This window comes from Paraburkholderia sp. BCC1885, from assembly GCF_900996235.1.
In the GTDB taxonomy this organism is placed as follows: Bacteria; Pseudomonadota; Gammaproteobacteria; order Burkholderiales; family Burkholderiaceae; genus Paraburkholderia.
Genome location: NZ_CAAJGM010000216.1, coordinates 1 through 46,704 on the forward strand (window position 1 = coordinate 1; position 46,704 = coordinate 46,704).

32 protein-coding genes and 1 pseudogene are annotated in these 46,704 nt (G+C 57.8%); 13 read left to right on the forward strand and 20 right to left on the reverse strand.

Going from position 1 to position 46,704, the window contains the following annotated elements:
• Positions 1-263 precede the first annotated feature (263 nt).
• Together FQ755_RS24025 and FQ755_RS24030 are read right to left on the reverse strand one after the other, a co-directional pair.
• Positions 264-458 carry a DUF2905 domain-containing protein gene (locus tag FQ755_RS24025; RefSeq protein ID WP_144157518.1) on the reverse strand — a complete coding sequence of 65 codons (195 nt, stop codon included), beginning with the start codon at positions 456-458 and terminating at the stop codon, positions 264-266.
• A gap of 58 nt (positions 459-516) precedes the next feature.
• Positions 517-1,707 (reverse strand): class I SAM-dependent methyltransferase, encoded by a 1,191-nt coding sequence (locus FQ755_RS24030; RefSeq protein ID WP_144157519.1) that lies wholly within the window; start codon positions 1,705-1,707, stop codon positions 517-519.
• A gap of 13 nt (positions 1,708-1,720) precedes the next feature.
• Between FQ755_RS24030 and FQ755_RS24035 the strand changes: the two genes are divergently transcribed.
• The 5 genes from FQ755_RS24035 (at position 1,721) to glmS (ending at position 7,525) form a co-directional block, all read left to right on the forward strand.
• Positions 1,721-2,551, forward strand: a complete 831-nt coding sequence (locus tag FQ755_RS24035; RefSeq protein ID WP_144157520.1) for an SDR family oxidoreductase — start codon at positions 1,721-1,723, stop codon at positions 2,549-2,551.
• A gap of 98 nt (positions 2,552-2,649) precedes the next feature.
• Positions 2,650-3,045, forward strand: a complete 396-nt coding sequence (locus FQ755_RS24040; protein WP_144157521.1) for a dihydroneopterin aldolase — start codon at positions 2,650-2,652, stop codon at positions 3,043-3,045.
• A gap of 48 nt (positions 3,046-3,093) precedes the next feature.
• Complete coding sequence (gene ttcA / locus FQ755_RS24045; protein ID WP_409937580.1) at positions 3,094-4,128, forward strand: tRNA 2-thiocytidine(32) synthetase TtcA; 1,035 nt, start codon at positions 3,094-3,096, stop codon at positions 4,126-4,128.
• Between the two features lie 154 nt (positions 4,129-4,282).
• Positions 4,283-5,644, forward strand: a complete 1,362-nt coding sequence (gene glmU, locus FQ755_RS24050) for a bifunctional UDP-N-acetylglucosamine diphosphorylase/glucosamine-1-phosphate N-acetyltransferase GlmU (RefSeq protein WP_144157522.1) — start codon at positions 4,283-4,285, stop codon at positions 5,642-5,644.
• Between the two features lie 63 nt (positions 5,645-5,707).
• Positions 5,708-7,525 carry a glutamine--fructose-6-phosphate transaminase (isomerizing) gene (glmS, locus tag FQ755_RS24055; RefSeq protein WP_144157523.1) on the forward strand — a complete coding sequence of 606 codons (1,818 nt, stop codon included), beginning with the start codon at positions 5,708-5,710 and terminating at the stop codon, positions 7,523-7,525.
• 320 nt (positions 7,526-7,845) lie between these two features.
• Here glmS and FQ755_RS24060 read toward each other — a convergent pair whose 3' ends face one another.
• Positions 7,846-8,142, reverse strand: coding sequence for a hypothetical protein (locus FQ755_RS24060; RefSeq protein ID WP_186308648.1), 297 nt, complete (start codon positions 8,140-8,142; stop codon positions 7,846-7,848).
• A 165-nt stretch (positions 8,143-8,307) separates the two neighbouring features.
• Positions 8,308-10,515: a hypothetical protein gene (locus FQ755_RS24065; RefSeq protein ID WP_144157524.1), complete on the reverse strand. Its 2,208-nt coding sequence runs from the start codon at positions 10,513-10,515 to the stop codon at positions 8,308-8,310.
• An 814-nt stretch (positions 10,516-11,329) separates the two neighbouring features.
• Between FQ755_RS24065 and FQ755_RS24075 the strand changes: the two genes are divergently transcribed.
• Genes FQ755_RS24075 through FQ755_RS24085 form a run of 3 tightly spaced genes read left to right on the forward strand, consistent with a single transcriptional unit; the run spans position 11,330 to position 13,780 of the window.
• Entirely contained in the window at positions 11,330-12,520 is a 1,191-nt protein-coding gene (locus FQ755_RS24075) for a PfkB family carbohydrate kinase (protein ID WP_144157526.1), read from the forward strand.
• Positions 12,517-13,113, forward strand: a complete 597-nt coding sequence (locus FQ755_RS24080) for a 7-cyano-7-deazaguanine synthase (protein ID WP_144157527.1) — start codon at positions 12,517-12,519, stop codon at positions 13,111-13,113. Before FQ755_RS24075 ends, FQ755_RS24080 begins: the two co-directional genes overlap by 4 nt.
• Positions 13,100-13,780: a nitroreductase family protein gene (locus FQ755_RS24085; RefSeq protein ID WP_186308649.1), complete on the forward strand. Its 681-nt coding sequence runs from the start codon at positions 13,100-13,102 to the stop codon at positions 13,778-13,780. Before FQ755_RS24080 ends, FQ755_RS24085 begins: the two co-directional genes overlap by 14 nt.
• On the opposite strand, the gene FQ755_RS24090 is transcribed toward FQ755_RS24085, so the two are convergent.
• Positions 13,777-14,568 carry a hypothetical protein gene (locus FQ755_RS24090; RefSeq protein WP_186308650.1) on the reverse strand — a complete coding sequence of 264 codons (792 nt, stop codon included), beginning with the start codon at positions 14,566-14,568 and terminating at the stop codon, positions 13,777-13,779. The two genes, FQ755_RS24085 and FQ755_RS24090, sit on opposite strands and share 4 nt — an antisense overlap.
• A 2,017-nt stretch (positions 14,569-16,585) precedes the next feature.
• Here FQ755_RS24090 and FQ755_RS24095 point away from each other — a divergent pair.
• On the forward strand, positions 16,586-17,446 hold the full coding sequence (locus tag FQ755_RS24095; RefSeq protein ID WP_074293990.1) for a DUF1837 domain-containing protein: 861 nt from the start codon (positions 16,586-16,588) through the stop codon (positions 17,444-17,446).
• Positions 17,447-17,448: 2 nt separating this feature from the next.
• Positions 17,449-19,548, forward strand: coding sequence for a DEAD/DEAH box helicase (locus FQ755_RS24100; RefSeq protein ID WP_144157529.1), 2,100 nt, complete (start codon positions 17,449-17,451; stop codon positions 19,546-19,548).
• Between the two features lie 180 nt (positions 19,549-19,728).
• Here the strand turns inward: FQ755_RS24100 and FQ755_RS24105 are convergent, their stop codons facing one another.
• The 6 genes and pseudogenes from FQ755_RS24105 to FQ755_RS38565 form a co-directional block, all read right to left on the reverse strand.
• On the reverse strand, positions 19,729-21,969 hold the full coding sequence (locus FQ755_RS24105) for a hypothetical protein (RefSeq protein WP_144157530.1): 2,241 nt from the start codon (positions 21,967-21,969) through the stop codon (positions 19,729-19,731).
• Positions 21,966-23,150, reverse strand: a complete 1,185-nt coding sequence (locus FQ755_RS24110) for a hypothetical protein (RefSeq protein ID WP_144157531.1) — start codon at positions 23,148-23,150, stop codon at positions 21,966-21,968. The genes FQ755_RS24105 and FQ755_RS24110 overlap by 4 nt, the downstream gene beginning before the upstream one ends.
• Positions 23,151-23,331: 181 nt before the next feature.
• Positions 23,332-24,561 carry a lysozyme inhibitor LprI family protein gene (locus tag FQ755_RS24115; protein ID WP_260858828.1) on the reverse strand — a complete coding sequence of 410 codons (1,230 nt, stop codon included), beginning with the start codon at positions 24,559-24,561 and terminating at the stop codon, positions 23,332-23,334.
• Positions 24,562-24,599: 38 nt separating this feature from the next.
• The gene (locus FQ755_RS38280; RefSeq protein ID WP_260858829.1) at positions 24,600-25,055 is read right to left on the reverse strand and encodes a DUF4236 domain-containing protein; all 456 of its coding nucleotides are present in this window, start codon (positions 25,053-25,055) and stop codon (positions 24,600-24,602) included.
• Positions 25,056-25,231: 176 nt separating this feature from the next.
• Entirely contained in the window at positions 25,232-30,178 is a 4,947-nt protein-coding gene (locus FQ755_RS24120) for a DUF3320 domain-containing protein (RefSeq protein WP_260858830.1), read from the reverse strand.
• A 12-nt stretch (positions 30,179-30,190) separates the two neighbouring features.
• Positions 30,191-31,839: pseudogene (locus FQ755_RS38565) on the reverse strand (DUF4011 domain-containing protein); the annotation flags it as partial.
• A 269-nt stretch (positions 31,840-32,108) separates the two neighbouring features.
• On the opposite strand from FQ755_RS38565, the gene FQ755_RS24125 reads away from it, so the two are divergent.
• The 3 genes from FQ755_RS24125 to FQ755_RS24135 all read left to right on the forward strand — a co-directional run bounded on the left by FQ755_RS24125 (position 32,109) and on the right by FQ755_RS24135 (position 35,746).
• Positions 32,109-32,825 carry a hypothetical protein gene (locus tag FQ755_RS24125; protein ID WP_144157532.1) on the forward strand — a complete coding sequence of 239 codons (717 nt, stop codon included), beginning with the start codon at positions 32,109-32,111 and terminating at the stop codon, positions 32,823-32,825.
• Positions 32,826-33,048: 223 nt separating this feature from the next.
• A complete protein-coding gene (locus FQ755_RS24130) occupies positions 33,049-33,723 on the forward strand; it encodes a hypothetical protein (protein WP_144157533.1) in 675 nt (224 codons plus the stop codon).
• Between the two features lie 241 nt (positions 33,724-33,964).
• Entirely contained in the window at positions 33,965-35,746 is a 1,782-nt protein-coding gene (locus FQ755_RS24135; RefSeq protein WP_144157534.1) for a hypothetical protein, read from the forward strand.
• A 1,210-nt stretch (positions 35,747-36,956) separates the two neighbouring features.
• Here the strand turns inward: FQ755_RS24135 and FQ755_RS24140 are convergent.
• The 9 genes from FQ755_RS24140 to FQ755_RS24180 form a co-directional block, all read right to left on the reverse strand.
• Complete coding sequence (locus FQ755_RS24140) at positions 36,957-37,739, reverse strand: H-NS family nucleoid-associated regulatory protein (protein ID WP_144157535.1); 783 nt, start codon at positions 37,737-37,739, stop codon at positions 36,957-36,959.
• 291 nt (positions 37,740-38,030) lie between these two features.
• Positions 38,031-39,182, reverse strand: a complete 1,152-nt coding sequence (locus FQ755_RS24145) for an IS630 family transposase (RefSeq protein WP_222105780.1) — start codon at positions 39,180-39,182, stop codon at positions 38,031-38,033.
• Positions 39,183-39,661: 479 nt separating this feature from the next.
• Positions 39,662-41,464 carry an SWIM zinc finger domain-containing protein gene (locus tag FQ755_RS24150; protein WP_260858833.1) on the reverse strand — a complete coding sequence of 601 codons (1,803 nt, stop codon included), beginning with the start codon at positions 41,462-41,464 and terminating at the stop codon, positions 39,662-39,664.
• Between the two features lie 838 nt (positions 41,465-42,302).
• Positions 42,303-43,157, reverse strand: coding sequence for a hypothetical protein (locus FQ755_RS24155; protein WP_144157536.1), 855 nt, complete (start codon positions 43,155-43,157; stop codon positions 42,303-42,305).
• A gap of 606 nt (positions 43,158-43,763) precedes the next feature.
• Positions 43,764-44,549: a DUF29 domain-containing protein gene (locus FQ755_RS24160; protein WP_144157537.1), complete on the reverse strand. Its 786-nt coding sequence runs from the start codon at positions 44,547-44,549 to the stop codon at positions 43,764-43,766.
• A 225-nt stretch (positions 44,550-44,774) separates the two neighbouring features.
• Complete coding sequence (locus FQ755_RS24165) at positions 44,775-44,987, reverse strand: hypothetical protein (protein ID WP_144157538.1); 213 nt, start codon at positions 44,985-44,987, stop codon at positions 44,775-44,777.
• Positions 44,988-45,507: 520 nt separating this feature from the next.
• Positions 45,508-45,957 (reverse strand): hypothetical protein, encoded by a 450-nt coding sequence (locus FQ755_RS24170; protein ID WP_144157539.1) that lies wholly within the window; start codon positions 45,955-45,957, stop codon positions 45,508-45,510.
• Positions 45,958-46,029: 72 nt separating this feature from the next.
• Positions 46,030-46,215 (reverse strand): hypothetical protein, encoded by a 186-nt coding sequence (locus FQ755_RS24175; RefSeq protein ID WP_144157540.1) that lies wholly within the window; start codon positions 46,213-46,215, stop codon positions 46,030-46,032.
• Positions 46,216-46,270: 55 nt separating this feature from the next.
• Positions 46,271-46,522, reverse strand: coding sequence for a BPSL0761 family protein (locus FQ755_RS24180; protein WP_260858835.1), 252 nt, complete (start codon positions 46,520-46,522; stop codon positions 46,271-46,273).
• Between the last annotated feature and the right edge of the window lie 182 nt (positions 46,523-46,704).

The window sequence follows — 46,704 nt, forward strand, 5'->3', positions numbered from 1 at the left end:
GCTCATCCGGCTCAACGCCATGATGCGTGACGCCACCCCCTGGAGTCCGCCGAAATCATGATCGAATGAACCCCTGACACTTGACCTTCAATACAGTTGCTTTCTTTGCGGCGGCAAAGAAAGTAAGTGCCGCCCCGCACAGGGGCAACGCAGGCAAACCAATAACAATGCAAGGAAAGGCCAAAACCATAAGAAGCGATAACCAAAAAACCAACCCGCCGCAGGCAAAAAAAAACCGTCAGTCAGACAAACAAAAAAAACCGCTACAGTACTTTCGCCAAAACCGACAAAACCATCGACAACACCAACGTCGACATAAACGGAAACGGATACTCCTTCCCAAACATCCGCAGTGTCACATCGCCGGGCATCCGCCCAATCCCAATCTTGCGAAGCCAGGGCCAGCAGGACGACAAAATGGCCACAGCGATAAACGTCGTCAACAACCACCGGATCATCGCAAGCCTCTATCGGAAATGAACCCTAACGGAAATGAAAATCGACGCACGCACACCTTCAAAGACTGTGCGTCCGATCTCCACTCGCAAATGCATCAAGCGTCTCCTCGATGCCGCGCGAAAACGCAATGACCTTGAACAGCTCGCCCATTTCCGCCTCGGACAATAACTTCTGCACCGAATTGGCCGCCGGCAAAAATCGCTTCGTGTCCGTGGGGTCGATTTCGCCCAATACCTCGGTGATGCCCGCGTTCAACAGAAAGCGCGCCTGCGACGTATATCCCAGCAAATCTGCGCCCGTTTCCACGCCCGCCTCGGCAATGCCCGTGAATTCCACGTGCGCCGTGATGTCCTGCAAGCCCGGATAAACGAACGGATCGCTATGCGCCCGGTGCCGGTAATGGCACATCAACGTGCCCCCCGCGCGTTGCGCGTGGTAGTACTCGTGGCGCGGAAATCCATAGTCGATCAAAAGCGCCGCGCCCCGCGTCAGCATCGTGCAGATGGTGCGCGCGAAGGCCCGCGCGGCGTCGTGCGTCTCCGTGACGTAGTCGCCTTCTGCTTCGATTTCCTGTAGAAACTCCGCGTCTTCTGCGCGCGTCACCGGACGATCTTCGAAATCGAATTCGCCGCCGTCGCGCACGATTACACCGCGCTCGTGCCAGATGGCGCCGGTATGCGCGAAGAGCCGCACCGGCATCGCGTCCAGCACCTCGTTGCCGATCAGCACGCCTTCGAACTGCTCGGGCAGGGCGTCCAGCCAGCGGACGCGGGCGGCCAGCGCCGGTACGTCGGCTTCGAGGGTCGCGCGCTGGCGTTCGCGCAGTTCGCCTGACAGATCCACGATCGAGTAGGTGTCGAACTGCGCGCCCAGCGCGTCGAGCGCCTTCAGCAGGCCCGCGGCGAGTTTGCCCGTGCCGGCGCCGAATTCCATCAGGTTGCGCGTGCCGCTCGCTTCCAGCGCCTGCGCGACCGGGCGCGCCAGCGTCGCGGCGAACAGCGGCGAGAGTTCCGGCGCCGTCACGAAGTCGCTGCCGTCTTCCGGCCGGCGGCCGAATTTCACCGATCCGCCGCCGTAATAGCCCAGTCCGGGCGCGTACAGGGCACGCTCCATATAGCGGTCGAACGGCAGCCAGCCGCCCGCTTCGGCGATCTCCGCACGGATCTGCGCGGCCAGCGTTTCAGACTGCGCAAGCGCGGTCGGGCCGGGAGCAGGTAAACTGTCGGGTTGGTGCGCTTTCGGATTCATCCGCGTATTGTAAATGACCGTCCCCTCCGATACTTCCGCCGTCCACGTCCACGTCCATGCGGGCGCTGTGCCGCGCGTCGTCCTGATTACCGGCGCTGCCCGGCGGATCGGCCGCGCCCTCGCGCTCGGCTTTGCCAGTCGGGGCTGGGACGTCGCCGTCCATTACGGGAAATCGAAGCGGGAAGCGGACGGGGTGGTCGAGGAAATCGTCGCGCTCGGCCGCCGGGCGGTCGCGCTGCGGGCGGATCTGGCCGTCGAGGCCGAGGTGGCCCGGCTCGTGCCGGAGTGCATGGCGGCCTTGGGCCGGCCGGTGTGTATCGTCAACAATGCGTCCCAGTTCGACGAAGATACGGCACAGAACGCCGGCTACGGGCATCTGTTGAGTCATATGGCCACGAACGTCGGCGCGCCGCTGGTGCTGGCGCGTATGCTATATGAGGCCACGCCCGAGGCCGCGCGCAGCGACGAATCGCTGCGTGCCGTGGTCATCAACCTGCTGGACCAGAAGCTGTACAACATGAATCCGGATTACCTGTCCTACACGCTGTCCAAGGCGGCGTTGCAGACAGCCACCGTCGCGCTCGCCCAGGCGCTGGCGCCGAAGCTGCGCGTGGTGGGCCTCGCGCCCGGTCTGACGCTGCAATCGGGCAATCAGACGCCGCAAGGCTTCGCCGAGGCGCATCGCGTCACGCCGCTCGGACGCGCGTCGCGGCCCGAGGACATCGTCGCCGCCGCGCTTTATCTGGCCGAGGCGATGGGCGTGACAGGCACGACGCTAGTGGTCGACGGCGGACAGCACCTGGTGCCGTCGCCGCGCGACGTGATGTTTTTGACGGGCGCCTGAATGTATGTCAATGCGCGCGGCCTGGCGGTTGAGGGCCGTTGCCTGGCGTTGAAGCGCCCCCTTGCGTGCCTCGCACGCCTTTTTTGACTGGAACGACCATGTTTGCCGCTCTTTCGCACCCCCGGCTAGCCGATTGCCGCCGGCTTTTTCTGCGCAACTACGAAGTGCACATCAACATCGGCGTGCACGACTTCGAAAAGCGCGGCGAGCAGCGCGTCGTGATCAACGTCGAACTGTATGTGCCGCTCGCGCTCTCGACGCCCGTCGAAGACAAGCTGCGCGAAGTGGTCGACTACGACTTCATGCGCGCCACCATTGCGCGCCGTGTCGAGCGCGGCCACATCCATCTGCAGGAAACGCTCTGCGACGACCTGTTGACGGCCTTGCTGGCGCATCCGAACGTGCGCGCGGCGCGCGTGTCGACGGAAAAGCCGGACGTGTACCCGGACTGCGATGCGGTCGGCGTCGAAGTCTTCCGCATCAAGGAGGATTGAGCCATGAACGCACCGGAGATTCTGAGCGCCGAGGCCCAGCAGGCTGCCATGGCCGACCAGGCGGGCGCGGCGGACAGCGCGGCAACGGCGGTGAAAGCAGCACCTGCGGCTGCGATCGCAGGAGCACCGGCGGCAGCCGCCGCCGAACGCCCTGCCAAGCCCGCGCTCACGCGCCGCGAGCAGAAAGAGGCATACGAGAACAACAAGCTGTTCAAGCGGCTGGCGCGCCTCGTCGGCCAGGCGATTGGCGATTTCAACATGATCGAGGAAGGCGACAAGGTGATGGTGTGCCTGTCCGGCGGCAAGGACAGCTACGCCATGCTCGACGTGCTGATGCGCCTGCGCGAACGCGCGCCGATTCACTTCGACATCGTCGCGGTAAATCTCGACCAGAAGCAGCCGGGCTTTCCGGAGCACGTGCTGCCGGAATACCTGAAGCAGCTGGATATCCCGTTTCACATCGAGAATCAGGACACCTACAGCATCGTCAAGCGGCTGGTGCCGGAGGGCAAGACCACCTGCTCGCTGTGTTCGCGGCTGCGGCGCGGCATCCTGTACCGGGTGGCGGGCGAACTCGGCGCGACCAAGATCGCGCTTGGCCATCACCGTGACGACATCCTGCAGACACTGCTGCTGAACCTGTTCTACGGCGGCAAGCTGAAGGGCATGCCGCCCAAGCTGCAATCGGATGACGGCAAGAACATCGTGATCCGGCCGCTCGCTTATGTGAAGGAAACCGATCTGGAAAAATACGCGGAGTTACGCGAATTTCCGATCATTCCGTGCAACCTGTGCGGCAGCCAGCCCAATCTGAAGCGCGCGGAAATGAAGGCGCTGATCCGCGACTGGGACAAGCGTTTCCCGGGCCGCGTCGAGAACATGTTCAACGCGCTGTCGAATATCGTGCCGTCGCATCTGATGGATCACAAGCTGTTCCCGTTCGCCGGTTTGCGCGCGACGGGCGAGGCCGATCCGCAAGGCGATATCGCCTTCGACGAAGAACCGTGCTCGACCGATTCCAGCGAGGGCCTGACGCTCAACGGTTCGAAGCCGATTTCGATCGTGCAGTTCGACGATCTGTGAAGCCGGACAAATTTCAATGTTTTTCTTGAGCATCCGCGCGCAAACCCTGTGACTACGGGGTTCTGCGCCGGCGACACGCGCCCGCACGGCCGCTTTTCCGGGATGAGGCGCATGTTAGAATTATCGGCTCCAAACTCGTCTTTTCGCCGACGCCATGAACATCGTTATTTTGGCGGCAGGCACCGGTAAGCGCATGCGTTCCGCGCTGCCCAAGGTGCTGCATCCCGTGGCTGGCCGGCCGCTCCTGTCTCACGTCATCCAGACCGCTCGCACGCTCGATCCAACCCGTCTCGTGGTGGTGGTGGGCCACGGCGGCGAAGCCGTGCGCGCGGCGGTGGCCGCGCCCGATGTGCTGTTCGCCACGCAGGAGCAGCAGCTCGGCACGGGGCATGCGGTGCAGCAGGCTTTGCCGTTGCTCGATCCCACGGTGCCTACGCTGGTGCTGTACGGCGACGTGCCGCTCACGCGCGCCAGCACGCTCAGGCGTCTGGTCGACAGCGCCGCGGAAGGTTGTTACGGCATCCTTACCGTGACGCTCGACGATCCGTCGGGCTATGGGCGCATCGTGCGCGATCAGACCGGCTGCGTGGTACGCATCGTCGAGCAGAAAGACGCCACGCCGGAGCAGTTGCGCATTGCCGAGATCAACACCGGCATCGTCGTGACGCCCACGGCTCAACTCGGCATGTGGCTCGCCTCGCTGAAGAACGACAACGCGCAAGGCGAGTTCTACTTGACCGACGTGGTCGAACGCGCCATCGAAGCCGGTTTCGAAGTGGTTTCGGCGCAACCGGACGAAGAGTGGGAAACACTCGGCGTCAACAGCAAGCAGCAACTGGCCGAACTGGAACGGATTCACCAGCACAATGTCGCCGAGGCGCTGCTGGTGGAAGGCGTGACGCTGGCCGATCCGGCGCGTATCGACGTGCGCGGCACGCTCGAATGCGGGCGCGACGTCTCGATCGACGTGAACTGCGTGTTCGAAGGCCACGTGACGCTTGCCGATAACGTGAGCATCGGACCGAACTGCGTGATCCGCGATGCGAAGATTGGCGCGGGTTCGCGTGTGGAGGCGTTCACCCATATCGAAGGCGCCGAGATCGGCGCGAACGTGGGGCTTGGTCCCTATGCGCGGCTGCGTCCCGGCGCGTCGCTGCAGGACGAGTCGCATGTCGGCAATTTCGTCGAAGTGAAGAATGCCGTGCTCGGCCATGGCTCGAAGGCGGGCCATCTCACCTACATCGGCGACGCGGATATCGGCGCGCGGGTGAACATCGGCGCGGGCACCATCACCTGTAATTACGACGGCGCGAACAAGCACCGCACGGTCATCGAAGACGATGTGTTTGTCGGCTCGGACACGCAGTTCGTCGCGCCGGTGCGCGTCGGGCGCGGCGTGACGATTGCCGCGGGCACGACGGTCTGGAAAGACGTCGCGGATAACGTGCTCGTGCTGAACGACAAGACCCAGACGAGCAAGACGGGCTTCGTTCGGCCGGCCAGGAAAAAAAGCTGAAGGGCAACCGGCGCGCGGCCCATGCGCGCCCTGAAACCAAACCCCTGCTAAGGACCCATCTCTATGTGCGGCATTGTTGGCGCGGTAGCGCAACGTAATATCGTTTCCGTCCTGGTCGAAGGACTGCGTCGCCTCGAATATCGCGGCTACGATTCATGCGGCGTGGCCGTGCTGGCCAACGGCGAACCGCGGCGCGCGCGCAGCGTGGCGCGGGTGGCGGATCTGGACGACCAGGTGCGCGAAACCCGTCTCGAAGGCGTGACGGGGATTGCCCACACGCGCTGGGCGACGCACGGCGCGCCGGTCACGGACAACGCCCACCCCATCTTCTCGAGCAATGCGCTGGCGCTGGTTCACAACGGCATCATCGAAAATTACGAATCGCTGCGCGAAATGCTGCGTGGCAAGGGCTACGAGTTCGTCTCGCAGACCGATACGGAAGTGATCGCGCACCTGGTGCATAGCCTGTATCAAGGCGACCTGTTCGCGGCGGTGCGGGCCGCGGTTCAGCAACTGCACGGTGCGTATGCGATTGCCGTGTTGCATAAGGACCAGCCGCATACGGTGGTGGGCGCGCGGCAAGGTTCGCCGCTGGTGGTCGGCCTCGGCAGCGGTGAAAACTTCCTGGCTTCGGACGCACTGGCGCTGGCGGGCAGCACCGAACGCTTCATCTTCCTCGAAGAAGGGGATGTGTGCGAGCTGACGCTGGAAGGTGTGCGCGTCGCCGACCGCGAAGGCCGCGCGGCCAGGCGCGAAGTGCGTCACGTGGCGGCGTATGGGGGGGCGGTCGAACTGGGACCGTATCGTCACTTCATGCAGAAGGAAATTTTCGAGCAGCCGCGCGCGATCAGCGACACGATTCCGCAAGCCGAAAGATTCGACGCCGCGCTGTTCGGTGAAGGTGCCGACAAGGTGTTTGCCGGCATCGACAGCCTGCTGATTCTCGCTTGCGGCACGAGCTATTACTCCGGACTGACGGCGAAGTATTGGCTCGAATCGATTGCCAAAATTCCGACCCAGGTCGAGATTGCCAGCGAGTATCGCTACCGCGAGTCCGTGCCGAATCCGAAGGCGCTGGTGGTGGTGATCTCTCAGTCGGGCGAGACGGCCGACACGCTGGCGGCGTTGAAGCACGCGCAATCGCTGGGGCATCAGCATACTCTGGCCATCTGCAACGTCGGTACGAGCGCGATGGTGCGGCAGACGGCGTTGTCGTTCCTGACGCACGCGGGCACCGAAATCGGCGTGGCGTCGACCAAGGCGTTTACGACGCAACTGGTCGCGCTGTTCACGCTCGCGGCGACGCTCGGCAAACTGCGCGGCCACGTGAGCGCGACGCAGGAAGCGGATTACATCAGGCAGTTGCGCCACTTGCCGGCGGCGCTCAATAGCGTGCTGGCGCTGGAGCCGCAGATCATTGCGTGGTCCGAAGAGTTTTCACGCAAGGAAAACGCGCTGTTCCTCGGGCGCGGTTTGCATTACCCCATCGCGCTGGAAGGCGCCTTGAAGCTCAAGGAAATTTCGTACATCCACGCTGAGGCTTATCCGGCGGGCGAACTGAAGCATGGGCCGCTGGCGCTCGTGACCGAAGCCATGCCGGTGGTGACGGTGGCGCCGAACGACGCATTGCTCGAGAAGCTGAAGTCGAATATCCAGGAAGTGCGCGCGCGCGGCGGTCAGTTGTACGTGTTCGCGGATGCGGATACGAAGATCGTCAACGACGAAGGCCTGCATGTGATCCGGATGCCGGAGCATTACGGCTTGCTGTCGCCGATCCTGCACGTGGTGCCGCTGCAGTTGCTGGCGTATCACACGGCGTGTGCGCGTGGTACGGATGTGGACAAGCCGCGGAATCTGGCGAAGTCGGTGACGGTGGAGTGATGAAGAGGGCTGGTGGGGGCTTTTGTGTCCTTGAGAAAAAGAAACGTTTCTCGTCTGGGGGTTAAAACCGTTTCGCGAGGGGGGTGGGTCTCCTCGCTAATCACCGTGGCATAAGGCGGAAACGCTTCTAGTTGATGTGCTTGGGACACCAACTTTTCAGGCCAAATTCACCCCCCACCTATCGCCAGATTTTTGGTGCCAGACTCGCCTGTTGTAGGTGGGCATCCGTGCCTAGCTTCGGCGCCGACCTCAGTCGGCGCTGGTTCCCTTGACCCGGTGCCGCGTCACCGTCTGTCACTCCACCTCGTCGAACGCGTTCGTCATGCGGCACTCCGCAACGCACGAACCTTCATGATGATGTCGTTGGGGAGCCAGTACTGCGCAATTGGGTAGGCGCGCTCGGGATAACGAACCAAGGTAGCTTCCACCGGCCAGCCGAGGTACTTCAGTTGCTTGATGTATGCGGCGAGGCGCCACCGGTTCGTGCCGAACGCGGGTTGGGTCAGGCGCTCGCCGGTCAGTAGCCTCGCCAGTGCCTCAGCCGGTAACGTGTTGCTGGCGGGCCAGGTGGGCCTGAAGGCGGGCCGTGCTAGTAGTTCAAACTGGGTGGGTTGCATCGTCTCGTTCCTTTCCGCAAAGTGCGGTTCGTTGATTGACGATGCGAAGAATCGGTGCGCAAGCACCACTTGCGACAAGCGGTTCCAGCAAGCCCATATGGCATAAGGCTCCGCCAGTGATTGCGCAAGGCCTCGCGGTGCGAACGCAAGGGGGGTGCGGTAACTCTATGTCCGCTTTTTACGAGGTAGCGTGGTCCTGTTAAAGGGGTCGTTCGGGTTGGTCGCCGCGCGTCCTGCCTGCGATTTTTCCTTTACCAGTTGACCGACACGCTGGCGCGAAATGCCCAGCTCTTCTCCCGCTTTTGTCTTGTTTCCGTTGTGCTTATCGAGTACCGCAATAGCGCGCTGCCGATATTGTTCTGGTGTCTCTTGAATCGAGGCTGCAGTCGGCGTGGCTTTCCTGGCTGCGGGCGAAGGGAATCGAAACATGATGCGCGGCTCGTTCTTCTCGAGCCATGTGTTCAGGTCGTCCCAATGAGCTTCCTCATAAAACGGGCGAGCGCACCTGCCGTTCGTGTATTCATACCGTGCCCGCTCGCCTGGACCGTGCACAGGAAGCTCTCGACGTTCGGCAGCCCCACACAATTTCGCTTCCAACGCCTCGAATCGTTCGCCAGTTCCGGCAATCGCTTTCGCTGCTTCGCGGAGAGTGTAGCGGCCTGCGGCCTGCTTTTCGGCCTCTTGCATCGCGAAGATTTGTTGCAATTGGCTATCGGTAAGCCAATCAGGAAGCCTGTCGAAGTTGCCGAGTGCCCATCGCACAGCACGGGCAGGTTCGATACGCCAGATGCCACCGTAGACCGCCTCTCCATAACCAGCGCTCGGGTTTCGCTCCGCAGGGAGCTGGCCGGACTGAATCGCAGCGCTGATTCGAGTTCGAGTGTCCTCGCGTTCGGCTTCGGGCGCGATATCGTCGACGTCGGCGTATTTGGGCACACCCAAGCAAAGCGCCAACAACTCTTGCTCATTCCAATATTGAGCATCCAGAAACCGCCGACGGTCATCTGCGGAAAAAGCATTTGTTGTTGGAGTGCCATAGGCTACGTTCGCCTTGACGTTTCTGACGTTTTCCTCGACCGCCCTGAGCCACGAAGTGTCGATATTTTTGGTCTTGCACCACGCAATGAAATCCATGGGCCGCACTCTTATCGGCGGATTCTCGCGACTGCGCCAGAGTTCCAGAACCCATCGTGCCTGATGGAACGGGTCTTGAGTGCCGATAATGAAACAGTTATCCAGGCCCATTGCTCCTTTCGAAGGTATCTCGTCGCAGGGGATATGTGCCTGGATACCGGAAACCAGAAGCGCAGCGGTTTCCGGCGTCCACGTCTCGAACTCCAGATACTTGCTGAGAGTCGTCAGTTGAAGCAACTCTTCGCTGAATCCGTCGCCGGCGAACAGGTTCGCAGGCTGGCGGCGCTCCCAGAGCGTAACCTGCTCCTGTATCAACTCCGACCTCTGGGCTAGTTCCCGCTGCATTTCGTCTTCGTATCGTTCCCAATCCTCGCGTCGAACGGTTATTCGGTCGAGCTCGCGCCAATCGGTGTCGACTCGAGCATTGGCTGCGGTAGGCACAAAACCGGACACAAAGTCGAAATCCGTGCCTGGTGGCCATTCCACCCATAGTCTGCGGCCATACACAGACTGAACGAGTTCAGCGAGCTTATGGCGCGTCTCGTTGGTTGGCCTGTCGTCAGTGGCGTTCTGTCCGGTGTGGAGGCAGGCTAAGTCCCACAACGACAGCTTGAGGAGCTTTGGCGGAAAGACAAACGGGCTTTCCTGTTCCGTCTGTTGCCTCCTGGCCAGTTGCGGCGCGGCAGACGCCATATCTCGGTTAGAGGTCGTTCGTACAGCAATCGTGAATTGCGCCACGTATCGGGTTAGCTCCTCGACTGATACCTGGGAGTTCGGCTGATACTCATCGGTAGGTAAACGCGTGTGAGGTGCGACCACCTTCAGAGCACCATTGCGAACAGCAGACACGATGGCTTTCCGATGCTCTCGTTCGGCATCGAAGCGAAGAATGGTCGAGGTTAATTCTGGGTTGTTCCAGCAAACATCCAGAATCCAGTCAAGTTCCGCGTTGTTCGCCATTTCCAGATAGGGTTGAACCTCATCTGAAGTGGGATGGTCAGGCAGGCGGGGCATATCGGCCCATATGCGGTCCAGCACCTTCCTGTCGTCGTCATCAATCGGCCAGCCGTTCCACCTGGCAGTTTCACCGGTTGAGCCTGGCCCTGCGAACTTGATGAAGTACGACACTGTCAACTGCTGTCCTGCCGTATCGGGATGCAGGGCTTGCGCGATGAGTTCTGGAATGTCGGCAGTCGCAACGTATTCGGTGGCTGCCGACAGGACAATCTCGTTTGCCATGTGCGCCCTTCACGCGCCAACCTTCAGGGATGGGAGCCCCCGCCAGCCGGGGAAGGTACCCGGCGTTCGGCCCGTCGGCCTGGAAGGGAGCAGGATGATTCTACTTTGCCTCGCAATGCACTTCACTTTGACGGTTAAATTTCTCCATCCACGGGCACGCGGCGCAGCAGTTGAGAAACTTGTGGGAGGAGCCATGACTAGTATGTGCGCGTGCAGTATGTCACACGCTGATGCGCGAATCCGGGCTAAATAGAGTTTCTCAGGCTAGACTTGTTTTAAAGAAGGTTTCCTCCATTCTGCCTGGTTTAGATACTTTCGAGCAATATGAAATGAAGTACACTCGATGCACGACTTGAATAAGTAATTCACCGCAATGAACGTACGGGTAAACGTACGTCGATAGTCCAGAAGCTTATCCCATTGAGAGAGGGGGCGGAATGTCAGGAAGCGGCGGGGGCGGTGGGGATTGGCGGCCGGTACAGAAGGCACCGGTTCAGGAGCCGGTGAAAAAGGGAGCAGGCGATGGTGGCGGTGCCGGAGTGCCGGTGGACCCATGCGCTATCAGTGAAAGGACTACCCTCAATTCAGTGAATCGAGCAATACTCACGGCCGTCCGGGGTGGCGATTTACTTGATGTGGTTTATGAAGCGGGCCCACCGCAGCGGCTCGTAGCACAAGCGAATGGAAGTATCGTCGGGTCGATTACGGGGCCCTCCATGCTGCAGTTCATCCAGTGCATGCTCAATGGCCGACAGTACGTCGCTGAGGTAATTGGCATTCAGGGCGGCACCTGTCAGGTATTGGTACGCCCCAAATGAGCGAAATTGCCATCGTTGGCGGGGTCTACCACGAAAGGTGCATCTGGCCCGAGTGGGACCACATTTACGGCTCCGGTGGTCGGGCGGCGGCAGCGCTCAGGAGCCATGTCGAACGGGTAACGCTGCACACGTATGTTCGAGAGGACGTGGGCGTCGCGTTCAAACCCTACGCCAGTAATTATGGTTTTGATGTGGTGACTGCGGAAACGAAGGATGCTCTTTCCTTCGAATACGTGCATTGCATGTCGAGCCCGGTGATTCGTCCACCGCTTGCCCGTATTCATCGTCGGCCCCCGATAGCGGTATCGGCCGAGGCGGTCTTACGCTTCGGGATGCTGGAAGGTTGCGGGAAAGTTGACTCCGAATGGTGCGTCTACGACCCGCAGTCGGCATTCAGTCCCGAACCATTCGAACAGAACGGCAGTAAGGCCGCACATCTCGCGGTCGTTGCCAATCGCAGCGAAATCCTGGCCATGACTGGTGGTGATGAACCGACGGTGGCTGCACAAAAGCTCATTGAGAAGGGAGCCGAAGTCGTTGTCGTCAAGTCCGGGCCAGCCGGTGCCTATGTGATAACCCGGGAGGGTCAGTCTCACATTCCGGCCTATCGAAGCAATGGGGTTTGGACCATTGGTTCCGGCGATGTGTTTGCGGCCATTTTTGCGGCAAGGTGGGCTGTGCATCGTGAGAGCCCGGAGCGAGCAGCCGAGCTTGCGTCGCGGGCAGTGTCCAGTTACGCGGAAACAATGGGGCTGCCGTCCCCGTTGCCGGATAGCCTGTTGCAGGCGCAACTCGTGCCTGCTTCGACGGTCCCTGGCAGAGTCTATCTCGCAAGTCCTTTCTTCAATCTGGGACAGCGCTGGCTGGTCGATGAAGCCCGTCGTTGCCTGACCGAACTCGGTCTCGAAGTCTTCTCTCCGGTTCACGACGTGGGTCCTGGTCGCGCTCATGACATTGGGCCGGCCGACATTGACGCTCTCAAGTCGTGTGACAGGGTGTTTGCAATCCTGGATGGTGTGGATACGGGTACCGTGTTTGAGGTTGGTTATGCGAGCTCCCTCGGGGTGCCTGTCTACGCCCTGGCACAGTCGGTAGCTGAAGAAAATCTCAAGATGATTGTCGGCACCGGCAGCCAGGTGTTCACGGATTTCGTCACCGCACTGCATTACACGGCGTGGAAAGCATGAGAACGGCACTGCTGCTTTCCGGAGGGATGGACTCCATTGCAATTGCGTACTGGAAGCGTCCGGACATAGGAGTCACAATTGCATACGGTCAGCGTGCGGCGGACGCTGAAACACGCGCGGCGGCGGCTGTGTGCGATACGCTCGGTATCGAGCACCATGTGATTACCGCTGACCTGAGCGCACTCGGCAGCGGAGACATGGCCGGAATAGCGCCGGCGACGCTCGCTCCGGTTTCCGAATGGTGGCCTTTTCGCAACCAGATGCTCGTCACGCTCGCGGCGATGAAGATGGTCGCTTTGAACGTCAGCACGCTGATGATTGGCACGTTGCGTACCGATGGCGCGCATGCAGATGGAACACCTCATTTCATCGAGGCGATGGACCGGCTTCTTGTCTGCCAGGAAGGTGCAATCCGACTGGAGGCACCTGCTATCTCGCTCAGTGCTGCCGAACTCATCAAGACTTCAACCGTCCCGCCTGACGTACTAGCGTGGGCACACTCGTGCCATGTGGCGAATGAGGCATGCGGGTTGTGTCGCGGCTGCCGGAAGCATTACGAAACCCTCCAGGAGCTTGGGCTTGACCCGTATTGATGACCCTGTGCCGAGGTCGGATGACGGCGCGTGTGTAGCGTACCGGTGGCCCGTCGAACACAGGGAATCGTTCAAGACACTTCAGTCCCCGCCAGAAAAGTCTTTTCTTGAAGTCTTTGAAGGACGGCGCTCGACGCGTCAGCTAGGTTATGCGTCGCTCGATACAATCCTCAGTGCCCTGCACTTCGCGCTGTCAGCCCGGTTCCGGAAGGAAGGCGACGCGCTCAATCGAAGTCAACGCCCGTCTCTCTCAGCAGGAGCGTTGCACCCGATTTCGGTGATGCTCTTTACTGACTCGCGCGTGCTGAGACTCGACACTGATGCGTTCGCGCTCGAGCAACTCGTCTTTCCCGAGGACGCACGCGACGCCTGGGTGTCCAGGTGCAGGCGCGTGCTGCCAGACGCTAATGGCACTTTCCTCGTTCTGGTCGCTGATATGGCAAGACCCGAGGCCGCCTACGTCAACAGCGAATCGCTGGTCTGGCGAGACGCAGGCGCAATGCTCCAGACCCTCGCGCTAACGGCTGAACTTTTTGGGCTCGGCTTCTGTCCGCTCGGCATCCTTGGCAACGACGTGGTCTCAGTGTTACCGTCAAGCGGGCAGCTGCTGGCCGTCGGGTCGGCGGTCGTGGGGGTGCCTGCACAGAGCGTCGGCAGCAGTTCCTAATGGACGCTGGCGTGCCCGGCGAAGAGTTCAAGCTGCTCATCAGCTCCGGCGCGGTCCTTTCTCAGAATTGGCGAAAGGCGCCGCATGTGGTCCCACATCAGGCCATCTAGCGTTGCCGCGGACACTTGAATGGCGCGCGCAAAGCTGACGAAGCGTGCCTCAAGCTTCCGGTAGTGTGTGTCGGGCTCCCAGTCTTCCGGGAAGAGCCCCAAGTGTCGTCCCACCCGTAGGATATGGATGTCGATAATCGCGACCTCACTAAGCGGACGCATGTTGCGAACAATCCACGACGCAGTCTTCAGTCCGATACCCGGCAGCTCGTTCAGACTGTCCCTGAAGGCGATGTCGTCTTCAGACGGCGTGAACCCGGACAGTCGCGTGAGGCAGCCGCTCAGATAGCGGGCTTTCTGTCTGGCGAACCGGTATTTGCGCGCGCGCCCCTGGAAAATGAAAGGCTCGGCCAACGCTTCCTCCAGCTCAATTGCACTCACGCCGGGGCGCAACAGTTCGCGTTCACGCACACGAGCGTAGGCGGCCAGTGCTAGTTCCGCCGGCATGCCCCAGCCTCCAAGCAGGCACGCGGCGACTTCCTCAATCAGAGACCTGCCAAGACGGAAATCGCGGAACGTTCCGATTTCCGTGTGCTGCCATGCCTGCCCTCGCCAATACGCCGGGGTCATCAGCTCGTCGAACGCGCCCCACTGAATGCCGGGTAGCACTTCATCGGTGACAGGCGGTAGGGTCAGTTCGCGAGTTTCACCCGCGATGTAGGCGTACATTGTCTGCATGGTCGTCTGGTGCTTGTCTTTTGCTGCTGAAGCCCTTTAACCGGAGGCGTCATGCGGGCGACGCGCATGATACATCAGTCGGCTTTGACAGCCCCTCCGCGGGTACGGGGAGCTTCGGCGGGACGAGTTGCTGAAGTGTAGAAACATTCAATAAGTTGCGCCAGGTCCAAACTCGCATATTTGTATGAATCACTGTCGGCTCGTTGTTTTGACTGACGGAACAGAGGGAAGAGCAACCCAGCCAAAAAGCATGGGACATTCGGTGTTCCTGGCGCGGCGTGCTTTTGCCGAGGCGCCAGCACAACCCGATTTGCCCGCACCGTTGTAACCGCATGATGCTCAGCCCGACTGACTCAAAGGTCAAGCCATCTGCGCCCCGATTGCGTATAGACTCCGCGCAGCGCGAACGGCGGTCAGACTAACTGGACAGGTATCGACTAACTACCCGCGGTACTCAACCGAAAATCAGAAGCAGCCAATCTCCGGGGTCGCGGCATCGCAGAACATCACCATCGTGGCTACCCGCCCGTTGCAATGCCTGTTTCCAATCCGGGCGCCGAACATGAGCACCCTGGCTGCCGGCTGGCGGCAAACCGTTGGCCAACCTATGTTACGCACCCCCTTGCTGCCAGCAACGATTCTCCATAGTAAGCGTCTGCACTGTATCCGGCATATCGGGCCTTCCTGCGCCAGGGAGGTCAACGACGACGCCGACGACGGTCACGAGTGCTGTGTAGCGGGAGGCATAAGGTGAGATTTGGGAAGTATCGACTATCGACCGAGATACTTATTGGCGGGTGCATTCTGATAGCTCACATGACGGCACCTGACTGACGTCACAACTGCAGGAACTACGGCCACAGTGTTGAGGTCGCTGTTGGTTCGTCGAGACGAGAAATAACCGCCCACTAAGGACTCAAATTGAACACGCATTGCCCCCGCCGTCGAACCCTGCTTGTAGATAGCCTCATAACCTGAGAAAAGCGGACCCATAAGGTGAGAAGCTTATGGGGCTCTTTGCATTGATAGCTTGGATTTACGGGTGAGTCAGCGACTCCCCCCGGTGCCTTGCAGTTCGATGTCGGCAAAACGTGAAATCTGGCGAAGTCGGTGACGGTGGAGTTGGCGACGCGATGGAGGCGGCTGCGTGTGCTGAGGTGCATTAATTTCGGTTACGAAGTCTCGATTTAGTTTCGGTTACGTGGCTCTTCCCGACCGCTCAGCCTTAACTGGCAAGCGGTAACCAGAATTAACGTCCCAAGGGCGCTGGAACATTTTCCAGCGCCCCTTTTTTGCGCACTGCACCGCGATTTCGCCTTCGCGACGCGCCAGCTCCTAGGAGTCACCGTCCAGTCAAGCAAGAGGGCGCCACAAGACCCGAGCGGCGACTCACCTGCAGCGCGAAAGGCCTAACTCCCGTGTTGGCAATCTGCTACCCGCGCCGGAAATTCCCCATTTTTACCGAACTTCGCCTTCTCACGCTCTCCGACCCAGAGCTTCGCTCTCACGAGGAACTTATCCTCCTTGCTCAGCCCGCGCTTCAGTAGAAGGTCGTTGAGCGTCTTCGCATCGGACCTATCCGCTGACGCAGTACCAACACAATCCCCGTACTGCGTGGATGCTTTGAGCGTTTCCATTTGTCCCCCCCGGTTTGGCCATCGAGAAGCTAGTCTAGCGGTTCCCAGTATCGCCAGGCAGCCCTCTTAATCGACGTGAATGATGCAATTGGCATATGTTTTGTAGACTCAGCGCTCGCGCCCTTCCGACGCCGGCAGCCATCCTGCAAGTATCATCGAAAAGATTCTTGCCACCTGTTGATTTCCGGCGAATCACGACCGACAATCAGCGACACATAGCATTTAGCACCATACACCGCACAAGAACTGCGGAGTCTCATCCGAGCAGCAGAGGCGAAAATGACAAACCTGAGAGACCGAGTCATCGATTATCTCCCCGGCAATAATCATGCAAATTCGTGGGTAAGCAGTCAGGCGTTTATCGCGGCCAAAACGCCCGCATGATGAACGTCTACGACAACACTCCCGCGCGGCTGCTACTTCAGTTGCATTCTGAGGCTACGCCATGGCAGCACGACAGCTTTTGCGCGGGCTTCGAGATAAGTCAGTGGCGATGTTCTGCGCTCGCCGACCACATTATCGAATGGCTACCCGACTATGCCCTGAAAGAGGACGAACTGAACGTCAATCACGGCAACATCTATGTTCGACTGAAAGAAGCAGCGGCGCGGGTCTACTCCACAAAGGAATACAACAAGCGCGGGGAGCTCGGCGAAATTACGCTGCACGCAATATGCCGCGACTACTTCAAGACGATTCCACTCGCTCCACGAGTCTTCTACAAGACGGCGTCGAACGATGTTGTCAAATCCTTCGACATGGCGCACGTCAGATACGTTGACGACAGCACGTTTGAAATCTGGCTCGGCGAATCGAAGTTCTACAAGAGCGGGGCTTCGGCCATTTCCGCGGCAATCAAGTCCGTGAAGGAACATATTGATGCGGGGTTCTTAAAACGAGAGAAGTTCATACTGGGCCCACAAATTTCGCTGTCGCTACCCAATGCTGAGAAGATTCGGAAGTTATTGGCGAGCCAGACTTCAATTGATGCACTATTTCAGAATGCGGTGTTTCCTGTATGTATCGTATGCGACAGCGACGCAGTGAAAACGCACAAAAATCACACTGCCGAATATATTGAGAGCGTGTATTCTGAATTGGCAGAATTACGCGACCGGTTAGACCAATCCGCTCTGCCGAGCAAAATCAAGATGCATCTCATCTATGTTCCGTTGGAGTCGAAGGATAAAGTCGCGAAGGCGTTCGACAAGCGACTCAAATCCTTGAACATCGAGGATTAGTCATGCAAATCTCGGGCGAACAATGGAATCAGATTTCATCGCTCCGCGGCAGCGATTTGAAAGGCGTAGTTTTCGAGATTCTGCGAGGTGCGGCTAGCGCAATTCAACGCGAAGAAAGCGACGACCCGAGCACTCTGGATATCGTTCCGAGGCTCGCGAAGCTCATAGAGGACCGGGAGGAACTGGCATCGTACCGGGAGCCGTTCAGCGCGCTCGCCAGAGCGTCTGGGTTGTGGAACTACATCGACAAATCGGTGGCGTCGGAGCCCGACCTCTTGTTGGCAGAGTCGGTGACCGTACCAGAGCTTGACGGCATCACTCTTCACCGCGAACAGGTGGACGCGTTGAATGAACTGCTTGCAGGACGGAATCTAATTCTGAGTGCACCCACGAGTTTCGGGAAAAGCCTGCTCATTGACGCGCTTCTCGCTTCCGGACGATACACCCGCGTCGCCATCGTACTCCCCACTATCGCGTTGCTCGATGAGTTTCGGCGACGCTTGCGTCGAAGATTCGAAACTCGCTTCTCTGTCGTCATGCATCCCTCCGAAGAGGCGTCTGGCGATATACCGACAATCTTCCTCGGAACTCAGGAGCGTCTGATTCATCGGACTGACCTTGGCAAGTTGGACCTCACCGTTGTAGACGAGTTTTACAAGCTCGACCCGGGCCGGAAAGACGACCGGAGCATCACACTGAATGCGGCCGTTTACAAGCTTTTGAAGCGCTCTCGCCAGTTCTTTTTCCTCGGCCCAAACATTGACGGCGTGCGATTCGCGGAAGGTGCAAAATGGAAGTTTGAGTTTTTGAAGACCAAATTTTCCACAGTTGCGGTCGATACCTACGACCTCCGCAAAATCGCGGACAAAGAGGAGCGACTCCTCGAGGAAATCGGCGACGATAGCAACTGGCCAGCGCTTGTGTTTGTCTCGTCACCCGACCGTGCGAACAAGATTGCGAGCAAGGCTGCGGAGGGGATGGCAGTATCGGACTACGCTGATGCTTTTGCGCAGTGGCTCTCGGACAATGTTGGTGCAAATTGGTCGCTCATCGAAACGGTACGCTTCGGGTTTGGCGTTCATCATGGACGGCTGCCGCGAGCGATTGCGTCCCAGATGGTGCGGCTATTCAACAAAGGTACTTTGCCGGTTCTTTTTTGTACCTCAACCCTCATTGAGGGCGTCAATACCGCAGCGAAAACGGTCCTGATATACGACAAGAACATCAACAAAGCTCCATATGACTTTTTCACGTACTCGAACATAAGAGGTCGCGCAGGGCGTCTGGGCCAACATCATGTTGGGAAAGTCTTCTTGTTTAACGAAGCGCCGGCACGCCAAGAGATGGAGGTGTCTCCAACATTGTTCGCCGACGAAGAAGACGTTCCGCTGGACTATGTAGTGCAACTTGACGAGCCTCCAACTCAAACCACAGCCGATAGCCGAATCGTAGCCGTACGGGACTCACTTGCTCTGGACTGGCCCGACCTGCGCTTGGCAGCCTCCCTGGGACTTGATGCGGCGCAGCGACTGAAGACGAAAGTTCAGAGCGCCCTTGATGGTGGTGCTGCCATCGTATGGACTGGCGTGCCCCGTTACCCGGAAATCAAAGCTGTTGTCGAGGTAATCTGCGCCGTTCGACCAGCCAGTGAATTCGGGGCTTATACAGCGAAATCGCTGACGTACTTTATCGGTGGATTGCGGAAATCCAAGGGGATGAAGACCTTCTTAAATGAATACGATGCGAAATACACGGGGTCAGCAGAGAGCTACGATAGTGTCTTTCGTTTTCTCAGGGCATGCGAATATGGTCTACCGCAATGGTTCTCGCTTGTCGACGCTTTCGTGAAATCAGCGGGATTTCACGCGGACTACAGCCTCTTTGTGCAGGCGTTGAGCCGGTGGTTTCTTGCGGAGGAACTTAAGAACCTCGACGAGGAAGGGATACCCATTCAGATATCGGAGCGATTCCACGTCGGGGAAAGCAAGGCAGCGCTCACAGACCGCCTCGCAGGACTCGCAATGTCTGGCTCTGCGGAACTCACTCCGTTTGAACGCGACTGGATTGTTTCAGCACTGGACCTTAAAGAATCTGACCAATAGCCCGATGCCAACCGGCCGTTACAAAAGATGCCGCAATATCTGAGGATGAGTACGGTTCGCTTGCTCGAGGCAAGTCAGGACGCGTTGAGTCTTGCTCTCCAAGGGTTGGGGACACCAAGCAGAGGGGTTCTTCGCTTTGACTCTATACACCGCATCTATGGGTCCTATCGGTGCGTCAGGCTAGAACTCATCCGGCATATTGGCGTTCTTCGGCATGTCCTCCAGTCCAAGCAGGACGCGCAGCAATCTCAACCTGAATGTATTGCCTGCCAGCTTCGGGCGCACACGCTCCCGAAACTGCTCCAGATGGCGCCCGTCAAGGCGCAACCTGCCCGTATACAGCGCGAGCGCGAACTCGCCAGCCGCTTCGCCTTGTCTTCTCCCGTGTTGCTCGAGGACATTCGTCAGGAAGTCCAGCATGAACTGGCTAGAGTTACGCTCCCGCGAATAATCCAACTCGCCGACGCGAGCACATCGAAGCAGTGCCGCCTGGACGGCACCATCGTTGTACCGAGTGAAGTTCTCCGGATGTAAAATCACCTGCTGAAATGCATCCGTGGAGAGGCGGTGTGCTTCATCATCGAACTTCCCCTCTCTGGCGTTCTGGAGCAGCGCTCCGACCGTCGCGAGGACACCAGCACTCGTCTCATCGACCTCCTTGTAGAATGGTGTCCAGTACGCAAAATCCGCCCGAAGCTTCAGACGTTCAGTGAGGTCGTCGTCGGACGCGATGAACGTGTATCCTGCCAGGCCACCCTCGGAACCGCGAAGGTTACCTATCCTGTTTTGAAATGAAGCTCCAAACTCCAACTGCACATTCCTAAACACGTCCGCCTCAGCCTCGAAAGTCTCAGAAATCCCCGGCCCAATCGCGATGCCCATGAAGCGTTCCACATTGATGGCGGCATTGGTCGCAGAGTGCTTGAGATTGGGAGCAAGCGCATCCACTTGCGTGGCTGTCTCGGCAATCTGAGCGCCGATGAGATATGTCCTCGCGCCGTAGTGGATGTCCCGTAAATCGCGACTGATTGAGAGAAGCTTGGTACCGCGCCCAACCACAGCAGCTACGATGAGCATTGCCCCAAGGCAGTCCGGCGTCTTTGTCTGCGCTTCGATTTCGACATCCGACACCAAATGCAGTGGCTCTGCCCGATTCATGACCTCCTGCAAACGCTTCGCACAAAGCTTTGCGATTTCGTGCGAGGCAGCATCGCTCTGGTAGACAATTGTTTTGACCGACGCCGGTGTCTTCTGGCACAGAACTTTGTCCGCAAACCTTCCAAACTCGTCGTTTTCCAATAGCCCACGACCGTCAAGAAAGATGGGCCGGACCTTCGCCGTAGGTACACTTCCTCGCGCCTGAACCGCAAGCCGGCCGGTCTTCGCAAACGCTTTGCAGAAATGTGCGACCGACTCGACACGGTGTTTAGCCTTCTTCAAGAGCACCGACTTTGGGAGGAGGTCCTCCGGCGCAAATCGCTCGCCAACGATTGATAGGTCCTTCAGCTGTCCGTAGCGCTGTTGCCGGCCATCGTCGATACCGTCGGGCGTTTCCAGCGCGTAAAGGGCATCTTCATGATGCTCTGCACAATCTAACGTTAGAAGCGTGACGACTTCGTCGGGATGACAACGCGTCTTCTTTTTCCACTCCTGCTCAAGATTCATCGACGACGAAGCTGAAATCAATGTGAACGACGTCCCGTACAAGGGGGCATCAATTTCAGCGAGGCCATCGTGCGAATGGAAGCTTACGACGCGCGGGCGTGGAAGCTCGTAGAGCGAGCAATAGATTTCTCGAAGCGCATAGGCAACGGACGCAATGGCCATCGTGTCCACGAATATAACGTCTAGCTGTGCGCCAATCGCCAACGCTCGCTTCTTCAACTTCTCCAGCAATGCGAAGGCGAGGAGCTGCGCACTCTCGACCTCCGTCAGAGCCTCCTCGGCTCGCAGGAAGTGAGTCGACCGCTTTTGCGATGGTTTGACGAATGTGAACCCAGGAGGCGCCACCACGAACACACGCCGAGCATCGAAGAGCTTCTTTAGCCCCGCGTTTCGAATCGCTGTTGACTGGTTTTGCAGGATGCCCTCAAGTTTCCCGACCGGATTCCGCAGTTGACTATGTAGGCGGATAGCTCCATCGCGCTTAAATGAACAAACGCATATGCAGACTTTGGTTGATGCACGGTTCGCCGCTTGCGTCAGAAGCCGCTCCGCAAAAGCCTCGACGATTGGGTCAGCATCAGCCGTTTCGCATATGATTGCGACCACGTCAGGCGGATTTACACCTTGCAGCCCAGCCTCGATTGCATCAGCGAGGTTCGCCTCATTGAGTTTCCCAGGCGGCTTAAAGAGGAGGTGAAAATTTCTTGCTGGGCCGCCATCCGCAAACGTCCAATCGAATGCGAAATACCCCTTCATAGCAGCACCTTTGAGAGCGGCACCACAATCGAGTAACATGCGCCAGCCGTCATTGGTAACTCTGGCTGCTCTTTGAGCCAGTGGGTTGGCGTGAACAATGCCTCTGTCTTTGGAGCGGAGAAGTCTTGTACGAGGCAAACTCGACCGGTCCGCAATCGAAGGTATGCATTAAGCCGTTGCAGCGTCTGGAGCACGTACGACAGTCCTCCGCCGCTGCCTGCTGTTGTCTTGGTCGACGCATGAAGCTCAAAGCACTTCTGGACGAGGGCTACCTCGTCAGCAATCGACAAGCGCTCCATTTTGTCGCCCGAGTGACCGTGACGCGAAAGCCAACGACGCGCGAGCCCGGGACCAGTGTCAAGCACAGTGAGCTCGAGCAGAGCCGATTGTCGGTTTTGCCAGCGTTCGTCAGAACCCGTCGACGCCCGCCGGTTGGCGATGTTGTGCAATAGGTAAAACGAAAGTCTGGGGTCGCCCTCGCCCAGATGAGTAGCAGCAGTTTTCGCGTCGTAAGTGATGAACTTCGCCATAACCGCGCGGAGATTCTTCGGGTACGGTCGTCCATCCTCATCAGTCGTAGCGTGCTCGTCCGTATTTTTAAAGAGTTCATAGACGAGCGTTCCGAGCCAGATACGCCTTGTCTCGGACATCTGTTGCTCCGCCGATGGGGCGCACGCCGCAATAATGCGAGAAGTGAGCGTAACGAACTCGTCTCGTGAGCGTACGGCGCCGACCTCAGCTCGTGAGTACAAGGGAATCAGAAACTCGTTCTTTGCACGTGAGAAGCAACCGAGAAATACCCCTCGCCCGTGCATTGTTTGTCTGAAGCTGCTCGACTGCATGGCTTCAATCCGCGTGACCGCGTTAGCAAGCGCGGCACGCGTCGACATCGGTTCTCCTTCTGCCGTCTGGATAGCATCCGCGAAATACGCTGCCGCTATGCCATGCGGCTCCCTGGACAGGGCCTCTGCGGCTTCGTCGGCATGTCTGCTGTACAAGCGAAGTGTAGGTCGTGCGACGTTTCGCGACCATTCTGCGGTCAGCTGTATTAGAGAGCTGGGAACTCCTGCGCCACCACCGAATTTCAGTGTCGTAGGTAGACGCAGTGCCTGCTCGACCTGAAACTCGGAATAGGCCGCCTCTATCTCTTTGAGGCTGACGGCTTGAGAAAAGGAAATCATGAACTCTCGATTCGCAAATCCGCTTTCTGCTAACAGCGTACGCGTGGGGTGGCGAACTTCGGCCCAGAAAGTCGGGATGATGCTCGTCGCTCCACCCGTCAGGTTAAGTCGGCCGCTTAAGGGACTTCTCAATCAATTCGGTTTGGTCAGAGTGTCGCAGAGTACGCAGGTGAAGTACCGACTAGTTTGCTGCTACGTCACCGGTCTGCGCAATCTGCGTAAGCGCCGTCTTCTGGTCGGCATACCACCGGACAAGGCAGTCGCGGTCATGGCAGTTCTGTTCGCGGAAGTTCCACTCTCTTCGGGTACGCTCTCGTAATGCCGTCTGGTCTGCGACGGCAGCTTTAGCTCTGGCAAGAATAGCTGACAGTTCCACGTCATCTGCCGCAAGTTCAGGGTCGTGACAGATGAGCTTCTCCGAGTCGGAGCGTGCCTTCGCGCAGTCGAAGCTCGTTTGAAGCGTTGTGTCCGTCGTTGGCTCTAATGCCGACGTTGGCGATGCTTCTGTCGTCATGTTATTGGACTTCGCCCAATCCGCTAGGGGCGTCGAACCTATCGGCATATCGCTCCAGGCGAAACCGTTCGCCATGGCGTCGCCAGACGCATTGTCGACCGTATCCTTATAAATCACGTCACCCTTGCCTGTAGCCTCATTGATGACAAATGCCGCGATATCCGAGCCGCAAAGATGAGCCTTGCAACCGGCACCGAAGTAGTAACCGTCCCTCAACTGAATTCCGGCAGCATCGGTAACAGCAAGGCGGTCGGTGATTTTTTTCCATTCGTTGCGCGAAACGTGATTAAACGCCGCTCTGAATCGCCGGTTCTTGACTACGTCAGAGGGGTACTTTCCTACCAACCATCCGAAATCACCCTGTGGCAGGCGCATTTGTGAAGAACTCGCGGGCGCAGCGGGCAACGCAACGTTTTCGGCTTGGTTCACATTTTCCGAACGATTCGCTACCGCTTGCTGAATGTCTCGCGGTCGATACACAATCGCCGCTATTGCGACCACTGCCGTGAGCGCTACAAAAGTCATCGCTCTCAGCCGCACGTTGCCACTCTCATCGGGAACGGCCGGACGTGGCGAGAGTTCTGCTGTTAGCAACGAATCAAACCTTGCAGCAGCGTCTGAAATCTCAGCTGTCAGCAACACCTTCTTCTTTCCGAACGATACTAACGCGTAGCTGCCGTACACGAGTGCGACTGCCAGCAGGACGAGTCCGAATGGAAAATTTTTGATGAACAGGAGAAAGCACGCAAGGAGACCGAGAAGAAATGGAGCAACGAGCGAGGGAGGGTTAGGCCAGGCGAGCACCCAGTTTGAAAGCGTGGATGCGGCCTCGCGCAACTCTCCACGGTCACCTTGATGCTCCGCGCACTTCCTTTCCATCTCATATAGCGCGAGCATCGCCTTTTCTTTCTCGGCGAGCGAAATTGAGCCGATGTCTACCGCAAGCCTGACAGCCTTGGTCGTCGCCTCGAACTCTTTTGAAGGCTTCCAAGAAACTCCTGATGGTCCTCGAGCGTTACAGCATCGGCGAGGTCCTCCGTGAGAACGTACACCCCGTGGGAATTGAAGTATTGCTGCAGAGCAGTCGCAGTGCGGTCTTGAATTTGTCGCACGAAGTCTCGTGTTGCCTGCTCCCGTTTGGAAAGGCGTTCCGTGCTCGCCGAATCAATCCGCCCGGCAGCCGAAACCGCTGCCCCCATCGGCCTTGCCGTTCTGCGGGCGTTCAGGTTGTGCGTGTAGCGGATTCCGGTTCCCGGAATGCTGGTGGTGATACGTCCGCTAGTATTGTAAGTAAAACCTCTTCCGCCGATGGATGTACTTATCCCGCTCTTACTCAGGTTGATTCGGATACCCGGCGCGATTTTTATCCGCCTTCTGAAGCTCCACCCCATTTCCTGGCCCTCCTCTTATTCTTTGCTATGGCAGACGCTCCGCCGTTTGCATCGGGACAATCTTGTTTCCTGCAAATAGAAACGGACAAGTCACTCCAATGACTTTACGGGGAGCACAATGTCAGTTCGCGGATGCAAGGAGGTCGGCACTTTCAACCGTCTTCTACTCATGCCGACTAGCTCGGATTCTCACCACCGAACACGCTTAACCACGCTTGCTCCAAACGCGTCCTGCTGACGGCGCTGACTTTTCGCAGACCTACCTCGCGCGCCATCGCCATAACGCCGGACTCGTTATCATGCCCTGCCTGCAACATCTCGCCAGCGAGCGCTCGGAGTTCAGCCAACGATATCTCATCCACCGAACGCGCACTGCCGTCGACGGGGCGTCGGAACTGAATCGGCATATCAACTCTGTTTTGCGGTGCCCAGAAGAAAACGCCAATGTCCTCTGCATCGCTCCCGTAGTGCTGAGCCGCAAGGCGTACGACGCGGTCCTGAATTCTCGCACCAGTACGAACCCACCCGTGCGCACGGGCGATGCGGCGCGCCAGCACCTCGTCGCGAACCGGACCTTCGACGCGGACCACATATTCAATCATGCGGAGAAGATTTGGGTTGTACGCGACGTCAAAGAACGAGTCGGCACTGCCTTCGTATCCTGCGTGCGTGAGGTCCGCTTCGATGAATCGACTTTCTGCTGATACATGGGGCAGTACGACTGCCGCGTTACGTGCATAGGTAGCCGGCGCGGTTGAATCGACGTTTATATGTCCGTCGCGATTGCTGCTGGTGTCAACCACGTCAGTGCCATGCACATCGTCGGGTGAAGTTGCCATCGCATCCGCGATAACCTGCTTTGCCAGTACCGTCGCCTCTTGTTCCGCTTTTGCACGCTTTTCCCGCTGTTCAACGAGTAATGTCTCCAGCTGTCGATGAATCTTATCGACGGTGCCCGGCATGTCAATCCACCAGTCGGTTGACCAGATTCGCACGATTTCCCAACCCAGCCCCCGCAACACGTTCTCCCGTAGCTTGTCACGGTCGCGCGCCGTCGCCGAACGATGATAAGTGGCTCCATCGCATTCGACGCCAGCCAAGTACCGACCTGGTGCGTCGGGGTCAACCACCCCAAGGTCAATACGGAACGCCGAAACGCCGACCTGAGAATGCAGCCTCCAGCCACGTTCGACCAAAGCTATCGACACCGCCTTCTCGAAGGGACTCTCGAAGTTGCCAAGGCTGCCGGCAACAATTTCTCCCAGCGCACGAGCGCCACGGTCTGCAAACTCGAGGAAGTGCTTGAGGTCACGCACGCCCAAGGCTTGGGTCCGCGACAGGTCCATTTGTTCCGGTCGGAAGCTACCAAAGACGCGCAACTCCTGACGGGCGCGGGTAATAGCGACGTTTAGTCGACGCTCACCGCCTTGCTGGTTCATGGGGCCAAAGTTCATCGGCATCGTGCCGTCAATACCGGGGCCGTACGTGGTAGAGAAGTACATGATGTCCCGCTCGTCACCTTGAACGCTTTCAAGGTTTTTGACGAACACGGGCTCAAGCTGAGTGTCAAGAAAATGCGGCTCGATAGATGGGTCCTTTCGGCGCTCCTCGTCCAAGAGGTCTTCTATCAGCGATTGCTGTTCAGCGTTGAATGTGACAACGCCAATAGTCAGCCCGCTGTCCCGGAAATCAGCCGATTTCAGCCTCGACACAAGGTCAGCGACGAGTACTTTCGCTTCGGGCTTGTTTGTCCGCGCGCCTCCTCGTTCGTACTGTCCGTTCGGCACGTGGTTGAAGCTCACGGCACGGTCGTTGGTCACCGGGCTTGGGAACGTAACGAGGTCGCCGTCGTAATAGCGATAGTTTGAGAAGGCAATCAGGCTCTCATGGCGGCTACGGTAGTGCCACGACAATTTCATCGTCGGCAGGTTAGCGCCGATACACTCTTCCAGAATGCTTTCGAGCTCGGTTTCGACGTCTATATCATCGACATCGGATTCCGCCCGGTCAAAGAAGCTGGTCGGCGGCAACTGCTTCGGGTCACCGACCATGATGACCTGTTTCGCGCGCGCCATCGCTCCGATGGCGTCCCAGACCGGAATCTGCGACGCTTCGTCGAAGATGACCACGTCGAAGTGCGCAGTCTCTGCTGGCAAGTATTGCGCGATGGACAGAGGGCTCATGAGCAGACACGGTGTCAGACGCATCACCGCGCTGGACGCCTGCGACATCAACTCACGAAGCGGCAGATGGCGGGTCTTCTTTTGCATTTCATAGCGTAGGAGTCCCCACTCCGAACCACGCGAAACGCGGTCTGGTGACGGGTGTCCGGCCGAAAGCTGCGCTCGAACCCATGCCTGTGTGAGACTGATAAAGCGCTCGTCGAGCTCGCGGAAATCCCGAATACGCTTTTCGTGCTCAGCGGAAACGAAAGTGCGGAGAACTTCATCGGCGTCGACCACTGCGTTCAACCACCAACGACAATAATCAGTCTCGAAAGTCTCCTTCACGCGACCCAGCGATATCGCGCCGTTCTCGAGACCATTGACTACAGGTGCGAGGCCGAGAGCGAGAGCCTGCCGGCGTGCCTTGCGCCATGCACACCATGCATTCAGGCGGTTTGAGGAACGCAATACGTCGTGCGCTCGCTCCGCCAGCTGCATTGGAAGCAGCTCTTCAAGAGTGCTGTTTTCCGATTCGGGTAGTCCGCTCGCGACTGAGAAGCGTGCGACCGCTTCCCCGTACTCATGAAGCGCATCAGCATATGCACGGCCCGCACCCGCTACAACGCCGGTTGGTTCCAACAAGACGTTGCTGTCACCAAGCAACAGGGCAACCGGTGCCTTTACTGCCGCGAGCGTCTCGGGCGTGCTGGCAAGATTCGCCAGCGCCGCTGATAGTGCCTCAAAGAACTTGAGCGCCGGCTCAATCCCTTCAATCTTTGTCTGTAAACCGCTCCACAAGCCGGATGTCTTGGCGGACAGGTCAGCATAGTCCTGCAGTCGACTCTGCAGCAATACCAGTTCACGCATCTTTGTCAGGTCAGCCGCAGCGGTCGCACCCGCACGGCCGCTTTCGACGGCGACAAACCCTTCGTCTTGCCAGATGCTATTGGCGCGCGCGGCAGCTAACGCCCCTTGATACATGACGAAGGCTTTCGCCGCAGCCAGGTCGGTTTCATATCCCGACCAGGCACCGTCGGTCTCATTCCCGAGCGCCGACAAACGACTTACGACCTGTTCAATCTGCCGCATTTCGCGCATGCGCTGGAGGTCATCGCGTGCGGAATCTCCGCACTTACCGTGGCTCACTGGGTCAAGGCCCACATCCTCCCAAGCTGCGCGGATGCGAGCCTGCTTGAGTGCTCCTTGGAAGCCAAGCGATGCACGCGCGACGTCCAGTTCCGTCCTCAGCCCCGCCCATGCATTGGACGTGGGTAGGGAAAGGTCATCAAGAGCTTTGATTTCGGTTTTCAACGCGTCTATCTTTGCAAGACGCTCGATGTCGGCGCCGATTTCCGGCTCCCCACCGCCGGACGCCAACTCTTTAAGCTTCTTGCTCAATGCGCGGCGCCGTATGATGCTCATTGGCCACGACGATTCTTGCAACTCACGCCAGTCGGACTGGAGTTGTTGGACTGCAGCCTTGGAAATCTCCTCTCGATAGGGCAGCGTCAACTGACTCAGCAGTTCCTGTCGGGTGCGCAAAAGCGCCACGCCTGACGCGAGCCGAGACCACAACGTCTCGTTCCACGGTTGTGAGACCTGCGCCTGCAGCTCAAAATATCTGGTCAGCTGAGCGATACCGAGGCGGAGGTCCTCGAGCACCTGATTGCCCCGAGGCGACGAAAGGGAACTGTGAACTTCACGGTGGCGTTGAACCAATGGCACAGCCTGACGAAGGCTATCAACAATAGACTTCGCATCGGGGCGCAACACAAACTGCCAATCCTGGCCAGAGGCAGCCGGCAACGTCGCCGCGAGTAATCGCAGTCCATTGCGAGTTCTAGGCTCCAGCGACAACGCCGGCAGTCCAATACTCCCGCGCAGCGATTCCGCCGCTGCCTGAAATTTGCTGACAGCGGGCTCAACTGCCCGAGCCACGTCCAGCAGCGCCGCCTGCCAAAGGGGCGACCATTCCGTTTGAGCGATATGCGTCAGTGGATTGTCGGCAAGCTGCCCTGCTCCCATCACCTTCGCGTGGACGTCAAGAAGCTCGGCCGTGTCTCGAAGCGTCCGCATCGCTGCCGAATCATGAATTTGAGCTGATGGCCAGGAAAGCTGAAGAAACGGCAAGTCTTGGCCTGCGACGACCTTACCTATTGCTTCGTAAACGCTCAGCCCATTCGAATGGCGGAGATGCAATCTCTCGACGTAACCATTCAGCTGCGAACGGAGCCCCTCGAGGCGCTCGGCTTCTGCCTGCCAATCCTCGGGCGCCATCGCTGATGCCGCATCCCAGGAGGTGCGGAGTTGCTCTAGCACCTCGGTCTTTCGGGCCTTGCTCGAGTGGAGTTCGAGACAGAAATTGCCCAGACCGACCTCAGCGAGGCGCCGATATACGACATCAAGCGCGGCCATTTTCTCGGACACAAAGAGCACACGCTTGCGCTCCGCTAGGCACTGTGCAATCAGGTTCGAAATAGTCTGGCTCTTACCCGTGCCGGGTGGCCCAATCAGGACGAAGTCTTTGCCCTTGCTTCCAGCGACGACTGCAGAGAGTTGCGACGAGTCGGCCGGCAACGGACAGAATGTCTTACTGACAGGAAGTTCAACATCAAGCCTCCGGACGTCAGGAAATTCAACAGTGCTTTCGTACGAGTCTCGTGGCGTCTCAATAAGGTGGCGTACCACGGGGTTCAGTTTCAACTGTTCTGTGCGTTCAGTTAGGTCCTTCCACATCAGGTATTTGGCAAATGAGAACGTGGCGAGCACAACGTCTTCCACGACCTCCCAACCCTTGATGTCCTTGACGGCATTGGACACAGTCTTCCAGACGCCCGCGACGTCGAGGCCGGAATCATCCTTGGGCAGTTCTGTATCGCTCACCCCAAGTTCGAGCTCAAAATCCTGGCGCAACATCTCAAGCAGCGTCGGGTTGAAGCGCGGCTCGTCGTCGTGCAATTTCAGGCTGAACCCAGAGCGTGCACTGCGCCGTTCCAGCGTTACGGGAACAAGGATGAGAGGAGCACGGTACTTCTTGTCATCTTTTTCATCACGCGACCATGACAGGAATCCAAGTGCCAGGTACAGGGTATTGGAGCCCCCTCCTGCATGGTCGTACGTGAAGTCCTAAACAATTCAACGAGGCGCGACTCCATTTCGTCCTGGGCCAGGCCGACGAAAACTTCCTTGCGCTTGAGTGCATCGAGCGCATGCTGCCGCCTGATGTTTTCGCGCTCGCGCGCTTCATGGATGGCCTGGCTACGAGGGTCGTTGCCGTCCATGAGGTCCGGCCGCGTCAGAAGCTTCAGAACATGGCCTTCAGAGAGAATATCCTCGAGATATGCTGCGTCCGGCGCGTCGAGTTTGAGCGACTTCTTGCCAGCCTTGAAGCTCAGCAGGTTATTTCGCAGTGAGAGGTCGAGAAGCTTGCGCTGCCAACGGGTGAGACGGTCTTCCGGACGCTCAGGTGCCTCATCCGATTTGCCATCATCCAGTTCATCCGGCAGTTCAGGCGCGTCCTCGAACACTGGCTGAACGTTTTCGGCTTCGGTGCCTGCCGTTCCACGCGCCACGACTTGTTCGCTTGCCAACGGCTTTATGCGCTGGAGACGCGCCCGCCGTATGTCGACCGCCAACTGGAACTTCTGTTCCTCTTCCTCAGAAATCTGTTCTTCGCCGCGTGCGATTGCGTAGCTGAACGGTGGGAGCGGACGGTGGGTGAGAAGCGTCGCCTCGAACAACATCATTTCTTTCAGTTTCACGCGTTTGCGAAGTGCGGTCACGTCGTCCACGACGGAGGTTGAAAATTCCTCAGCCTTCAGCCAGACTGCCGGAAACGCGTGCCCCTCAGTGAAAACAAGGAGGGAATTGAGGCCAGCCTGCTCTAGTGCGGCACACACGAACAACGCCAAATCGAGACACGTCCCGAGCCCTGAGTCGGCAATCTGGCTCGGACTGCGCACCTTCTGGCCGGTACGTTCGAAACTCGCCGGCGGCAATGCGTAGTCGAGCCCCATCGTTCCGATGGCGTTCCAGATAGCAGACGCAAGCTCCCACGCACGACGTGCTCCACCTTGGTAACCGTCGACTGAACCGGACTTGCCTGCCTGCCGGAGAATCTCAGCCGCTCGCTTTAAAACTCGCTCGACCGCAGGTTCGTTGGGCTGGACAAACGCCGCGACCATGTCTGGTAGCGAAGCTAGACCGCCCCACTGATTACGCGGCAGCAATTCGACGGTCGACTCGGTCGACGCCAGTTCGTTCTCGGGCTCTTGCCCTGTCGTCAGCCTGAAGGTTACAACTGCCTTGTCGGCCTCAGTGAGTCGGCCTAGCAATGCACCGTCGAGCGACAGGTCGAGGTCGCTGATGCGGACGGTCTTCCCGGCGCCGAGGTGGTCAATGTGCCATGTCTTGGGTTTTAGGAATGCGGGTTCGGACGAAACCGTGAGCCGAAGCCCTTTGACGTCAGTGTCGGTTTCATTCAGCACCGACAGCTCGCGCGCAACCGGCACGGCATTCTGAAAATCGGCCAGATTAACCTTGCCAGCAAGCGTGGCTAGAATCTGCACGCAACGCGGCTCTTCCGGCGTATCCGCCGGTTCGACAATCGTGTCATCCATCTGGCCCCCAAATCGGCTCTGCCGACTTCGCTCTCTCGATTCTGATTTTGCTGCCGACCGTGCAATTCCGAACGACCGAAAAGGCCAGGAAATAGCTGACTCCTCGCTAAATGCGGTCACGAACTACTTTTCGACAGTGGCACCCGACGAGATAATCTCATAGATTTCGTTGCGATAGCCGGCTGCCCGACCGTATAGATTAGTGATGTATATTCAGTCGCTACTCTCGCTTCCCACATGCTGCTACTCCCGCTGAGAGACCGGACTTCATGAAATTCAGAAAACATGTCCCCGAGCCAGTACAGCGGGGAAACCCCTATAAGCTTGTACGAAAACAGCACGTGTTCCCTCATGCGAGCATTAAGAGGTTCTATGGGGCATCAGGGACCGTAACGGTTGCCTTTATCCGGGAGAATCGAATTGTTCGCCGGCTCAGCGGGACCAATGACCTGTTTTGTGCGAATCGGGTGTGGGACCAGCGCGCCGAGGCCGGCTTCATGGCGCAAATCGAGCGCCAGTTTCAATTTCTTGCCGAACGGATACTTCGAGGTGACCTACGTTGGTGGGCGCTCGAACATAGAATAATCGGAGCGTTTTATGCGTTGTGGCAGCAACGAGCACATTACGCTGCTAATCCCGTGCCTCCTGCTGAACTGAAGGGGGTGTCACCTTGGACCGACATGACAATGGACGTCAAAGAAGAGCTGGAGTCGAAACACGCAATGTATGCCGACGAAGCTTGCCGCATCCCGAGTCGTCAAATGACCGGCATGCACATTCAACGTGGCATTGACAGGACGCTTCATCATCTTAGAGACGTCAGATGGTTTGTATGCCATGCCGCATTGGGCGCAGGTGAGTTTCTCGTGCCGGACAGGCCTAGCACGCTGCATATCCCATTGTCTCCAACGGTGGTTTACTCGGGAACATGGAACTCCCCTTCGCAAACGCCTCCGCAATTAGGATGCTCAACCTTACGTCGGTAGCGGGTAGCAGTCGTTTTGCGTTCGCAAGAGACTTCACGCGATGCTTTGTTTAGTAGTCCACTACCTCGTCCGTGACGCCGGATAGACCAATACACTTTGCGGACAAAAGCGACGTTTTTGCGAGTAGCGCGAGCCGGGTATTCTGCGCTAAACCTACCGGTAGGCGTCACACAGAATACGCTGGCCCGCCCCGAGAGTGAATGGCCCCTGAAAGGCGCCCACCATGACTAGGTACGTCAGTCGCACAGTCGACTTCGCCACGCTTCTGCAGCAACGCGCGGTAGCGGCAACCGTGGTGAAGCTAATGATGGCGTGTAATGATTTACAGACATCCAACGAATCGCTTGAAATATGGCGAGAACTGGAGTCGCGAGATAGCGCGCGAAAGCAGGGGGCATGCATGTATTTCGTTCGGCTTCAACTGGCGCATCTGTATGAAGCCCTTGATGTCGTGGAGGCCATGCAAAGAAGCGATGCACTTATGGCGATATTGCGGACATGCGATGCGACTACACAGCAGTCGTTCGATTTTGTTTGTCAATTCGTGCGCGGCGGGACGCAGCGGTCCCGAATAGAACTACTGGCAGGCCGCATGCGGAACAACATCACATTTCACTACGAGCAATCCGAAACGCTGATTGAACGAGCCATTGCCGAGCGCGGCTCGCGCCCGGGCGGCAACACCTCTCGCGTCACTAGGGGTAGCAGACGGGAGCACTGGTACTTCAAAGTCGCCGATGATGTAATCGATGACATCGTTACGCGACAGTTCTGGCGTGTGCCGTGGACTCCGCGCACCGTCCATGACGTCGACGTGTTGCTAATGGAAGCACATGAGATTGCATTGAGATTTGTCGATTTTTGCGGCGAATTCATCTGGCGATACACGGACCGTTGACTGCGTCTTTTTGCCTCGTGATGGTTGGTGAGGACTGCGCGCGCCACGGCTGGACCACGTCGCACCTGACTTGAGGTCACGGAACAAAACCGGATGCGGACCGGAAATAAAGTTTCACGTTTTCGTGGTCTATTTCGCCGAGGGCGCTAGCGTGTCGCTAGCTGTGGAAAGTGTTGCGTCCAAGGTACTTTCCCGGCAGAGTGTCCAGGAATTTTTGACGATAGGACATCATGACCGCGATATGTCGAACATCAATCAAAAGCTAGTGAATATCTTGAACCCCGACACTGGGCTTGGTGCTGGTCGAAAGGAAGAGCAGACTGACCTGTACGAACTCCTCGCCAGCGAGCGGCTTGCAGATAAAGCCATTTTGTACGCGAGCGCCTTCGGTCCCCTAGGGTCCGTCTTCGTTCACTCGGTACTGGTACCAAAGTCGTCTATCAAGCTTCGCGACAAGGCTGGCTTCACCAACTGGCACGGTAATCCGTATGACGGTCCAAGTTGCGGCATGGTGTACGGCGGCGGCGAACGTGCTCGCGTCGAGTACGACAAGGGTGCTTTGGGGGCGAGCGGGATGCTTGCTGTCGCCAGACGGCTAATTTTCGCCAGGTCGTTCGACGTTCTTCACAGCGGCGACGCCTACTATGAACTCGCGCAGGAATTGACCCATGCACATGGTCTTCACTGGGTTGAGGAGCGCAGCGCATGGTGCAGGCTTGACGAGCGAGGCGACGTGGAAGACGTCGCGCGAGTAGAAATCTCGGAAGGGTCAACGCCCGGTATGAAAACGACCGTGGTTGCAATCTCCAGGAAGGTATTAGACCTTCATATGGCAGCCACGGGCACCAGCGTGCTGCAGATGTTTGATTCTGTCGTACACCGAGCGGAATTCCACGGGTTCGACGGCGGGGTTGAGAGGCAGTTCGTCGATACACAAAACAGCCTCGTGATGAAGTATCGGGTTGATAGCAATGAAGCCAGCTACTTTCGTGGTGCCCAGATTCTCCGCCCTCCGTTGAATGCGCTTGAACTCGGAGAGGCTATGCTCGCGAAGGACCGCGAACCCAAACAGCATGCAACCTATATTAGCCAGGACTTCAAGAATCACCGGATTGCCGAGGTCAGTTGCAGTCCTTCCGCGCTTGCGTCATATTTCGAAAGGGATTCGACACTACCGCTCCAGACTTCGCCGGTGTTCTTCAGGCCCGAAGTACTCGACAAGTACAAGGCGGACCCGGACAAATACAAACTGGAATCGCGGTCTATAACGTGTCGCAACGCTTGGTATCTGAAGACGTATGACTTCAATGACGCCGGCCAGGTGCATACGATGATTTGTTACCTTGGCGACCTTCCATACGACGAGCAGCTGTATTGGAAGTCATTCAATGAGAAACCGAAAGCATCAATCTCGAAGCGTTCGTTCAAGACGGACTTTCAGGGAACCTTCGACGATGAGGGCGACCCTCTTGACCAGCTCAAGGACACGCTGCGAGTGCTTTCCGACTTAAAACCTGATTGGTTTTCCTTTCGTGAACCGAAACTTCTCGACCAATTGCACTATCCGCTGACGTCGTCACACAAAGGCTGGAATGAGGTAATCGTAACGCTCGCGAAGTGCGTAACAGAAGGCCTTGAGAAACGATTCCTCGAAAAGGCCGCTCGAAACCTCGGTAGTGTCGGCGACCCCAAATGGGGTTCTATAAAGTGGGTAGAGGAACTGCTCAAGAGGATTGAGGTCGATGATGACCGAGTGCCGGAGATATGTTTTCCCTTGTTTGAAGTGCAGCGATTGCGTAGCAAGCTCGGTGGTACTCACGCAAGCGGCGGCGAGGCGAACGAAATCCGGAAACAGCTGCTCAAGACATACGGGACGCCGCTTGCACACATTAAGACGCTGTCAGCACAGCTATCTGAGTCGCTTGCCGCGCTGGGCGAACTTTTGAATCGGCGAGCGCTTGAGCGTGCCGCTCGATGGCCCTCCTTGAGTGCGCAGGCGATAGGCCCATTCGCCGCCTCGTAGTCAACACCTCAAGCTCACCCTTTCGCATGGTTAGACAGCCGTCTGCAATCGTCGCAGGCCCTCGGGTGTGAGCGAGAACGTCCCTCCCTCCTCGTTGTGGGCCAGTAGGTCACACTGCGCAGCAAGGAGCAGGGCATGCCGCAACCGGTCCGCCAGCAGGTCGATGCCCACAAATTGGTCGCCTTTATACGGTGCACTCACGTAGTCGGACTAAGAATGACACCAGCCAGATGAAAAGCTGCAAGTTGCATTTCCGAAATCTACCCGACGCATTCCGCGCTGGTACGCAGGATGCCGGCATTCATAACGCAAAAAGCAAGCTTGCTGAGACGTCCGAGGTATTAGGAAGCTTTGAAACGGAAGAATACGCGAAGTCGGTCGGCATCGATTGGTGAGGAGCCTAGTTAGACAATCACGGTTGAGATGGTAGACACCCGAAGCACTGCTGAAACAGCAATTTACTCAAAGCAAAGGACCCAAAGCGATATGTCAAGTTTCTTCGGCGAGCGGACCGCTGAGTACGCCCTTGTCCCGCTACTACAGCGTGCCCTCGTCCGGGAGTTTGGATGGGCCATTCCGATGTCATACTGGAGAACAAGGGAGGGAAACCGCACGTCCGCCGAAATGCACAAGGGGCTATCCGTCAGAATTCTAGCCATGTTCGCGAGACGTCCGAAGGTTACGCCATCTGACACTATCCTTGCGGGGAAAGTGAATTGGGAATTGTTCCGCTTCGCGAGCTTCGCACGTGAGTTGGGAGTTCCGACTATCGCGGGATATCCAGCAGTCAAATCAGTCATAGAGCTCCACTCAGACCCACGAGTATTTTGGTTGCACATCGAAGGCTTGCGCGCTGACGAATTCTTCATCGACCTATCGAGCCGGGAACAACCATTGATAGACATGTATGGTAATCCCGTGCCGACAATGTCCGTAGACGAAATAGCAGAATACATTCGCACACGCGCCCAGACCTTCAAGTGGGATGAGGCGATGCAATGCATACATCGACTACGGACGGAGCCCGATGGCCACTATGTATCGCCATGGTCAAGTGGCTACAAACCTGCGTATATGTTGATTCCCCCGGCCAACTCAAGGCTTCCTATACGACGGGATGACTAATCTCGTCTTAGTGTGAACCCATTCCCAATGGGTCTTCAACGCTGTATCGTGTGGCGACGAGCCTCATGGTCCATGTGCGTAGACATCATCGGGTGTTGTCAGCGCCCCTGGTCGGAACGGTGACATTCGCGACGGCAGCAGCATCAGTCATCGCGTTGCGCTCGGACTGGCGAGAGCCCCGCTTTGCCGTCGCCTTCTTCACTGCGTTCGCTTTTTCAGAAGTCCTCTTCGCGGCCGCCTTCTTCAAGACTTGGGCCGCCTGATTCGTCGTCGGCCTTTTGACTGTCACCTTCTCGTCCGTCATCTTTCGGGTGAACACACGCTTCCTCGTGGTCGTCGGCCTTTCTGCCGAAGCTGCTTCGTCCGCGGTTTCAATCAGGAACTTGGAAGGGTCTTTGGCACCGACGAGCCACGCTGGCGCACGGCCACGTCCGCTCCACGTCGCACCGGTCTTTGGGTCGCGGTATTTGGCCGGCTGCGGTCCCCGCACGTAATTGCCCACAACCTTCGCCTTCGTCGCGGCAGCAGGCGCGGCGCTCGTAGCGCTGCAGTCGAATAAAAACCTGCCGCGGTCTTTCACTTTCGCAATCCATCCCGGCGCACGTCCGTGGCCGGACCAGGTTGCACCGCTTTTCGGGTCTCGATATTTCACCTGGGGCTTCGCTGTTCTCACTCCGGCCTTGGCACCAGCCTTCGGCCCGCGCTTCTTGCTTCCAAAATGTGCGTCGATGTCTGCTGTCGTTAAGCCATGATTTTCCATCAAGCTGCGAATAGTTTCGAGAACGACTGACGATTGCTTTGCAACGATAGCCTCGGCTTGTGCTTGCAGCTTCTTGAGTCTTGCCTGGATTTGTTCGAGTGTTGCCACTGCGCTTGCTCCTGCTGTTTTCAATGACGGCACTATGCCATGAGCCGGTCGAACGAGAAAGAGCCGTGTGTCGTCTGTTCCTTCTCTTGATTTCTGAGGAGCCGCCGTCTTCAATGTCATCGGCTAGGTGTTCGACGTTCACAAAGTCAGCGCGACACGTTTCCATAAACCGCACGACGTAACGGTCGTCAACCGGCCAGGCTTTCGCTCACTCTCGCAAAGCATCGAAGCGTCCTGGAACTTCACAATGGTCGCTTCCCGACGAATAACGCCGCCCCGCAAGGCGTGAAACTATCGGTATGCCGGGTCCTTGCAGTTATTCGCATCGGAGAACTCGCAGGCGGTTCGCTCCAGGCCCCATATCGCTTTTCCTGCCCGCTTCGGATGTGCTTCGAAGTTCTGATTGCGCTCAAGAAAGTACCGGTCGATTGCGGACATCGCGGCGTCGACCGATTCGTAGTCGCTGTTATGAATGATGGCTCTTGCCATGCCACTGAACACGGATTCGATAACGTTCAGAAACTGCGCGCTCGCGGGCAACGGTGCCAGCTCCAGAAACGGGCGATGGCTCGCCTCTGCGGTAGCATTGTGTTCATCGACGAAGGCCGTCAACTTTTTCGACAGATGCCATGATGCCGCGTCCCAGGAAAGATAAAGCGTTCTCGCATCGGCGTATTGTTCAAGCAGCCTGTTCGCCATGCGAATCATCTCTTCGGTATTCTTGGCCGTCGAGTAGAAGTGCGTCACCTGATTAGCCGAAAGTTCGAGCGCGGCCGTGAGAATCAGGCAGCCTTTCGACTTTTGCCATTGAGGCACGCTGGGCTGTACGCCGGGCGCCGTCAGCAGCCGGCCCGGCTTTGCCTTCACGGCAAACGGTCCGAACTCGTCGATTGAAAAGAAGTGTTCGTCGGGCTGCAGACGTCCCAGAACGTCCCTGATGCGCGCAAGCTTTTCCTCGTAGCGAGAATCCGTGCTGGTCAACACCACCTTCGCAGACTTCCAGGCGTAACCGGCGCTTCTGATGATTGACCGGATAGTGTCTGCACCCGCTTGATAACCTCTGGCCGCGAGAATGCGTTGCAGGTCCGCCATCTTCCACGTGGTCCGGTTGATGCCCGATGCGGACGGCGGCTCATGCAGCAGCGCAAAAACCGCATCCTGTAGGACCGTGTTGTCCTTCATCCGTGCACGCTGCTTTCTGTTGAACAGTGAGTCTACGCCGCCAGCTTCAAAGTCACGCAGGCATCTGCGCACTCCGTTCCGACTGGCGCCGAGGTGGCGAGCAATCTCCCGAGCCGAAACTCCGGATGCGTGAGCAAGTATCGACAGCGCCTTGTGACGCTGGTTGGCGGACTCCGGCAACAATCTGCGCATCAACCTCTCGCACTGCTCCGGGTCCAAACCGGCTGCCACAGGGGCACAACCTCGCTCGATGTCGTACATGAAACGCATCCATCGCAGTCGGCTCTGTTCGGCATGGTCAACCGGCTTTGCCCCGAATCCCCATGTGCGAAGACGCTGTTCCGCGGCTTCGCAGGAGCCGTCGGAATGTAATCTCCGAAACAGTGATGACAGAAATCCGGCCGCCTCCCGTGAAGGAAGTGAGCGCACAACGCCAGCCACGTCCTTCCATGGCCCCGAAGACCGTGACCGCGCGCCCGACTTCAGGCTGTTAGCTGCCGTTCGCCGATATCCCGGTGGCTGCTCGAACCTGAGCATCTTGCGGACGGTGTTGCGACTGATACCTTCAGTTGCCGCGACCGAACGGGTCGACTCACCGCGTTTCGTGACACGTGCGCGGACACGGTTCCAGTGTGCAATGTCGGTGTACATTCGTCGCACCTCCCGGTCGACCGCCGACACCTTGCCTGCGCCGGTAGCCTGCGTTCGAACACGGTCGTCAACGTCAATCCATGATGCGTTTAGTGTAGTACGTCGAGTAGCTTGATGAAGTTGCGTTTGGCGCGATACATCGCGCGAATCTCACCGAGCTCGGCCGCGAACATGACCTGCTCGCCAAGCTTTGCCCGCAATCGGCCGATGGCCTGTACAACGCCGAATGCTTCCTGATACCGCGCGTTCCGTGTCCCGTTCTCCGCCGCGATTGGTAGCAGCCGATGATACAGCGCGATGGCGTCATGCGGATGCGTCTTCGCGCGAGCAACCGCCATTTGCGGCCAGACGTGCGCCGCGACCGGGCCGCCGCTGAAGGCATCCCAGGCGGCGTCACTGTCGGCCTCAGAGAGGAATATTTTGACCAGTTCGGTGCGGGTCAACGCCTGCCACGTGTTGCGCTTCGATTGCGCGGTTGACTCCTCCCGCTTTACGCTTGCCCAGAGATGACTGAGCGCGCGCTCACGGGTGGCATCATGTCTGGCCGTAGCGTCTGCGACCGTCATCAATTCTGCAAACCCTTCGGCGACAGGTCGCAAACCGAATCGCTGCCACGCGGCGGTATCGGCCTTCCCGAACTCATCGCGACGCAGGTATTCCTGAATGCAGAAATCGAGCAGTCGCTGGTCGATGGTCTTGCCCGATTCCGCAAGACCGCGTTCGGCCCATGCCAGAGCGTCGTCGTGACGTCCGCGTTCTGTACAAAGCTGCGCGACCAGCAAAAAGCGGTATGGACTCGACAGGTCCTTCGAACGGATGCGAATCAGCGCGTCAATATCGCCATCGCGTTCGGCCAGGGAACCCATCGCTCTTTCGAGCCGCATCCGCAGCGGTTCGAAAGACCGGCGAAATTCATTGCTGGGTGCGAGCGACGGCAGGGCATCCCAGCCTTTCTCGACGAGTTCGCGGTACCGGCGCAGTCCGATATCGCCGAGCGGTTCCGCGTACGCCGGAAGCACATCGTAGAACGTATCCCACGTACCTTCCGTCTGGAACCTGAACAGACGCCCGGCGAGCTCCGCTGCATCAGGCCCCGTCCGTCGGCAAGCTTCAAGGTGCACGCTCGCCAGCTCCATGATGGCCGGCATCACGTCGCCGCCCGAATCGTCAATCTGCTCGAGACTCTTTTCAGCGCCGGCAATCGCCAGTTCCGCGAGTTCGACGACCTGCGCGGCATTTGGCCCTTCAAGACGTTGACGCAGCATGTCGGCCAGCGACATGAGTCCGTCCCCATATGCACCGGCTTCGCGCCAGTCCAAAGCCCGGGAAACACGCGTTGCCTCGCGTACAGCTGTCTTCATGCCCGACAGGTCACTGGCATTCGCCGTGCGCGCGGCGAAAAGCAGCTTGTCGCGCAGGGTCATGTCGCGCTCGGCCGCTTCGAGCAGCAGTTCCCGCAGGGCGTCTTCTTTGAGCGTTGCGACGTACTCGCGAATCAATTCCTCGTAAGTCTTGCGCTTTTTACGAGGCTTCGCTGGTTTGGCCTCGTCGGGATGGAACACTTCTTCCCCCGAGTTCTCCATCCACGAGAGTGCGACGGCGACGGCATGCTTGCAGAAGATGCCATCGCCACCCACCGGACAATCACACTCGTATGTCAGTTCTCCGTCTTCGCCTACGCCCAGTTCAACGGTGTACCGGTGAGTGCCGCGCACGTTCGCAGTGAGTGCGCCATCGCACTCCTCCAGCCGCGAAACAAGGCCGTCATGGAAATAGGCGTTGCCCCGGGCAAAAGTCTTCGGGTCAGCAAGCGACTGGACCTCGACAAGGGTAATAACGTCATGAAAAGATGACTGGCGGGAGATAGCACACATCGGTTCGTTTCTCTGCATGGGGCAACGTGTAATTCTACGTCGGTAGACATCAGGACACTCTCTGCAACCTTCGCCCCTTGTCAATGCGGAAGTCCGTAGTTGTCAATCTCAAACAGCCTGACAGAATGATTTGAAACGCCTGCCGCGTCCCGGTCCTTCTCGGAAATCCCAGCCGCGGCGAAATATTCGGTTTCAGAACTCACCACTCCAAGTGGTCAACATCGTGGTCATTTGACGCGGCGAAAAGATGAACGGTCAGACGCCGACCGTGCTCACCATGAGCACGAGATAGTCAAAAATCTTCGGCGCAGCATCCCATCACGCCACGACCGGCGCCGTCGCGCTCCGCGTGTTTCGGCGAGGGACCGGCCTTTTGGGACGGCCACAGTTTTCTGCCTCAACTCAATTAGCGAATTCAACCGCGAAACGGCGGAACGATGGTATGTCGAACGAGAGCTCGATATTACTTTCGGCCAACTCACCAATTGGAATTAAAGGGCATCGTGCTGCCGCCTCGAACAGATTCGTCGAAAGTGTCTCCAGGTCAGCAGGCTTGTCCGGAAAGCCGACCCACTGCCTGACAATCCCTCTCTGGATTGTCCTTTCGAGCGCAGTCACAGGCAGAGCTGCCGTTGACGCTATGTGGGAGAGTTCTTTCGGTGTTTCAACACCCACGTCGCAACCGAGGTGGCAGTCTCCCATCCTTTCTCTGCGCCGTCGCGACACCTTTGAGCAATCTCCGTTTGAGCGGCTATCATGTCGTCGGCCATCGCAGTCCACTCCACACTAGCGTGGCCACCTGGTCTACGTCGACGGGGTCCTCGCCGTGAGGGAGGGCGTCGAACTATGTTTGCATTTATTTCCGTGCGGCGGACGTCCAATCCGTTTCTAAGCACTCGGGGTAGTGCATCATTCCCTGAGGAGGAAGTTGATATGTTTGCCCGGATTGCTCCGTTGAGCACTCCGGACCATGATTCCGAACACAATTGGATAGAGCAGAGCATAGCGGTGCGTCCTTCAAAATATGGGCATCCAGAATTACTGTGAACAGGTCGTATGTCTGTTTCAAATCCGAAACCGACAGCATCTTGGGGCGTTCGAAAGGATTCGTGCGAATCACCTCCGTCAAGTCAGCGATGTTTTGCGCGCGTGGCCTATAGCTCAGCTTGACATATTCATTCCGAATATCGGACAGGCGCAACCCCCCCATACTGTCCCCGTGGAGCAATAATCCGATGTCCGGCTGAAACGCTGTTCTTTCAAGCCCGGCTGCGAGTGGTATGACACACGCTGAATGGCAGCTCGCGGCAAGATATGTTAGCCGACCTTCATGGCGAACCAGTTGGGTGACGCAAGTATTTAATCCGCGGTCAAATATCAGGTCTGCAAGTCTTATGCTTTGAGAGACATCGCCACCGCTTGAGTCGAAGCAAATAGTGTTGACCTTGGGATGGTCATTCAACCACTTTGAGACGCGCTCACGAATGCCGATGAACAGCACGCCCGAGAGAATTTCTCCCTGAATCAGCAGAGCCGGCGTATTGCAGTGCAACGCGTCGGAGCATGCTTGCACGTTGTAAAGCGATGCTTCATGCTCCCCATTGACCATTGTGTCCCAGAATCGTTCACGCCCACACAACGCCATCGCTACTAATATGATTACTACCAGAGCTAGCAAAGAGAATAGCTTATTCAGTAGGCGGTCGCGCATGGTTTCCTTCAACTCCCCGATATTAGTTTAATTGGTGGATATATTACTACGAGTTTGTAAATATTCGCGGGTGTTTCTAAATCGAAAGGGGCGCCATGAGTGATGCGATGCTATAAAAAAGCAGTTAATTGCTTCTTAGCGGCTCACCGGAATACACGGCTCCATAACACGGTCACGACAGCCATGAAAATCATTCTGAGGGAGACCTCATGGTACTTATCTAGCGAATTAATGGGCGGAGACTCCCGGGCGGGCAGCCCCCGGAGGCCCCGAACTTTGCGGCGCAACCATGCCGAACGTGCTGCGCGAGCGAACGCCCTCTCAGCCTCTTGCGGCAGGTCCGTGACAACGTCAAATTCCCGGCCGTCGATGTACCCCGACAACGAAAATCCCGAGGGCCGCTGCGTCATCCACCCCACATAGCCCCATGCAAAGACTTGGGTCACTTCGCCTCCTTCGTCGATATCGCAAGTTTCAAGATGAGTTGATACGAATCGCCAGCAACGTCGCCAGCGTCAGCGGCAGGTATGCGTGCGATTCTTGCCATCGAGTCACACACGGATTATCTGCCCATGCGACTTCGTCGATACGCGGACGTAAGCAGATTCATCCCTCGGCGCAAATTTCCGGTACACGAAAGACAGTGCTTACGAGACGGCGCTTGACGAATTCTCGGGTGTGTTTCGGTGTTCGTGCGCGACGCACCTCCGCCTTGACCAAGCGTCCGAGCGTCCCAGATGGCATGGTGAGAATGGTATCCACCACATTAGGCGCGAGCATGCAAATCGTCAGTGCCATACGCGAAACCATCGCCCCCGCTTTTGCTTTAAGGCCTTGGGTAGGGCGCCCAACATCAATTCGGTGGTAGCGGATTCGAGCACCTCTTTTTCCGCCAACACGTATATACGTAGAGTCCATGTTGAACGCGAGGGCCTTCAGGTCCACGTGGCGAAGTTTCGACGCGTTGGCTGGAAACCAGCCCTCAGAAAGAACATCGTCGATTGTCCAAGGACATTCCGATGGAAACCAATCGAGTCCGTTTTCGGTCGCCGCCTGAGCGAGTGCGTCTGCCCATATCGACTGGAACGTTCGGGGCTCATCAATCGCGGAGCACAGACTCGGTGAGTCGTCCAGAATATCGGCAACATCCAGCCGTCGCGCCTCAATCATTGCCGAACGACTGTCGGTGCGCTCGGCTGGCAGTTGGTTCCACTTGAGTAAATGGGCGAGCAGGACCGACATCTGTCTGGCTAGCTCAACCAGTTCCGCCTTCGCGATATCTTCAATCTCATCGGCAAGATGCTCGATGTCCAGCAGGTCGAAACGACGTTCCCGCAGAAATCGGGCTTGTTCAAATGCCCACGCGCAGACATCCTCGTCATAGGTTGTCATCTGAACTCCTTGACAGACATGCCCTACGCCCTGCCGGAACGAAAGTCATCTCCGGATGATTGCGACCACAAAAATGGAGCCAACTATCAGTCCGAGCACCAGAGCTATCCGGCCGACCCACTCGACTACGAAATCGACATTTTTCTGCGAAGATGCAAACCGAAATAGCCATTTCATAGTTGCCTCGACCGGGTCGGACGTCGGATTCGCATAGCGAGTTCGGCCTTATAGGCCGAGAGGGTCCTTGTCTTCGGTTTGCGAATCTAAATATTCTTTGGCGGCCCACTTCCTATCGGTCTTGTATTTCTCGACAGATGCATCGTCAATGGCATAGTCTCCGTTCTCGGTGGGAGTTCCCGTTATCTTGCCGCGTTCAAGCAATAGCCTTATGTGTGGGCGACTTACGAAGAGGTACTTGGCTGCTTCTGCGACGTTCATGTCCAGTCTCCGAGGCCACCCTGCCGCAAGCGAGGCCAATGTCAACAAACCGCGGACTCCAAAGCAGGCGGCTGCGGGCCGTGTTGCTTAGAAATCCAGATGTCAAAAGTGACGGTAGCGAATTCACGTCGTACGCCTTGGAGGAATCGCATCGCGACATAGTCCACTGCATGCTCAATGTCGAATGTGACGCCTCTTCGAGCCGCGCCAACTCGTGTTTAGCCGATGCTGTTGGTCCCCTGGTAAGCTGTTGCGCTTGTCAAAGGATTGCCACCTTCAAAGTCTTGGGTACCGCGCCGGAGCAGAATCCCGGGCGCGGCGCCTTCTGGAAATCATAAGAAATCACCACGGTTCCGTTCATCTGAAAATCCTCGGGACCAATATGACGAGCACGAGGACCACGCCGAGCAACACTATCGCCCCGCCGAACCACTTCGCAACACAGTCGATGTTTTTCTGCGATGAAGCGAATCGGGTTAGCCACTTCATGTCTAAGCCCACTTGGTCAATGTCGATGGCATTACCTGTCGCCGGCCAGGAAATCGAACCAGTCCCATGAATAAACACAGTCCATAGGCATCGGGTCTTCTTCAATTAGCGGACGAGTCGAGTAAGCGATATGTTTCTGGAACATGCTTCGCGCCGGTTCCGGTATCTCCCGGAGGCGAATATATGGAACGTTACCGGCTACACGTACAGGAACATCAAGTTTCCGGGAACGTGGAGGCAGTTCCTCTTTTCCTGTCAACGCCACCGCAATTGCGCGAGCTACGAGGTCCCACACGGTCGTGGAGTAGCGTGGATAATCAAGCAAGCCTGCGCTTCCGATACCGCCCTGCCCATTCTCGTGTAGTTCGACCCGGTAGTCCGCGAGCGTACCATTCTTGATTCGCCCAATATCTGCGGCCGCGAACGCGTTGCGACCACTTTCGCGCCCGCCTGGCCAGATTTCGACAATTACTTTCAGCATGTTGCGGTACCTCCGCGACGTATATCGCGCGGGAAGTTACGAACTTGCACCGCGACGTCTGCGGATTCACTTCTATGCGTTGTAGTTTTTGTGCATCTCAGTAAGCCAATTTCGAATGTGCTGCTGAGCGCCTACATCGCTGATGCCTCGCGCCGAGTCTAGAAGCAAGAAATTCTGGATAAGCTCGCCCGGCTCAAGACAAAAATGGTAGGCACCGTCGACTGAATCATCGATTGCTACCACGTCGATGCGATTCATGACGTATCGATGAATCGGTCTCTGAGTCGCGGCGCGGTTTCCATGAGTTCGCGCTTCAGTTCTGATTTGGATGAGCCCAAACTCCGGGCAGTGCTAGAGCAGACACTTCCAGGTCGACATCCATCGGATAGTGTTTGAGCAGACCAGTCGCAACTGTCTCAATCAGACCCGAGATACTCACGGCGTCGGCTCTCGCAAGCAATAGCAAAAAGTCGCGCGTTTCGATAACCGCCTTCGTCCGCGCATCTGGTGTCGGCATATCAGCTTCGTCAATTGCATCCCGAAAAGTATCTTGCGACTTCCGCATGGTAAGCGGCTCGGCCCGACCGTTTCGCCATGCTGACTTTTCCAAAGCATGATGAGGGCGTTCAGATCAACGGAGCCAGTCAGCCATGTCGAACGCAGGGGGCGCAGCCCATCCCCGTCGCACGTACGCGCGAAAATTCAAGCAGCAGGTGATCAGAGAGACGTTGGTGCCTGGCATGTCGG

Bases quoted from the DNA above. Each gene is read 5' to 3' on its own strand.
- FQ755_RS24025 (WP_144157518.1), bottom strand. From the start codon at position 458: ATGATCCGGTGGTTGTTGACGACGTTTATCGCTGTGGCCATTTTGTCG.
- FQ755_RS24030 (WP_144157519.1), bottom strand. From the start codon at position 1,707: ATGAATCCGAAAGCGCACCAACCCGACAGTTTACCTGCTCCCGGCCCG.
- FQ755_RS24035 (WP_144157520.1), top strand. From the start codon at position 1,721: ATGACCGTCCCCTCCGATACTTCCGCCGTCCACGTCCACGTCCATGCG.
- FQ755_RS24040 (WP_144157521.1), top strand. From the start codon at position 2,650: ATGTTTGCCGCTCTTTCGCACCCCCGGCTAGCCGATTGCCGCCGGCTT.
- ttcA (WP_409937580.1), top strand. From the start codon at position 3,094: ATGGCCGACCAGGCGGGCGCGGCGGACAGCGCGGCAACGGCGGTGAAA.
- glmU (WP_144157522.1), top strand. From the start codon at position 4,283: ATGAACATCGTTATTTTGGCGGCAGGCACCGGTAAGCGCATGCGTTCC.
- glmS (WP_144157523.1), top strand. From the start codon at position 5,708: ATGTGCGGCATTGTTGGCGCGGTAGCGCAACGTAATATCGTTTCCGTC.
- FQ755_RS24060 (WP_186308648.1), bottom strand. From the start codon at position 8,142: ATGCAACCCACCCAGTTTGAACTACTAGCACGGCCCGCCTTCAGGCCC.
- FQ755_RS24065 (WP_144157524.1), bottom strand. From the start codon at position 10,515: ATGGCAAACGAGATTGTCCTGTCGGCAGCCACCGAATACGTTGCGACT.
- FQ755_RS24075 (WP_144157526.1), top strand. From the start codon at position 11,330: ATGAGCGAAATTGCCATCGTTGGCGGGGTCTACCACGAAAGGTGCATC.
- FQ755_RS24080 (WP_144157527.1), top strand. From the start codon at position 12,517: ATGAGAACGGCACTGCTGCTTTCCGGAGGGATGGACTCCATTGCAATT.
- FQ755_RS24090 (WP_186308650.1), bottom strand. From the start codon at position 14,568: ATGCAGACAATGTACGCCTACATCGCGGGTGAAACTCGCGAACTGACC.
- FQ755_RS24095 (WP_074293990.1), top strand. From the start codon at position 16,586: ATGATGAACGTCTACGACAACACTCCCGCGCGGCTGCTACTTCAGTTG.
- FQ755_RS24100 (WP_144157529.1), top strand. From the start codon at position 17,449: ATGCAAATCTCGGGCGAACAATGGAATCAGATTTCATCGCTCCGCGGC.
- FQ755_RS24105 (WP_144157530.1), bottom strand. From the start codon at position 21,969: ATGAAGGGGTATTTCGCATTCGATTGGACGTTTGCGGATGGCGGCCCA.
- FQ755_RS24110 (WP_144157531.1), bottom strand. From the start codon at position 23,150: ATGATTTCCTTTTCTCAAGCCGTCAGCCTCAAAGAGATAGAGGCGGCC.
- FQ755_RS24115 (WP_260858828.1), bottom strand. From the start codon at position 24,561: ATGCTCGCGCTATATGAGATGGAAAGGAAGTGCGCGGAGCATCAAGGT.
- FQ755_RS38280 (WP_260858829.1), bottom strand. From the start codon at position 25,055: ATGGGGTGGAGCTTCAGAAGGCGGATAAAAATCGCGCCGGGTATCCGA.
- FQ755_RS24125 (WP_144157532.1), top strand. From the start codon at position 32,109: ATGAAATTCAGAAAACATGTCCCCGAGCCAGTACAGCGGGGAAACCCC.
- FQ755_RS24130 (WP_144157533.1), top strand. From the start codon at position 33,049: ATGACTAGGTACGTCAGTCGCACAGTCGACTTCGCCACGCTTCTGCAG.
- FQ755_RS24135 (WP_144157534.1), top strand. From the start codon at position 33,965: ATGTCGAACATCAATCAAAAGCTAGTGAATATCTTGAACCCCGACACT.
- FQ755_RS24145 (WP_222105780.1), bottom strand. From the start codon at position 39,182: ATGTACGACATCGAGCGAGGTTGTGCCCCTGTGGCAGCCGGTTTGGAC.
- FQ755_RS24150 (WP_260858833.1), bottom strand. From the start codon at position 41,464: ATGCAGAGAAACGAACCGATGTGTGCTATCTCCCGCCAGTCATCTTTT.
- FQ755_RS24155 (WP_144157536.1), bottom strand. From the start codon at position 43,157: ATGCGCGACCGCCTACTGAATAAGCTATTCTCTTTGCTAGCTCTGGTA.
- FQ755_RS24160 (WP_144157537.1), bottom strand. From the start codon at position 44,549: ATGACAACCTATGACGAGGATGTCTGCGCGTGGGCATTTGAACAAGCC.
- FQ755_RS24165 (WP_144157538.1), bottom strand. From the start codon at position 44,987: ATGAACGTCGCAGAAGCAGCCAAGTACCTCTTCGTAAGTCGCCCACAC.
- FQ755_RS24170 (WP_144157539.1), bottom strand. From the start codon at position 45,957: ATGCTGAAAGTAATTGTCGAAATCTGGCCAGGCGGGCGCGAAAGTGGT.
- FQ755_RS24175 (WP_144157540.1), bottom strand. From the start codon at position 46,215: ATGAATCGCATCGACGTGGTAGCAATCGATGATTCAGTCGACGGTGCC.
- FQ755_RS24180 (WP_260858835.1), bottom strand. From the start codon at position 46,522: ATGCGGAAGTCGCAAGATACTTTTCGGGATGCAATTGACGAAGCTGAT.